This is a genomic window from Legionella nigrisilvae, assembly GCF_977063395.2.
In genome coordinates this window covers 346029-403699 of sequence record NZ_CDRUGZ020000011.1, presented here as the reverse complement: position 1 = coordinate 403699, position 57671 = coordinate 346029, and the positions used below count along the sequence as shown (strand labels likewise).

Here is a 57671-nt window from a genome sequence, read left to right as displayed (position 1 = left end):
TTTTTTAGATACCATTGGGGTAAACGTTCATTTCTTATATCGCTTTGTAAGTATTTGATAATGGGGACAAATGCGAGAACAAAGAAAACCATGAAAACATGATAAATAAATATGAGTTCCTTGCTATTGCTGTATAGATAGGTTTTATATTGCATTTTCCAAAGACTGATATAGATAATGATGAATGAAAAGAAAAATACTTTAATGATGCTGGTTAAATCCGTCATAAAAGGAAGTTTTTTTCGACTGGATACAATGTTTTGTCCCGGTGGAGCCAGTGCATTAAAGGAAATGCATTCTATAAGGGCACTTACCAAAAAAAATATGCAGTAAATATAAATACTGGTTGTCGTTAAGGATGGCATAGTTTAAATAGGAAACGAAGCGGCTAAAATAATAAAAATTTGCTTATAATTTTACCTCAACAACGACTCGAAGTCGATGCCTTTTTTTTAAAAAAATGCTTAGCAAAAGCATTTAAATAAATAGAAAAAATAATTTGAGTCAAGACTGCTTTTTTGATTTTTTATTTGCTAAGATAACTACGGCTAATTTCTTATCTATATCTAATCCTTGTGGATATTTATTCAACTTTTTTTTAAATTTAAATTCAAGCAAATTTGAATAACCATTGCTGCGTCTGTCTTTTTTTTCATTTTGGGGGTGCTTTGTATCCTTAAAGTTATTCACATTTTCTGTGGATAAGTCTGTTTATAGTCTGTCGAACTCTTGTAAACTTTAAGAAATTCAATGATGCTGCATATGTTCGATTTTTTTCTAAAAAAATAATTATTGATAAAATAAGCACTTGCACTCGTGGAGCTCTATTTCAGAGATCAACTAATTTGTTGAATAGAGGCAAGTGAAAACAACAAAATTTAAATCACTTCCTGAGCATGTAAATAAAACACCTGTTGGCTCATTTGAATTTTCCGATAATAGTATTTTATGCATTAATTTCATTCCGCCAGCGGAGTAGCAATTGTTGGATAAGCTACTAAAAACATTACCTATTGTTTTAATTTGTCCAGAATGCTCATAAGCCTCTGCGCATTGGGATGATTGTCCAGAGGGCGGGGAGAGTGCTTTTTCCGCATAGGCATTTTGATAGATTAAGGAAAATATTAGAAGTAGTCCTGTAATATAGTTCATAAGAGTCGTCCTTGTACGATAATTTTCTTTTATTATAGATTTGAATTTAAAAAGTGAGAAATGAACTTTTGGGATTATTGTCTTTTTATAAAATAGTGTCGTTTAGATATTGAATTAGTGCTGCTGATTAACATAAATGATTAACATAAATATTCAAAGCCCCATAGCCTTCTTAGGCTTTGAATATCAATCAATGCTCTTAGGAGATACTTGTTAGAGAATCTGGCTACCAATATAAATACTCGCGGCAGCTACTCCTGTTGTAACTACTACTTTAGTAAAGAAACCACACCATGATTCAACAGTTTGTTCGTTTTTTTCTTCATATTGTTCTGCTTCTTTAGGCAGATGATGATTTTTGTCGATTTGTTTTCCAAACTGTCCATTAAGAAAAGGGCAACCATCTATGGAAGAGTCTTCTTTATTAGACTCTATAGGGATTAAAGCGTAATTGGTTAAATCACAAGGTACTCTGTAAGAAAGTTCTTTGTAGAGTGAAGGAGCTATCTTTTGGATCACTACACTCAATCCACCATTAATTCCTCTTGAGTGTGCTTTACTTGCAGACGTTTGTTCAAGTTGCTGCAATAGTTCACCCACATTAAATAATCTTTTAAGAGCGTTTAGAGCATCCGGATCAATATCTATAGACTCGCCATTTTCTAATTGGTGAACGATCTTAATAAGATGTTGCGTACCAAATTCCTCTCTGAGGTAAGCAATAATTTCTTCGCAGTAAGGAAATTGTAACCCCAGAATTGGCCCAGATTCATTGCTAGGTAAATGAGAAACTTGTTCCCGAAGATTTAAAAATAAGCTTTCATCATTCAAAATAAGTTTGAGGGCTTGGACATTAGGATGTTCATCTTCATAAAGTACTGCATCTCGCAGCAACTGTTCGATGATCATTTGTTCAGAAACAAGAAGAGCTATTGATAATAATGCAGCTGCATTTTTGGGGTTTGTTAAATCAGGATTTGCCAACTGCCCATTAATTCGAACATCAATTAATCCTTCGTCAATCGAAAGGGGATTGTGTTGATCCAAATAAAGCGCAGGGGTGCCATTTTTTTTCTCTAAATCAAAAGCATAGATAACCGCTTTGAGCGTATTTTGATTTGCTGGATAAGAGTTCGTTAATTGTTTTAATAAAGGATGTCTTACACTTTGTGCTAGGGTTGCTTTTAAAGGTTGGATCATTTCAAATGCAAGATTTATGGTTAACAGATCATCTACAATATTTTTATCCTCTGCATCTTTTTGCATTTGCTCAAATACGCGTTTTGTTGTCCTTGAGTCCATTAGTTTTTCAGGATCAAAGCCATATTCTGTTTCTAGAATTTCAAGAAGGATATCCATCGCGTTGAATGAGCGATTCTGTGTATGCAGGATGTGTTCATTTCCTTTCATTAAACCCAGCATTAACAATTTTCCTTGGGCTTCAGGTAAACGTCGAAAACCACTTTTTGAGATTCGTATCACACGAAATATATCTTCAGCGTAACCATGCTCAACAAGTTTTTTATTATCCTCTTTGATAATCCATCCCATTGGTGCTGGCTTTTCATTTACATTAATTACCAGACCATTGTTTTGATAAGTTTGTGTATGTTCAGGATCAAGATCGATTTTAGTAAATGATGGAATAGTGGATGTTTGAATCATAATTCCTGAACGGGTCTTAACAACTTTGTTACCCTGTTCGGAGATAATTTCAAACTCACCGTTCTCCAATTCCTCAGTTATACGTTGATATTGTTGGGGATCCACTCCTATGGGATGGCAAAGATAAAGAAAACCTTGCTTGGTTAATTGACTACTTAGATTAATTCCCGTTTGCCAGACTGAATAATGTATGGTGTCCCAAATTGATTCACCTCCATGCAAATCTTGGGTGTTAGGATATTTGAGTGGCTGACTTCGCTCATTTAATATTTTTCCTTTCCCTACAATATAATGACTGGATTGTTCTAAAAATTTCGTCGCTTGGGAGACTGGTGAGAGTGCTTTAGAAAGACCAAATAAATCAAGTTCATTTTTCCCTTCGGCAGTATGCTCAGTGGAGTTTTCTTGATAGTCCTTTTCACAGACGGGCTCAATTAAAGCAGCAAACTGAGCCAAACTTAACTGTAATCGAATGGCTAATGCCCCCATTTCGGAAAAATTCTTTCTTAATGCCTCCATTCCATGAACAGAAGTATCATCATATTTAAATCGTGTGCCGGTATATTTAAGTGTAAAGCCTTTTATCGGATCCTGTTTTTGGAACATTCTTCACCTGATACTGATTTGATCTAAAAGGTTTTAAATTATACCGGAGCAATCTTAACGAATTCTTAATTGATCTCGATTAAGCTATTTTTTTGATCATTATGGCGGTGGTTCGGGCTTATAGAGTAATTAGCATCAGATCCAGATTATTCATATTCCGGATTTTCATTACCAAATTTAGATCAGGATGAATGATAATAAATTAAGAATTTAAGGGTAAACCTTTTATTGCAATACTAGAAAAACTACTATAATTAGTCTAGCTGTAAATTAAATGAGCATTAAATAAGGAGCACATCATGAAGGGAATATTAAAGGTCATCATTTTAGGTAGTATGTTTGGACTATCAAATTATGCAATGGCTGCTGACACTACGGTAACCACTACTAAGAAAACAACCGTGAATGCAAGTATGTGGATATGTACAACCAATGCCAGTAGCGCAACATCAGGCTCGCCTGATGAACAAGCAGATCAAAAAATGTCCAATACTGCGGCCGCTGGAACTTCTGCATTTGATTTTGCGATGAAGCATTGTCGTGACTGCACAAAAATCACATGTGAACTGCAAACAAAACCTGCAGAATAGTGTGATTTCTCTGAGATAATTCGGTTTTTACACCGAATTATCTCTCTATCTTATTTTCAATGCGTTTGTCAGGAATGAACCAAATTATGGCAACAATTACATACAAAATTTGGGAAATCCATGTAGAAATATAAGCAAAAGGAATGGCAAAAGCATACAAGGCTATGGAAATATTTCCCTTATAGTCTTTTCCAATTGCTGTTGCCACTAGCGATTCTGCGCCTTCATGTGAGATAAGTACATGGACGAGTATCGAATAGGAAATAGCAGCCATTAATAGAACTATTCCATAAACTGAAGTTGGTGTCGCATTAAAATGGTTTTCTCCCATCCATCCGGTTGCAAAAGGAAATAGTGAAATCCAAAACAAAAGATTCAAATTTGCCCAAAGCACTTTCCCTGAAATACTCCGGGCAGCGGTGAATAAATGATGATGGTTATTCCAATAAATACCAATATAAATAAAACTGAGTACGTAGCTTAGGAAAATGGGGCCAAGTGGGGTTAGACTCACGAAGTCATCGCCGTGCGGAATTTTGATTTCTAATACCATAATGGTAATGATGATCGCGAGTACACCGTCGCTAAATGCCTCTAATCGTGTTGTTTTCATCCTTAGTCCCAATGGAATGAATTAATTAACTTGATAGTGGATTATACAACTCCGTCTATTCTCGCAAATTATGCTGTATTCTAAATTGTAGAACAGGTTTTTATGTATCATACGAATTATTTTGCAATAAAAATACTTAACATCTTTCGAGATAACAAAAGATGCTCCCCATTACCCGACAACGCAGGATGCCACCACTTCATAGTTCTAATTGTGGGGATTTCAATCAAAAAGGGAGCACTTATGGGGTTTTGTTTCGAATTTCACTTAAGAGAACAATAAATTGCCACTTCTTATATTTTATAAATAAATATAACAAAAACAGGGACTTATTTTTTCAATAAATACGCAGAATCCTTTCTATTTTTGGAAAGATTGGTTTTCCTATACCTTTTTAAGGACATTTTATAGGGGAAGTATTGACGCTGACTGAAAAATATGCAAAATTGATATTTTGTTTTCACTTATTCTAAAATGTGTATCTTTCTAAGGTAATTGATTATGGGTTCAAGTTGTAAGCATGCCAAAATTTCATTATTTAGCGCAACAGCATTGTCTGCTACCGCTATGGTTGGTTCTGGATGGCTCTTTAGCGCTCAATTAAATGCTAAAATTGCCGGAAATTATGCCTTCCTTGCATGGGTTCTGGCAGCCTTATTAGTAATGGCTGTAGGATTATGCCTCGCGCAAGTTGCATCCATCTATCCTGTGCGTGGAGCAACAGCTCGCTCTAGTGCATTATCGCATAATGGTATTTTTGGTATGCCGTTTGCCTTTGCTAACTGGTTTGGCTTAATGGTTACTATTGGTACCGAGGCTCAAGCAACGACACAATATTTAGCTGCTGCAATTAAAAGTGATGTTCTAATCGCAGATAACGTCCTAACATTTTATGGTAAATTATTTGCTTTAAGTATCTTAGTCATTTATTTATTTATTAATTATTTTGGTATTAAGTTGTTAGCCAAAATTAATAATACAGTCACCGTAATTAAGATTCTTAGTCCGATTTTTACAATTGTTATTTTCTTGATCATGCGTTTTGATACTAGCAATTTTAGCTTGGCTACAAATACCCAATATGGCGTGGGTTCAGCAATTACCGCAATCATTTCAGCGGGGTTAATCTATTCTTACAATGGGTTTCAGTTGGCAGTGGCTTTTGCCAGCGAAATAGAGAATCCAAAACGGAATATACCTCTATCAATCGTTCTTTCCATTGTAATTGTGATGTTTGTTTATATGTTATTGCAATTATCATTCATGGGTGCTGTACCCCACGACATGTTAGCAAGTGGGTGGAGTTCCCTCAATTTCCATTCACCTCTGATTAATTTAGCTATGTTACTTGGGGTGAATTTTTTAGCGATGATCTTGATTGCCGACAGTGTCGTGAGTCCATCAGGCACAGGATACTCATATCTAGGAGGCGCTTCTCGGATGTTCTATGCTATGGCAAAAGAAGGTCAAATGCCAAAGAAAACCATAGGCAAATTACATCCTGAATATAACTTGTGCCGTCGCTCTTTGCTCATTAATTTTACTCTTACTGCAATATTTCTCTGGAATTCTGATAGTTGGGCCTCATTAATGGTGATTGTGACTGGATATCACTTAATAGGATATATGGCCGCACCAATTAGCATGGGAGCGATTAAGCCAAATACTAGATTATTCGGCTTAATCATTTTTTGTATCCTTGGGGTAATGATGAGCACACTCCCCGCGAGTGACTTTTTAAAGATGAATTTGTCGATTTCAATTTTGATGGTAATTTATGGATCAATACAAATTGCACGACGAATGAAAGTCACAACATTACTAGTCTTATCAACTCCTTTTCTTACTTATCTATGGTTAATTTATTTTTATCAAAATATTTATTACATTTCGTTAATGTCGGCTCTTTTTTATGCATTAATCACGCATAAAGAATACGTAAAATTGTGTAAAAATACTCAATTCATTAGTGATGATGCTGCTGATATTGCAGTGAGTGTGGATCAAGCTCAACGTGCATAATAGTATTTATGCCCGTATGATTGGAACTCATGCGGGCAAGGTCGGCAATTAAAGTCTTTAGCTTCAATCCATTCTTGCTTAATTCCCTCTAAAGTGATTTTAAAAAGAAAATATATTAGGCTTTTCTTTTATCGTTCTATGAGCAAGCTTTGTCAAAAGAAGGAATAATAAATCTAAAGATCAAAACACCTTTTAACACCTATTTATTATTCTCCTTAATAAAACCTTAATATTAATAGCCTAAAATATGTTCTATCAATTCAATAATTGAACAACCTGTCTGTTAACGTACTTAAGGATGCAACGGTGAATAAAATTTTGACTTTTTCTCTTTTTATCATTTTTGGATTATTCTGTTCCCAAGTATATGCCCAAAAAACCATTAAACTTAGCCCTAACGAAACTAAACTTCTTGCTAACAATACACTTTGGACGCTAAATGCTACTTGTGTTGTTCAATGTACAAATCAGAATAAAGGCAAAATTAAAATTAATGTAATTAAAAATAGCGGCGTAATTAATGGAAAAAAACTATCTACTGGTCAAGGGACCTTAATCAAAGTTAAAAATAACAGTAGTGTGTCTGTAAGTGCAGAATCTGGCACCCAAATCAATCTCATCAATTTAGGATCAGAGGAACTGGAAGCGGTTTGTTCGACCTAAGAAAGGCGCTTGCCATTTTAAATCCAAATGAATGCCAAAATAAAAGTATAGATGCCCGTGTATCTTTAGTTGAAGTACGGGCTAAAACCTCCCAATAGTTATCTTCTTTTCAGATCTTCAAAAAAACTCACTAACTATCCCTTTTCGCGAAAAACAAAGCAGGATATTTTTTAAGATTATCAAATAAACACCATGACTTGCCTTGTCATTTGTCATTGATTTATTGATGACCTTTATGCTAGGGTTATCAAATGTACAAATATCGTTTGCTGATCCTATTGTTAGTTATAAGTGCTGTTATTTTTACACCACTTAAGAAACCGTCTTGCCCAAAACAAAGTGGGATTCCACCAACCGTTGTTTCTTTTGCAATTACGCCTTGTTCAGTACAACAAATAATGAATAGTATTTGTGTGTCAGCTCCTTATTGGCTTCAGGATGAATTTCATTTGAGCTCGTTATGGATAATGCGAAATCTCATTGGTTTGTTAGGCTTTTTACTCATCTTTTCAAAATATAATTCTCCTTTGGATGAGATTTATCGTCCTCCTATTTGATTTCTTATTTATTTTTCAATTCAAAAATAATTATTAAGGAATCAAAATGAAAAAACTAATTTTGTCATTGCTGATGGCATTTGTCTCATTTTCTGTTTTTGCATCAGGAATTAGCAGTGCGAATCCTGCCGATGCAATGTTGTTTATCCAAAGTCATAGTCCGATTTTTTATTTGACTGCATTCTTTTGCCTTGGTGTTTTATTGGCATTTACACCCTGTGTTTTACCTATGGTACCGATTCTATCCAGTATCATTACAGGACAAGAAGCTCATACTGGAAGGCATGCCTTTAAATTATCTTTAGGTTATGTTTTGGGGATGGCAGTGACTTATGCTATTGCGGGAATGTTGGCAGCTTGGTTTGGGTCGACGGTGCAAACACTAATGCAGCAACCGCTGATTATTGGAAGTTTCAGCATTTTATTTATATTCATGGCATTATGGCTGTTGGGTGTTTTTGAATTACGAGTACCCATTTTTACACGATTCACTCCCAAACGAAAACAACATGGTATTTTGTCAGCAACTTTGATGGGATCTTTGTCTACTTTGGTCGTTTCACCTTGTGTCACTGCACCTTTGATTGGCATTCTCACTTATATTGCCCAGAGCAATCGCGTTGCGGAAGGGGGGTTATTGCTCTTTGTGTTGGCTTTAGGAATGGGACTGCCATTATTAATTGTTGGGGCAGGGTATGGTCGTTTGTTACCCAGTTCTGGCCCTTGGATGGTGCGGATCAAACAGGTATTTTCCATAATGATGCTTGCAATGGCAGTCTGGTTATTAAGTCGTGTTATGCCTCCGTTTTGGGTTGATTTGTCCTGGATTGTTGTCTTGCTTATAAGTGCATGGATTTTTGGTGCTTTTCGTCAGGAACATCGTTTGGGAGGACGGTTTCTGCAAGGCCTGGCATTGTTATCTATGATGGGGGCGGGCGCATTGGCTTATCAAGCTTTTATACCTACACCTGATAATAAGTTTGTGACACAAGCACCATTCACTAGGGTACATACACTTGAGGAATTGAATGCAAAGTTAGCTGAAGCAAAGACACATCAGCAACGGGTTTTTATTGAGTTTTTTGCTGGGTGGTGTAGCGATTGTCAAGCTATGGATAAGCATGTCTTCAATCAAGCAGCCGTTATTGAGGCCATGCAAGGTTCAGTAAATCTGCGGGTTGATATCAGTGAAAAGACAGATGCCGTAGCGAAAATTCGTCAAGCGTTCCACATTTATGGTATTCCCACAATGCTATTTTATGATAAGCAAGGGCAACAGCTTGCTAATTTAAGTTCTGTTGGACAAATATCTAAAGATAAAACCTTGCAGTTATTAACCCAATTCAAAAACTAAATTGTAAATTTTTCAGCCTCAGGTTTGATAGGTGATAATTTATCAAGAATCAATCTGAGGCTCTTAAAACCCTTCTCCATACACTGCAGTGCAAACATTCCTAATAATTCAAGTGAAAGACTGAGAATTCAGCTCTATTTTTGCACATCCTAATTGATAATGATTATCATTATCAATTAGGATGTGTACCGTATTTCTCTATTTTTATTAATTATGATTAAAATAAGTGCAATCTTTGCTGCAATTTTGCTGATTCCGCTGAATGTATTTGCACAATCGGCACTATTCCAAATGCATCCGAAGCGGTTTTCCTATGAGGGCCATATATATTTTAATGCGACCAATTCGGCAGTTCAGGGAGAAAGATATTTACTTAATCAGCAATTATCAAATATTAAACTTGGTTCTGAAATTCAGATGAACGATTGGACTAAGGTGAAAGGATTACTAATTTATAATACATTACCCACTCCCATTAATCCTCAATTTTATTTTGATCAACTGTATAACGAATTTAAAAATCCCCATTCACATTGGTATCTTGAGGGAGGGAAAAAATGGATTGCTTTTGGTAATTATAAAAATGAGCTAATTTACAAACCTTTAACTAAAGCTTTAGGGCAAACTAATGAATTAGTTGCAGCAATGGGGTACGACTCAGAATATTACATGAACGTCTCTTTGTTTTCTCCATATACACGCGTCCATTCATCTAATCTTCCTTATTACAATTTAAACATAGGGACACATAAAAAAAATTATGATATAGGTGGCAGTTATCTCCATTCTTTAGCCGAGAGTCAGCTTTTCCAATACAACAAGGGTTTTGGGGGGTTTTTAAGACGCACAATTCGCAGTAAAGTTCCCGGTTTTGCTGCTTATATAAATTTGAACTATAAAAAAATGGGCGCCTATTTAACCTATGTTACAGCACTTCAGTCATTCCAAAACTCAGAACTCAGTTACAATAATGAAGGGGCAAAACCCCAAGCCTTTAGTATTCAAAGCACTTATGACGTGAGGATAAAAAAAATGCCGGGGAAACTGATTGGATTTTATGATTATTCCTATGAGGCTTTAGCTTTACGAATACCCAAACAACGAATTGGTGTTGGACTTTCGGCCTATCCTAAAGATTATCTTACAGTGCAATTTCAGTATTTCAAAGATTATGAATACAGTTCCAAAGACGAAGCATCAGGTTTAAATAAAACTATTTGGGGTACATCTGCCAAAGTAAATACATTAGCTTTACAACTTATTTTAAACTTCTAGAACTTTCTTAACTGCACTATATTCAAAATGACTCAATCCCCATCCTCCTAAATAATCCCATTTTAATTATTGCAAATGAGAATCATTATCGTTTATATTGTAAATGATAATGATTCTCATTTTGTTGTTCTCAACAGATTCCTAATTAGAACGTGTTTCTAAGAGTAACAACTTTAATCGAAAGATAATAAAGAGGGTGGTATATATGATTTTATCGAATTCTTATGCTAGCGAACTAAATTTCCAATTATGTTCCTTGTTAACGAATACTGATCTTCCTATTTCATCCAAACAAATGGGACATTTTCTTTTCGCATCTTATCAACAGTGTTTTAATCGATTACGAAGATCTGCCATTTCAGAAGGATTAATCGATAAAAAAATAACGAGTCACTCCATTACTACTTATCTTGATCTCCTGAGAATTTATTCTGAAAATAAAACAACTCAATTCAAACATTGGCATTCATTACATGAAGAATTAAATGAAAGTATTGCAAATCAAGCCTTAGCTCTTGCGTATCAGTACCAATGGCATAAAACAATTCGGCGGCAGGCCAAAGGATATGAAAATTTATGGTCTTGGTTAACTGAACATTCCAGTCAGCAACAAATACTTAATTTCTTGGAACAATGGGGTTGCATGGGGCATCCATCTCATCCCAATTTTCGTGCCAAAATAGGATTTAATCGTAAAGAGGTTGTGCAATATTCTCCGGAATTTAATTCTGAAGTAACCATCGGTTGGGCTGCCATTCACCACTCCCTTGCATTTATTTCAACATCTAAGTCTGCTTTTCATTGGCTGTTTAGTAATCATTTTTCCAAGGAATATAGCTTGTGGAGTGAAGCGTTACGATTAAAGAAATTGAAGCCAGAAGATTATTACCCATTCCCTATCCATCCTTGGCAGTGGACTAATAAATTACAAACAGTAGCCAACTCTTTATTTGATGAGCATCAATTTATACTCAACCCAATCCATCAACAAACCAAACCATCGATGTCATTTAGAACGATGATGCCTCTTACAAAACATGGTCCTCATCTTAAATTAGCAGTGGGTGTTCATACTACTTCATCATTGCGTACTGTTTCTCCTGCCTCGGTAAATAACTCGTCTGCACTCTCGCAATGGATTAATGAGTTACTGACACAAAATCAATATTATAAGGGCCAATTATTTTTAGCTCGGGATTTAGCGGGGATCAACGCGATACATTCATCTATTCCTAATGACGAAAAAAAACATTTTGGTCTTATAGTCCGTGAAAATCCTTTGCAATGGCTTCGATTAAACCAGAAACTGGTGCCGCTTGCATCGCTCTTTAAACGTTCACCACTAAGTCAAAAATCATTATTTAGTGAACTTATTGAGCTTAGTCAAAGTACTCCAATAGGTTACTTTATGGACTATTGCCGGTGTGTTTTGGCAAGTCAACTGCACTTATTATTATGTTATGGAATTGCCTTAGAGGCTCACCAACAAAATACTTTGGTTATTTTTCAAGCACATCGTCCTTCGGGTCTTGTACTGCGTGACTTGGGCGGTATAAAAATTTGTACTCACGTATTCTATGATAGGGTAGCAAAACCAGCACTACATCCTGATTCCACAATAACTTGCTCTGGGTTAAATGAGTTAACCTATAAATTCATACACGGTAATTTACTGAGTAATTTGGCTTATGGGATTGACTGCTTGAGTGTGGATTATAAGCTTCCTAAATCGATGCTGTGGGGAAAGATACGCCAAATTTTAGATCATCTGTTAGAAGAATTGCGACCAGAAATTGAGCCTCGAATCCATCATTGGTATCGCCAACAATTGCTTGTTGAACCTTGGCAGCAAAAATGTTTGCTTGCTATGCGACTCCATGAAGATCAAGACCAAGATCTTTACTCTACGATTCGAAATCCTTTGAGCAGAGCTTATGCCTAAATCAATGCAGTCGCTTCTCTTAATCAGTCAATTTTTTATGATTTTGGCTTTGGAAATGACAAACCCTTTTTTATCCTTGTTGATTGCATCACAGGACGAGTTATCACGGCAGAATGCAGTATTTTACAGCATGCTCAGTTTGGTACTTCCTATGCTTGCAAATATTATCATGACACCGATTTGGGGGCGTGCTGCGGATCGTTACGGTTATAAGCTCATGCTCATGCGTGCCGCTTGGGCTTTGGTATTTAGCCAACTGGCTATGATTTTTGTGAACTCTCTGTGCTGGATTTTAATCATTCGGGTGTTCCAGGGCGCTTTTGCAGGGTTTATCGTGGCCATGCAAACCTATTCATTAAGCTTCTGTGAATGGCACTATAAAAGTCGACAGTTAGCCCGCTTGCAATCAGCAAAGGCGATTGCTACAACTCTAGCGGGTTCTGCAGGGGGGATTATCTTATCGTTTACTAATTATCAAGGATTATATGCCATAGCAACGGTTGTTTGTCTCACTATTACCCTTGTGATGCAATATTACCTACCCACTATCCCAAAAAATGTAGGAGCAAATATAGATCAAAAACCCAATGAGGTGACGTTCGACTCCAAGCCTATATACATGATTTGTTTTTTAATTACATTAACCCAAATCATCAAATTTTTACCCGATCCAGGATTATCTTTATTCGTAAATGATTCGTTTTCTTCGAATTTAATTTTCATTGGCTTAGTTTATTCGTTTCCCGCAGTTGGAATGTTGTTGAGTTCGGAATGGTGCGGACGTCAGTTTGATCGATGCAGATCGAATCCTTTTTTAGTCCATCGTTATTTATTACGTTACAGTGGTTTAGGCTTCATTCTTATGTTATGCCAGGCTAGCACAAACAATCTTATCGTTTTTGGAAGCCTCCGAATTCTATGGGGGGTGGTGTTAGCTGCTTTACTACCTGCATTATTTAGTCTTTTGAGTGACCGTTACTCTTTACCGGGTTATGCGCTTGGTCTTGCCAACTCTTTTGCCAAACTAGGTAATCTTATTGGTTTGTTACTCGGAGGTATGCTGATCAATTGGCTGTCTTACTCATCACTTTTTATAATTATTTCTGGCCTTTATGGTTTATTTGCTTTGATGGTACTGTGGCTTCATGGATTTTTTACCAATCCAATACCTCAGATGTCTAATATTTATTCTGATCAGCATCATGACCTATAAAGTTCTTCTGCTCATATTATTTAGCTGGTTTTTTGGGAATCTAGATATTCATTTTCTTACTCCAGCTCTGCCTAAACTAGCTGAGTTTTTCATGGTAAAGCCAAGCATCGCTCAATTAACCATTAGTCTTTTCTTATTGGGTAAAGCATTGAGTATGATCTTTTGGGGAATTCTTTCCGAACGCTATGGTAGAAAACCTATATTTATGTGGGGTTTATTATTGTATTCGCTCTTTAATTTTTTTGCGGCATGGAGCCCCTCTATTGAAACTTTATTGTTTTGCCGATTTTTCCAAGGATTGGCTGTAGGAGCGACGTTACTTATGGGAAGGGCAATGATTAATGACAGTCATGATGAACAGCATGCAACGAAATACTTTGCCTGGTGCTTCACTTTCGGAGGATTTTTAATCTGCTTTTTACCTTTTTTGGGGAGCTTAATTAATAGTCATTGGGGTTGGCAGACTGCATCAATAATCATTGCATTATATGCGCTGTTACTATTTCCGTTGAGTATCGGAATGAAAGAGACCAAACCTAAGGATTCAACAAGTTTAAATTTAAAAAAAATAATAAATACAGTTTTCCGACATCCAATTTTTGTTGGGTATTTATTTATTTCTGCACTCATGATGGCTGGTGAATCCGCCTTTAATACTTCAGCATCGTTTATTTTAATTAAAGGTGCTCAATGGACCTATAACCAATATGGGTTTGCAAAAACAACTATGGCAATAATGCATTTATTAGGAACAGCGTGCTGTGGTGTACTTACTCAATATTTCTCTAGTAGACAACTCACTGCATTTGGAGTTTATTCTTTTGCTTTCTCAGCATTTTTAATGTGGGTAATTTCTCTAATGTCTGACACCATTTACCTTATCTTTATTATCCCAATGATGATCTATTATTTTGGAACTGGATTTATTGTTGCGAGCGCAACTTCTGCTGTGGTGCGTCCATTTCCTAAACAAATGGGTTTGGCTTTAGCTTTAACCCTTTTCTGTCAATTTAATTGCTCTGCACTATTTAGTTTTATTACCAGTGCAATGGGTATCACAGACTCAAATTCTTTCATGTGTTTGCTATTTTTGATTAGTTTGTTGAGTTCAATTACTTTAAATCGACTTAAAATGAAAGAGGAAAAATTAGTAAAACAAAGTCTTGTTGTACAATAAAAATGGGTTCTGGTTTTAATCATAAATTTAAGAGAGGACTTTCTCCATAAATTATGTAGACTGTGTTTTAGTTTACCTCCTTCTCATACACCCAGGCTCAATTCATTATCTCGCATTAGCGATGGCTCTTCACATATTAGCAGTGCGTGTAATTTATCAAGACATTCCATTTTATTTTGCAATCGATCGGCAGATTTGGAAAATAAAAAATGAAGAGAAGCTTTCTCTGAAGATATTTTATCAAGCTCAGTATCGATTTTTTTACGCATTATTTCGAGCATTTCGAAAAGATGGACAAACATTTCTTTTTTATCAAGAAAAGAAGAATAGTCAATGCATGGAGTAATCTCAAAAAAGCCCTTTTCTCTGACCCAGGCACAATGATCACAGGCTGTTTTTAGAAGTTCTTTCTTTTTTTCTAATGGCATTTCAATCTTTGTTAATTTTAATAAATATTTTGCATCAGTTAGTAACGCTTGAACAACAGCTTTATTTTGTTTCCAAGATTCTTTTTTATAGGGTGATTGAGAAATTTCATAGCTTCTGCTAATTCTTCTCAGATCACCTAAAATACGTTCGTCATTAAATGGTTTTTTTTTATTTAACCCTCCAATTACCCAAAATAAAAGAAAACGATAGACTTCTATTCCTTCCAGGACATCGGGTTGAGGCATTTTTTGATATAACCGAGGTTTTCTCAAATTTACAAGTGTATGATTGTAAAATTCGTCATGTAGTTCTACTTGTTCTGCAGTGAACAAATAGAGGTGACGCATACAAGTCGAAATCTCAATTGGATTTATTGTCCTTCGAAACAATTCGAGTGGACACTGTTCTCCCTTTGGTTTTTGATACTCAAGAAGATGCAAAAGCCTTAATAAGGTAAAGTCAATACGCATATATTTATTCTCTATAATTACACTAAAAAATAAAATGTAGAAAATGGCAAGAATTGATAATCATGAGTTTTTATACTACAGATAGCCGCTCCCGAAAGCAACTATCTGAATTTAGTAATAAATAGGGGCCATGTTCATTTATTCATAATTACTGCATTCCTCTGCAGCTTATGAGTTATGAGCAATTACTAAATGAGTTTACCTTTCCAGTTTGTTTTTTTCCTAATAACAAGTCCTGAAGCATATAAAACAATACCCGTAAGAATCAGAGATAATGTACGGATAATTGTTGGTGTGGATGATGCATCATAAAGTAATGCTTTACCTGCAGCAAAAAATAAAACGAGGAGGACCGATTTGGCAATAAGTACATTGTTTCTCAGAGTTGAAACCTGCAATATGATAAGTACGTATGCTAGCCAGGAAGCAGATACAGCTAAGGTGCTGTATTCGATGGTCAGTTGGTAAAGACTCATAATTGCAAGGAGATGTGAAGCAGCCAGTAAAACATAACAATATTCTTCTTTGTGAGCTAAATCTTTGTGGTTTTGGATTAATAAAAACCAAATACTGGCAAAAGAAACACAAGCTACTACAGACCAAATTAGCTCATTACTACTAATTAAGTGACTTAGTATGTTAAGGTATTCAATTCCCAAAATAGCAGAAAGCGCTACGAATGGAATTAAAAAGGGAATACTCCATTGAATCGATTTAATTTTTGCATGGAAAAAGGTATATCCAAAAATAATTACAGCAAAAAGCCATGGTTTTAAACTTAAAGGAATTAGGCCAAGATAGATCGAGTGGAAACAAACAAGCGTTACAAAGGTTAACAATACATTACGGCTATTAAAACGCCGCTCAGGAAACCATCGTTTCGCTGAGTAATATAGCCCAACCAAAAGAGCCGCTGAGGCTAGAGAAACGCAAGAAGCCAAAGTAGGGTCAATACGGCTTAGATAATAATACTCCATAGCATAGAAAATTAATAATACTGGGAAAAGACTCCAAGATTCTTTCTCAGTGAGATGTTTCTTAGTCAACTGCGTATGAAATAGAGTACCAACTGAGTAAATGAGAAAATTAATGACAAGTACAGTTGCAATTAACACATCCTGATGGAGTTTTAATCCTACCACTGCTGTAATTGAGATCGCTAAGTAAGCTGAAATCATGGTTAAAGTGCGTGACTCCACCCAAATAGCAAGTGTCGCGAAATTCAAAGAGCAAATGGTGAAATAATACAAAGAAAATATAGCGTTATTTTCAACACCAGCAACAAGAGGGGCGATATATGCGCCTAGGGCCGCAACTATCGCATAAATATCATGTTTAAATCGTAAATAAAACCAAATAGAGACTCCGGAAATAATCGTTGATAAGGCAATGACGGTTTGAAATGAGATAAGCAAATAATACTGGTAGGCAGCAAAACATGTTAAGTAAAGTACGGTAGCTCCTGCAGCGGGTAAAAAGCAAGCATATATTCGATCAGCGCTTGAAATTATTATTCCACCGGTAAATAGGGCCATCCCCAATAATGTAGCTACTCCAAGTTGCTTTTCATGAGTTAACCATCCGGATTCAATTGATAATTTAACAATGAAGCACGCTGCTAGGATAAAACAAACTGAAGCTACAAACCCCAACCAATTTCCTGACATTGGTTTATCTGTTGAACGATGGGGCATTAGTTTACTTTTAAAAAAACTAGTTTGTTTGGGTGAGGCTGAAGTAATGCCATTAATTTTTTCAACTACGGATACACGTGCTTCCAGTGCGTGCAAGCTTTTTTCTATATCAATCGATTTCAAAGAACTCTATCCTGCATATTAAAACATTGCTCAATTTTACATCATTTTGCCCATTTATTTCGAGTACTATTTTAAATTAATGTGAAATTTTTAGTAATGGAATTTTGACAATCCAATAGCAATTGTAGGTTCAATTAACCCAGCAGAACAGGGGATGGTCCAAAACTCGATGTATCCAATTTAAATGACAATTAGTGTTATTTAAATTGGAGATGAACTAAGATTCACAAATGCTAATGCATCGTACGCTTTCCTTCGCTTGAACATTGAACTATTATTTTTTTATACCTGCAATGATTACTTCCTCATCCTCATTTTCATCATGTGTTTTGGCAATTTTCTTGGCAAGTTTCTGGTAAAACAAAGTACAGGGCATTTCCTCAACGCCCCCTTTCTTATTGACATCAAAACGGGAACATTGATTACCAATTTTTTCCACATAAATTTGGTGTCTGTCCCGTTCTCCGTCTTTACTGACTGTAGGATAAGTAATTAATGCCTGATCGTAATCCTGGAGCAAGGCTTCTACAGTTCCCTCACTTTCACTTTCACTTGCTTTAACTTGTTTCGTCTTATAAGGAATATTATGATCTACGAATACTGCATGCAAACCGTCTTTGCCCTGATGAATCAGATCAATTTGGTGTAATTTTTCTTTAATGGCCTCTTTATAAATATGTTCTGCGCTTCCTGTCATAAAACTATCATCTCGAAGACCTAATTTTTTCTCAAAATATAAATTCACTACTGGCGAGCAAATACCATTTTCATCAGCGGATGCACCTACTTCATCTAAAATTTCATCTTGGGTTGTAAAGGTTTTATCCGAGGAAGGGGGTTGGGGAGTTACAAGAAGAGAGGTTACAATTTTTTTTGGTGAACTCGCATCTGATTCAGGGTTGACCTCTTCAAGTTGGGGTTCATTTGAGTCTAAACGACTTGAAACAGCATTTTTCAAAGCGGAGAATTGAGCTGCAGCAAAATTGAAAACGAGATTAATTGGCGTAAGTAATGAACTCGAATTTGACTGAGCCACTGCGTTATATATTTCATTACTACTACCTAATGACTGTTCCTGATCGCTGCTGTTGGTCTCAGGTAAGCTAGGTGAGCTTTCATATGTTTCCTGATGTTCAATATCGAGTACATTATAATCGGTATCTAAATAATCACTCACGGGAATTCCAGATTGAGTATCAGATTCTAATGGCAAAGGGACAGTAGCAACTGAGAGTGAGTCTCGAACATCACTCACAATACCTGGATCGCCAAACGCATCCTCCATATTCAATTCCTCCTATACTATTAGATGGGTAGCATGTCATTATGTTAACACAGTGAGGAATTTATTACCATAAAATGACTTTTCTAATACGTTACTGGTGAGTTCTTAACAAAAATTTATCGCTGTACGTATAAGGATCTACAAAAATCTAATGAAGACTTAGGTAGTCTTCATTAGATGGTTAGGTTGCTATATTTTTTTCTGAGACGAAACATCACTCGAATTTTTCTCAAGCTCTTCACTAGAAGTGGTACTAGTAATTGTACTGTCCTTTTTTTGCGCCTTATCAGAACGTTCTCTGATTTTACTCATTAAATAGGCAGTACTGGGGGATTTAGTAACAAAACCCGGTTGAGAAGTGACGCCGCCCTGAATGGACTCTAGATCAAGAGCTGATAATTCAATAATACCTTTCCCGGTGTGAATTAAGCTGCCTGCTTTGTCATAATGATCCTCGCCTTTTCCAAATTCATGGGCAATCTCAAATTCTTTTTTGGCATGAGAAGTTGCTTCGCTAGGAGGATGAATTTCTGAATTATTTTCCTTGAATGATTCTTGTTTAGCGTTTGCATGTTGCTTCAATGACTTGCGAGCTCCAGGTAACAAGGGTTTTCCACTTTTATCGAGAAAAACGTTAACACCAACCATTTCAATATTATCTGTACCACCAGTTTTCTTATGAAGTTTATCTCGTTCGGGATATTGAAACGTATGGTTTTTACATTCTTCAATATTTGTTTGTGACGCCCCTTTAACCGTATCAATCATCGCCACTATAATTTTATTTGTTGAACCCACATCTTTTTGATGATCTTGATAGTCTACTCCATCAAAATTTACATCGAATATTGGGTTAGGAACTTCATCTATTGATTTTTCCTGCTCCGTACTGGGAGGGGTAATTTTCGATCCGTTGAAAGGAGTAGATATAAAATTTGCAATAAATGTGATGGGGGTTAATAGAAGTTTAGCTCCTGCCCATGGATCGCCATTTTTCTCTGAACTGTTTGAACTGCTTGAGCTGGTTGATGAATTACTGCTATCACTTTCATAAAAGCTGGGTGTCTCACCAAATTGAGTTTGCAATTCTTGCTCTGTTTTGTTGTAATCTGTATCAAAATAGTCTTCCACAGGAATGCCGTCGACCTCTTGTGTAACTTGAGTAGGAGTCGGGTTGTTTTCTCTAGAAGAATCAAGATTTTCAGCCTCCCCAGTACCAGAAGATTGGTTTTCACTTGAAGTTATAGTTTGCTCACTACTTATACTAGAATCTTCCTTTTTAACTTCCGGGGGGTCATCGTCATTTGAAAAATCGAAGCCCATGTCAAAATTAAATTTTGATTGCATACATTACCTCTTACTTAATTTTACGGATGAGTAACTGGTATTCTATCTGATCAATATTAAGGCAGTATTAACACTTATTAATCATTGCAACATTTAAATAAAATGGGATCCCTCGGCTGATTTTTGGGCCTACATAATGTAGTTTGTGTAAGAATCCAGTCTCTGGCACGCTCTATTGATTTGTTCTGAAATATAAATAATTCAAGATGGAATTTTTTGCCCAGATATTTACATGCACAAGAGAGTCTTAGCAGTAGTTTTTACTAAAATTTCTAAAGAATAGTCCATGTGATTATGCTGCTTGCATAGTAAGAGATATTAGCCTGAGTACCATACCAATGCTGGGAAACAGGTAAAGAAATACCGACCTGAACAATGAGTTTGGGTGTGGAAAACCAAAGCGAGGGAGTCGCATAAATGATATTGCCTCCTGTATTTGGAACAACATGCGACGCCAATTGGGTTTTCTCACTATACTCACCATTAAATTCGAGCAATCCAGAACATATATATTTTTTTTCTAAGCTTTTGATAATATGACCTATTCCCAAATTATAATAGTATTGAGTGCCTTGCTGTATGGAATCCTGTTTCTCGATAAATAAAACCCCTGGTGCAATAAAGCCATACCAATCAATTAGAGTACGAGAGTAAGTAGCGCCAATAAAATAAGTCATAGCATTAAAACTTGAAGGGCTATTTTTTTTGGAAAATCCTGATACACGTTTACTAGGATCCTGTTTTTTAGAAATTGAATCCAAGGTGCTGATGGGAAAGGTAGGAGAAAAAATAATAGTGGCTTGATCTGAATATTTTGAGTTGTCCTGATTATAGAAAGCATATTCTAAATCTAGCTCGAGATCACTGATGCCTGATGAGTTTTGGTTGTCATTTATATAACTCAAAGCAACAGGTAGTGTAAGCAATAAAGAAGCTGTGTTTGTAATTCCGTAAAGGAGGGAAGGGGTTACATCTAAGATACGCTGACTTTGACTATATAAATAATCGGGATTAAATGAAACGATTAATTGTTTTTTATCAACGATATTTTGACCAAAGGAAAAAAATGGGCCTGGCTGTTGTGAAGTGGGTAAAGAAAAATTACCTACAGTTGGAGGTTCGCTGGCAAGTGTAGTATCAATTGCTGCGAATGGAGTTGTATAAGTTAGGAATAATAAAACAAACAACAAACTTCTGCATGAGCTCAGGAGATTGATTTGTTCTTGCATCCCACGCTCCTAATTAGGCTCCGCTTATTTCTTCTTGTTTTGTTCATCAAGCATAATACCTATGTTAGGCATAGATCAATCACTCTAAAGTACTCAAAATTTAAAGCAGGGTTAATTCCCTAATTATTCGTTTTAACAATTGCTTAATTTGATTAAAAGCATAGAAAAATTAATATCAAGCTGGAGGTAATTTCAATATCCTTGCTTAGTTATGCCTTCACCTCAATTATGCTAAATATTCGAGTAGAAAAAAGAAAAAAATGAAAAAAAGTCCCAAGATCAAGTAAAACATAAATTGATCTTGGATGCGTCTTTGTTCTCTTTCTCTGGGACGAAGCATATAAAATGCTATAAAAAGAAATACGACGCCAACGATTATGCTTAAAATTTGAGCCCCCACAAACAGGGATGCGAAAGAAGATGATGTTGTTTGTGTAACAGGTTCTCCTACCGGAGTTATTTCCACCACTGGCACATATAGATTCATTTTTATTTATTGTGAGAACTTTTTTTTATCCTCTCTCGATTTGACCAAGATTGCAAGTGTGAAAAAAAATTTACTCACTTTGTGGAGGTATCCATATTTGATTCTATCTATTGATGTTTTAGCTATTGGATTCTAAACCGTTATATTGGTTATAAATTTATAATTTCGTATCCAAGCCATCCAACAAGGTCTCATCATTTCAAATTAAATTGCGGAATTAATCCTTATTCTAAGTCTTGGAGCTCTTCTTACCTGCGTTCTTTGTAAATCGTTTTTTCCCTGGATTGTTCAACATTGAGCTGGGTTTATTCTTGTGAATAGGTTTCTTAGGTTTCGAAGAAGGATTGGTTTGAGGGACATTATGATTGGGTTCAAAATCTTCAATTTCAATCCGGTTTAATTTGTGTTGAATTAGTTTTTCTATAGCATGTAATTGATTGACTTCATCAGCACAAACTAAAGAGATGGCTAATCCGGAAGCGCCAGCGCGACCCGTTCGACCGATACGATGGACGTAATCTTCTGCAACTTGAGGTAAATCAAAATTAACTACACAAGGTAATTGATCAATATCAATACCTCGAGCCGCAATATCTGTGGCCACCAAGATATGTAACTCACCTGATTTGAATTCTGCTAAAGCTTTAGTACGTTGTGATTGTGATTTATTGCCATGAATTGCCGCAGCATGGATTTGTGCCTCTTCCAATTGCTTCACTAATTTGTTTGCACCATGTTTGGTTTTAGAAAATACCAAAGTTTGCCCCCATTTGTTTTTATGGATCAAATGGCTCAGTAAAGCGGCTTTCCGGCTTTTATCCACCGGATGGACTGTTTGTTTGATTTTAACTACGGTTGTATTTCGAGGCGTAACATCAATTTCTACAGGATGGTTTAGAATGGTTTTGACAAGAGTACGAATCTCATCTGTAAACGTTGCCGAAAACATGAGGTTTTGGCGATTTCTTGGTAGGTGTTTAATAATTCGTTTCATATCATGAATGAAGCCCATATCCAGCATCCTATCTGCTTCGTCCAGGACTAATGTATCCACCTCATCGAATTGTATGGCTCGTTGTTGATGCAAGTCCAGTAAACGTCCGGGGGTGGCGACTAGAAGTTCAACACCAGAACGTAATTTCATCATTTGAGGGTTAATTTTAACCCCACCAAATACTACCGCAGAGCGAAGTGATAAATGTCGCCCATACTCAAGGATGCTCTCATGTACTTGACTGGCTAATTCACGAGTAGGAGTAAGAATGAGCACACGAGTACTGTTGCTTTTAGCTCGAGGTTTTGAACTGAGTTTTTGTAAGATAGGTAATACGAAACTTGCTGTTTTCCCCGTTCCTGTTTGAGCCGAAGCAAGGACGTCTTTACCTGATAATACGGTCGGAATCGCTTTAGTTTGAATAGGGGAGGGTTCCTTGTAGTTTAATTCGTTAAGGGCTTGAAGTAATGGTTCAATTAAACCTAACGATTTAAAACTCATGCTGTTTTCCTTTATATATTGATATCAGTGTAGGGAGATAATATTGTACATTGTTCAAAATGTTTATTTAGAGGGCAATTGTATCACAGTTTGAGAGAGTATGTTAGAAAGTGCCTTAAATCAATTATAAATTGCCTAATTAGAAATTTTACTTTGGGTAATTCGCTTAAGCAAAATAAGACTATTAAACGCTAGTCTATAATAAGAGAACAAAGTTTTAATATCAAAATCGAAAATGAGAAACAAAATAAATATTGAAAGGATAATGCAACAAGGAGGAATAACCGGTGCATCTTTTGCAACTGTTGATTCTAAAGGTGATATTACACCGATCCCTGTAGGTAATATCCTCGATCACGATGTACAAAGTGAGGTCAAAGAAGACACGCTTTTTCAATGTGCTTCCCTAAGTAAGCCTGTATTCGCATATTTGGTTTTAAAATTACTTGAGGTTAATAAAACAAATACCGAAGAGGATTGGCCGGGTAAATTTAAAACAGATTTTGATTTAGAGACCCCCCTGTACTCAGTTTTTAAAGACAAAGGGAAAGTACTTGAGGGCGATAATAACCCTTTCCTAAAACAATTCAGTGATAAAGAACAAGCAAAGCAATTAACTGCTGAAATGGTTTTATCACATACAACAGGCTTACCCATAGTGGGTAGTCCGCCGTATCAATTCCAATTTAAACCGGGCACCAGCTACGCCTATTCGGGACCTGGTATTGAATGTTTGCAAATAGCGATTGAAGAATTAACGGGTATCAATCTTGAAAAATTAGCTCAAGAGCACGTATTTGGACCTTTAAAGATGTCTAAAAGTACCTATGGCCCTGAAGGTATCGCTGCAAATAGTCTAAAAACAACAGCAGAAGAATATGCCAAATTCATAACAGCGTGGATCAATGATGATAAATTAAATTATGCCTTTGACCCTGTAGCACCTGCAGAATCTATGAAAAATGACTTTTTCCCCAACCCAACATCAATTGGTAAACTGGTTGAAAAGATAGAAATTGATAACAAGGATAGAGACCTTGTCGCCTGGGGGTTAGGAATAGGACTGGTAAAAAATAATCAAGGTCAAATTATAGGAGCTTATCATACCGGGGATATGGGCAATAACACCGCTGAATTTCGCTCGGGAGTTGGAGCAGTAATTGATCCTCTAAGTAAACATTGTGTTGAAGCTACTGTTTATCTGACAAAATCACCCAATGGACATATTCTCGCAGATCAAATTTTACCTAATATACTAAAACCGGGACTGGATTATTTTTTTCCGACCTATGGATTTGCCCGCAATGCGGACGAGTTGGATGGAACAAATTTTCATGGTATGAATCCTAAACTCTTAAAATCTGAATTAAAAGAGATGGCTTACAAAACAAAAACACCTACCCCCACTTTGGAGCCAATTCTTCAATCTGTTGAACACCCATCTAAATTAGCGAAGGAGAGGGTTTCGGAGTCTAATGATAGTACTCAAAAAATGTTTCATCAAATGAAGGTTACTCCCTTATCAACTAAACCAGTACCCTCAGCAAAAAACACTAAATCTGAAGAGAAAGAAGTAGACTCCGTCAAGCAAGACCAGAAAATTGAGCAAAAGGAAGAGGATAAAATACAAGAAGACCAGGTATTTAATCCGACACCGCTTTCGACATCTTTTGATCCTTATAAGACCTGATCCTATTATTTATAATGGTGATATTACTAATATTTATACCATTTATCGGTCATCTCCAATTAACTTTCATAACATCTAAGACTAAACGAAGACTCGTTCAAAACAGGTGAATGGTACAATGTACAATGAGCTAAATTGGTTTAGTGTGTTCCAACGATAGGGGATACGTCGTTCAGATCACAGGCTAAATATGAGTAATACCTAGGTAAAAACCAGCCTAATTTTTCGAGCAGGGCTTGTGTTTTACTGGATGTAAATTGGTTCTTGTTAATTGAGAAGACCAGTTCATGCTGATCATTCTCTGGAAGATAGACAAGCTTGACTTTGGCGTCATTAATACCAAAATGCTGCAAGATGGCTTCAAGTAATTTTATTGATGTAGAGGGCAGGATCTGCGCTGGCACGTCGCTTATCAGGATATCAGTGCCTCCGCGAATAATATGTGCATGCGGTTTATCTGTTTTGAAGGGATGATCCTTGGGCTCAGCAAATGTCCGATAGAGGTGAAAACCTAAGATGTCACCATAGCTGAGGTCGATGGCTTGTCTGGGATTACGCGCCTCGATGGTTATGCCAACCCCTTCATTAATTAAAAAAGTATCGATTAGCTCAGGAATGGTATAGCTTGTTATAGTACTTCCGTCTTCAGGGATGGATTCAGGAAGTTCAAGATTATAGTAGGTAAGGCCTGCGGGATTGAAGATGATCTCAGGTTCACCACTAGTGAAAATAGCGTGGGGCAAGCACGTTATGAGACGGTTATACCAAGCAGATTTTCTATTAGTACTGTCGATCTCAAACAATGCTCTAAGCTCTTGAGTTGCTGAAAAGGAAAGAGCTCTGTTTTCGGGTGTATCCATAGATTGCCACTTCATTTGAAAAATACATTGTATCAAAATAATACAATAAATAACATTAACTTGTCTCCAATAATTATAACCCTCTTAATAGAAATCACGTAAATTAGCCTTGATAAATTCGCTATAATCTTTATTAGAGAATCACGGATAAGCTAAAATGAAATATCGAAGTGATCAGGATAATGATTGGGAAATATTAAAGAAGCAAATAAATAACTTCTTTTTCATACTCGGAATGTATCATGAATAATTTAGTTGGTTTCTCTTATGAGCCAGACTTTCTTACTCAACTAGAAGAAGCAGAACTACTAAAAAATATTCAGGAGCTAAGGTGGCAACAAGTGGCATTATTTGGCCAGATAGCAAAACGTCGAGTTGTTCATTTTGGAATGGATTATCATTACGGGCGGCGAACAGTAAAAAAAGCTGAACCCATCCCCGCGTTTTTAAATGAAATTAAAATTCGAAGTGCTGGGTTATTAAAGGTACATCCCGACAAAATTGCTGAAGTGTTAATTACAGAATATCCTATTAATGCTGGAATTGGCTGGCATCGGGATGCTGCAGTGTTTGAGACAATTTGCGGCATTTCCTTAAATAGCTCTACTTTAATTCATTTTAGAAAACGAAAAGAGCACCAGGAACAATATAAATTACTACTTAATCCGGGCTCGGCTTATACTCTAGACGGCGATATACGTTGGAATTGGGAACATCGGATTGCTCCGGTAAAACAATTACGATACTCAATTACGTTTAGGACATTAAAAGTATCTGTAGACTAGAAAATCAGAAATATTTTATTCATTTGGGGTCACGGAGAGGATTTGAATTAATTCAAATATTATCAGCGCAATAAATTTGCTAATAGCATAATTTTGACATGACCTTACCTAAAAATTTGGCAGAGCAAGCTGACAAATCGATGAAAGATGTCTATATGTTTGATATTCTGTTCATTCCCAAACCAGCAGACCGAACAACATATGGTAGAAAAGATTAAGGATGTTATTTTGTTTTAGATAGGGATGATGCGGATGCATCAGTTAGTTAATCTAAAAGGTGTAGTGATCTCGGACTTTCCTTCCTGATGATTATATCGAGGGATATCTTGATTTAAATACCAAATTACCCACTGGTTACAAAAAATATAAAAAACTATAGCTATACTCTAATATAGTTCTAGTAAGGTAATAAGGAAATTTTAGAATGCCCAGGAACCGTGATAAAGATATCTCATTATTCCAACGATAGGTGATACGTCGTTCAGTCACAGCTAAATATGAGGAATACGATAAAAACCAGCCTAATTTTTCGAGCAGTGCATGCGTTTTACTGGAGATCATTCCCTGGAAGATTGACAAGCTTGGCTTTGGCGTCATTAATACCAAAATGCTGCAGGATCGCTTCAAGTAATTTTATTGATGCAGAGGGCAGGATCTGCGCTGGCACGTGGGCTTATCAGGATATCAGTGCCTCCGCGAATAATATGTGCATGCGGTTTATTTGTTTTGAAGGGATGATCCTCGGGTTCAGCAAATGTCCGATAGAGGTAGAAAATTCGTGTTATACCAGGAGATTCCTAACTTCGCTCAGGACAATGGGGTGGGGGTTATTCAAATTATAAAGAAAAAACTTGATCCTTTTGAGTCTTATTGTAACTATGAGTAAAAGGATTTTATCCATATTATAGGAGATTACGGATGCGTAAGACGAATTTTGTGCAGGCAGTATTTAAGTTCAAGATTTTTTTATTGTTTGTTATATTCACTGCCTCGGTCAATGCATCTGATCCTCTCATTTACATGCGACCCAACGAAACACCCATGTTCACTGAATTGTACCAGCGGTATGGCCTGCTTAACCCTCCTGCAGTGCAGGTATATGACAGCTCCGTTTATTTGGGGCAACCTGGTGAAAATAGTTTATTAATCCCTTCTAGTATTGCTTTTTTTAATGATGTTGATGAAACACTTCGAGCTTATCATGCGCGTATCGGTAATAAAGAATTGTTTCTTGATCCTCATGAAACAAAATATTCCTTTTGTCCGTCGAATGGATCGCTGCAAATTATTTTTGCTCTTGTTTATGCTATCGCTGCGACCGAACCCCAAAAAAACTTTCTATTTGTTGAAAAAATTCCTTTTTATTCTTTCCATGAGCACGCAGTCAATTATCGACCCTATCCAAATGCGCGTTTTCAGGGGTTTAATGATCCTAGTGAAGTGAAGCCAAAACCAGATGAAATTTTAGTCGAATTTGTAACCTCACCCAATAATCCTGACGGCACATTTCGCAAGCCCTACACTCAAGCGAATATTATCATTGCGGATTTAGTCTTTTCTTCTCCAACTTATGGAAGTGATGGTACGGGATATATCAAAGAAAATATTGACTGGCTTTCTAAGGCTAGGAATGAGGGCAAACATGTTTTGGCATTTAACTCCGTTTCTAAAGCTCTGGGTAGACCAGGATATCGCCTTGGTTATATGTGGTTTCCTATGAGTGATGCCTATGCTGCTAGTATTTTTCATAATTTCTTTTCTTATGTATGGAAATTAACAACAGGAGAAAGCACTCCAGGAGTTGCTGAGGCGTTAAATCTTATGTCTGCTCTAGTTGCACTTCCTGATGGGGGGCAAGCTCTTCGCACCGATGCTTTTAATACCATTGTAAAACGACATAATCTTGTCAAAACAGAGATGCTTAAGCGTTATCCTGGAACAGAGGTCATAAGCATTCCAGGTAGTCCTACTTTTTTTGCAAAGCTAAATAGTCCAGGCATTCCAAATATGACTGGCGAGCAGGTTCTGCTTCAAGATCTTAATGTTGCTGTAGATAACGGTAATTCGATGGGCGCTACAGATGCCTTCGTCCGCATTAACTTATGTGGCTATAGTGGTGATCTTGCCCAGTTTTTGAATCGTCTCGCTCAAGCTAATAAATATAAAGAAAATGAGCTCTTGGTAACCTCGGCAAACTATTGTAAACACAGGACAATTCATAGTAATGAAAACCTTGTGTATGTCGCTAATCCTGATGATTGTATTATTGATGTTGATGCTGCAGACGCTAATGTTGAGATCGTACTGCCCCAATTTATTAACTATCAAAAAAGCAATTTAATTTCTATTAAAAAGATTGATAATTCAATACATTCAGTTACCGTGAAATCAAATCAATTAACGAAATCCCTTAAGGGTAAAAATGAGCAGTTACAAATGCAGTGGACACAACCCTTTTTCTTAAAGGGGCAGTGGCAAATTGCACATTCATAAATTTGATTTATTCATTGATTTGGGGCTCACTTTGCGCGATTTCGTGAGCCCCCCTAGTTTTCAATGAGCTCTTTGGGTAAATTATTGCTACATTCCGAAAAGCTTTCTTCAAATTTATGCTTAAATGGAGTACGTGGATCTGGACTTAAAATGTGTTCTTGAGTTAAAGCACCATACTGATTAACTCGATTAGGTCCTGTGGAAGAACCCGTTATCAAAATATTAATATTGAAAGAACCATTACTTTTCATTAATAAAATTGCTTAGAGTATCTTTTCGTTCCGTTGCTTGTTACACCCCAAATTCTGCTATACTACCATTCATTGAATTGATCAAAATTGACCCTTCTAAACGTATGAAAAAGATTTCAAAGATACTAACAATTCCGTTTCTTGTCCTTGATTTCTTCATAGAATCGATTGCATCGTTATTTACTAAGTCCACTTATAAATCTTTATCATACAGTGAAACGGAAGAAAGGATTATGAATTGGGTAAATTTACATTCTAGTAAAATACAATCAATACAAAAAAAACAATACCAGGTAAAAACCGATTATCTTGTTGATTGCACCGAAATTAGAATTTTTCCAAAAAACTCGAAATCTCTGCCACTTTGTTTTTTCATTGGAGGAGTGTATGAACTTGATATTCAATTTGGTCCTGATGGGGAAGATTATCATATAACATATAGAGACTATGACTTTAACATTGATGCTAGTACATTGGATGCAATACTAACATCATATTTGAATGGTGATTATTTTATAAAAGATTATAAATTTTATATTAAAAATTTAAATAGCGAATTAATTGAAGGTGAAGGATTCATAACCAGTCAAAAAAAACTCGATTTTCCACCATTATAAGAATATTTCCGACTATGATTTAAGATATCAAAATGGAAGATAAAAGTGCAGTACATCCAATTGAAATATTCCAAGTACTGCTAAATAGAAATTGTTGAATTAAATAACCCCTACCTCCATCTCGCAACAAGAGATAACACCCATAAGCTTGCCCGCAGTGATATTCGCCATTTTGGAGGCATAGAGTGGAAAATTACCTGCAACTCCTGAAGTCGTCATGCATATATTGTCTTGCGTGGTTCCGGGTTAAAGGTAGCATATGAAGGTGACCTGCGAATCGAAAAATAATCTATGGAATGGTTTTATGATATTTCCATGATCCCTTCATTTTTAGAGACATTTACGATTTCACTATATTTCCTTTTTTGCTCCCAATATTATCGACACAGAAAATAAATTCAAAAAGAGAAGCTGTAGTTAGATCACAGTTTTCTCAAAGCTAATATGCTTGAATTTTTCAGGTATAATATCTTTTAGTAAAGAGTCAATTTGAGCAGCAAAAGGTTCATATACGGATGGGCGTCGAGGAAAAATTCTGTCGTTTATCCAATAATCTGGCCATCCTTCTGTAGTTTCAATGCAATCTCTAGCAAAATTTGTAATATTAAATTTTTTTTCAACTTGAATACAGCCACGTAGAAAAATATCAACATAGGATTGGACAATTGGGAAATTATTGTTAGGAAGTTGATTTTCCGTTGAGGCTATGGTGTATATCCAAACTTGCTTTTGAGTTGAAAAGTTAGAAGATCCAGAAAGTGGTATCAAATTGTCCGGATCAATTTGTTTTCTACAATAAAAGCTCTCTCTTTTATCATAGCTTCTGATGTTTTCCGGCTCACTCAATTTGTAACTTACACCAATAAAAGATGAGCTTTTACTTTCAATGGCAGATAAAAACGTGGCATTAACTCCAGGTAAATTACCATGTCCTGCCCAAATTCTCTTATATCCTTTTACCAAAATAGGAACACTCTCTTCAGCAGATGGATCAGTTCTTTTTTTAGATGTCTCATCAATTAAACTTCCATAGCCAACAATATATTGTGGAAGATTAGGGTTGATTTCTGGGTAACAATCAAAAGCAAAAGAAGGGAGGGAGAATGACAATAAAATAATTAACTTAAACTTCTTCATACAACTTACTTTCTATTGATTTAGGGCTCAAGGCAAAAAACTATTTTCGTTATTACTTTTTGCATCAGCAGTTATATTTTTATAATTTACGATATACAAACTCATTCAGTTCGCCCCCTGTAACCTAACAAAGATTGGAGGAATTTCACACAAGTCTTTATTTACTGGCGTCCCGGAGAGGATTTGAACCTCCGACCTGCCTCTTAGGAGGGGGAGTTAATAATTATCTCAGATATTTCCATCTATTTCTATGCAGAATAACTTCTTTAATATAAAGAGTTTTGTCACTTTTAATTACATAGAAATACATTGCTATACTTTATTTTACAAATAAATTGCATCCTTATGCACCCAGATTTGAAAAGGATATAATATTTCAGTTTTATTGGAAACATGATTTAAAACAAAATAATCACCTATGGATAGAGAGCTATATATAAATGAACTATCAACCCAACACCTACCAGAATATCAAAATTTCCTAGAACAAGTAACTAATGAAACGTCAAACTCGTATTCGTGGCTAAATCAGTAAATAAGGAAGCCATATCTCTTTATTGGTGGCTTGGGGAACAGATTGTACATCATCAAAATGAGCATTCTTGGGGAAAATCGTTTGTAGAGTAATTATTAACAGATTTACGGAAGATTTTTCCAGATGCAAAATTTGGTTTTTCGCCAGAAACTTAGGGATATGCGGCGATTTTATTTGGAGTATGAAGATCATTCAAATCTGCGACAACTCGTCGCAGAAATTCCATGGGGACAAAACTTGCTCATTATGAATAAAGTCAAAGATAATGATGAGCGCCATAAAATTAGCTTACCGGGACTAAAGAACAAGCATGGACGCGTGATACATTAAGTGCATAAATTAATTCAAACGCAAAAATAACAAGAGAAGAACGAAGGATGTATGCAAAACATTGAGGAATTAATCCAGTCTCATTGTAGAAGCTTATTCATAGAAGGAAGATTTATGAAACATTTGCGTAAAAAAGTTCAAAACTAAGTAAGTATACTGACGGTACATATAAAATTTTTTATGAAAAGTGATAATAAAAGCAGGGAAGAAATTATTGCTGAAGAGCTTAATTAAATTCATATAGGAGGATCAGCATACGCTCCCTGGCGGCTTAGGGGTCATGTTTTAAGGATGAGTTTAAGCTATTATCCGCTTGAGCTTCACAAGATACCTTTGTTTTAAATTCGTGTATTCGCTCGCGAGCCTTTAGTAATTGCTCCTCTGGTGGCTGTAATGCTATGGGCCCTGAAGCGCCACGTGCCTTTTCTTTAGATAGGTTTCTCGCGCAAAAAAATGGAAGCGCCTGGTCAGTAATACTATGGAGAGTTGATAATTCATTGTGCCCACTTGGAAGTGTGACTAATTTGACATTATATCCCTTATGCCGTAATTCTTCAGCGAGTCTTTCATTTGCTTGAAGCCGAGTTTCATCGGTTACATGATATATTCCTTGGTTTTTAGGAGTTTGACTTAATGTTTCTAATTGACCCACAGTCATAAAGATATTCAAGTCTTTATTATTTTTCTCTAAAGAAGGGTAAAGGGATTTTACAGCTGTATTAAACGCACCGGAAAGACAAATCACATTTCCTATATTTTCGGGGTGAGTTAATCCAGACTCTAGAGCAAAATGACCACCTAAGCTAAATCCAGCTAAAATAGTATCTTCTGGCTTTTGGCTTAAGTGAAGTGATGGGTCATGTCTGAGGGTTTCTATGGTTGGTGCAATGACGGCTTCATAAAACGCTTCACTATGTTCTAAAAACTCATATTGCCGGTGCTCAGCGTCATCGTTTGTTTCGTTTTCCACTAAATTAATAGGATGATAGTTAACCGAACCCTCTCTAACATTGCCCACAAAAGCAACTACTGTATTTCTTAATATAGGATTTATTATCTGCTGTTGGTCTAAATGAGGTTTCATTATCATGGCGTAGGTGCCGCCATCTGTAATAACCATTAATTTATAGGGCTCGTTTCGTTTAACGTTGAAGTCTGGTGGTGTGTAAATCCATAGTCTACGTTCACCAAAGCCTTGCTTTTTATCCTCAATATCTTGAGGATAAAGGTTGCCTTGCTCCTTAACAATATTACCTTTATACCAGTTAAGGTCTCTATTTGCATTTGGAAGTGCTAGTACTGACGAATTGCGTATATCAAGAAAGGTTTCACCATTACCTAAATTGCAAAGGGGTAAATGAAATGTATTCTTATTTAGCATGTCTTGAACATCCTGCTTATTTACCGTGAATCCATAAGGAACTATAACTTCTCCAGGCATGTTTTCAATAGTAAACAGATAAATATCTGTATCTGGGATCCTATCAAATAATCTTACCTTTCCATCCTTATCAAGTTTTTGCTCATTCAAATCATTACAATCGAGTTCTACTATTACCTCTTCTTTGGAACGATAGAGAAAGGTTACGGTATAATCTCCAGATTCATTTTTTTCAATAAGCGGTGAGCCTTTACCGTTTTCAATACGATGCCAAAATTCCTCAAGCACTTTTTCTCTTTCGCTCATATGGAGAGAAGCTATTTTTTTTTGCAGCTCTATAATTACCACACTTTTAGATAGATTGATGGAGGGAGTTATACCGTCAGATTCTTCTCGATTTCGCATAGTTACTGCCTAGACTTTTATTATTTGTAAACAAACATAATTATAGCAAAGGCGTAGGACACTGGACTTATTTACGAAATAGATAATTGAGTTCAATTTCTATGCCCCAGAAACCCTAGGTTAGGGTAGTGATCCCGTTTATGGCAAAATTTGCGCTTTCAGGCCATATGCAGTATTGGGTATAACGGTCTCTTTCCATCAACCTCTAAGCTATTAGAAATGTTAAACGCCATTTCTTGTAAACTCCTATAGCTCGAGTATGTTGCTCGTCTAGGTCTTTTGTTGCTCCTGATAAACTATTAGACAAGTCTCTGAAATGAGAGAGTTTTCAAATTTTATTTCAGAAACAACGTTATATTAGGATCCAGAATGCGGATAAAGTAAATCATTTATATTCGCGCTTATTCTTTACCAGGGTTTTTTAAAAGGGGATGGGTTAAAGATTACTTCTTCTTCATTTTCAGTCTCCTTGGGCTCTAGATCCTTATTATACTCAATTTCTTCTTGTTTACATGATTTCACTTTAATAGAGGGTTTGAGTTCCATCGAAAGTGGATTGGGAGCAAAATTCTGTTCTTTTGTATCTTTTTCCTTATCTAGTGCTTTTGGACTGTGTATCGGCACTAAATTATTTGCTAACCGCTGAATAAATGCATCGTATAAAGCTATTGTGGGCATAGTAATACGAAGAGAGAGTATGTTTCCTTTCTCATCTTCCATCAATTCTAGACAATCCTCCGAAAGATTATTTTCCACTTTAAACTCATTAAATTCCTTTAGAATCGCTTTCATGAATTTTTTTAATTCTTCTCTTTGCTCCTCAGTTAATTCATCAGGATCGCAAAGTAATTTAATAGTAAGAGTCATTGATTCACGATCACTATCAACCAACAAGTTCCCGTCAGCAATTAGTTTTTCAATTATTTCTGGATCAAAAGTAGACTCTAAATCAAGCTTTTCACTATCTCCTATTGAAGCAAACTCGCCAATCAATTCATCGGTGGTCTCAACTACTTTTCCAGATTTATCCTGCGATTTATCTTGCCCAGAACTTGCTTTTTCCTCTGAGGTTTGACCAGAGCCACCACCACCTCCACCGCCGCCTCCTCCATGTCCAAAACATTTGGGGTTCGGAGCGGTTTCTTTAAAACAAATTTTGCAACGTTGTTTTGCAGCTTCCGCAGCAGACTCTTTTTTTTTCTGCTTCTTTTATTTTTTCTTTTTCTTTGTTTAAAAGTTGTAACGTGATTGAAGCGGAAGAGGTTTGTTTTTCTCCTGAGGTAGTTGAAGGGACAGACGAATTTTTTTCTTTCTCTTTGTCGTTTTTCATGAAGATCACCAATTCAAATTTGTATATAATACAATAATTATACATAGATATAAAATTATATACAAAAATTGGTCACGCAGTATGTATTTATAGTCTTCTTAGAGATAAATTTAATAATTAGATGGTAATTGTTGATGATGCGAAACAATTGAGCATAAATTTCTAACTGTTTAAGAGAAAATATCGCAAAGGTAATGAGATGAAATTAATTAGCTCGATGAGAGTGATTGATTAATCTTATTCACAGGCAGTTAAGAATAACGAAGAAAAGATTAATGTCCTATAACTAATATGCCGAGCGGAACAGTAGCATGCTGGTTATCTGGTGGGGTTCAATATATTGAATAACATTCCCAATACCTTAATTCCTGTATAGCGTTTGATTACAGGATTATTGGTTACCTCTCTAAGTTATTGCCCAATCTCCAGGCTCTTTTTCACATTGTGCTTTGCATCAGCATTTATAGTTTCATAATTTACGCTATGTACCTTCCTCAGTTCGCCCCCTGTAACCTAACAAAGATTGGAGGAATTTCACACAAGTCTTTATTTACTGGCGTCCCGGAGAGGATTTGAACCTCCGACCTGCCCCTTAGGAGGGGGCTGCGCTATCCAGCTGTGCCACCGGGACTCTAACGCGTAAGTCTACCGTCATCATGAAAAAATAACAACGTTACATTGCCGCAAATGTGATTTTTCATTCTAGATTTAATCATTAATAATGAGTTAATTATGAGCATTTTGCAGGCTAAATGTGGTATACTCCATCGACTTTTTATTTGAGCATGCATGATGGACACTTCAGATTTAAAATATCCATTTCATTCAGCCTGGGATTTTTTGTGGCAGGTCATTAAGCCTTATCGTTGGTGGTATGTCTTAATGTTTCAGGCTCCGGTGCTCACCGCGTTTTATATTTTTGCTAATAACTACTCTTTTAAACTTCTTGTGGATGCGTTTTCAAGTGAGACTATTGCTTCCTATCATCAATTGTTAGTTCCTATTGTTCTATTTATCACAGCGCAAATTATATTGGATGTGGTTTGGCGAATTAGTGATTTTGCGGAATGGAAAGCGGAACCTTATGCTCGGCAGCGATTATTGTCGTCCGCTTACGATTATGTTCAACATCATTCTTATAATTATTTTCAAAATACGCCTAGTGGAACGGTAATTAGTAAACTTAAAGGTCTTTTGGATGGATATGATAGTGTTTTTGCTAATCTCCATCATATTGTCGGAAAACATTTTTGTGTGGTTGTTGTTTCTGTTTTTGTTTTATTGGTCGTCAATTTTAGTGTTTTTTGTTTTATGTTGACCTGGTGTGTGTTAGTTATGGTAATAATGCTACCTATGGCGCTTAAACTAAATCAGCTGTCTAATAATATGGCTGAAAGTAAACATCAGATTATAGGGTCTTTCTCTGATAACATTACTAATATTTTTTCTTTGTTTTATTTTTCGAAACGGCGAGCGGAACATCGACGGGTTAATGAGTTGATGTCGGCTGATTTTGTACCACGGCAAATTGAACTTTATCAGTATGATTTTAAATTTAATATAGTCGGCTCAGTACTGTATTGGTTCATGCTGATTGCTGTTTTTATCTTTATGATTTACCTACGTATTCATGGGGAGATTTCTACTGGCGATTTTTTATTTGTTATGCTCACGGCCATTACCATTTCTTTTGATTTATGGACGCTTATGAGTAGTCTTTGTACTTTTTTAAAAGAAATAGGAGATTTTAAATCCTCTTTTGGTATTTTGGCGATGCCTCATGATGAAGTAGATGCATCCCATGCAGAGGACTATCAGATAGATCAAGGTAAAATTGAGTTCAAACAACTCTCCTTTGCATATCGCGAGGGAGCTCCTTGGGTATTTAAAGATCTTAATTTATTCATCAAACCTGGAGAGAAAATTGGTTTGGTAGGGCATTCAGGTGCAGGAAAATCAACATTAATTTCTTTACTGCTGAAGAACTTCAGACCTACATCGGGGCAAATTTTGATTGATGATAAACCGATTTCGGAGATAACTTCCGATTCTTTGCGTCAACAAGTTGCGCTAATTCCTCAAGATATTATGCTCTTTCACCGCTCTATCGGTGAAAATATTGGTTATGCAAAAGAGAATGCAACGCAAGCCGAAATAAAAAAGGCCGCAGTTATGGCTAATATTGATGAGTTCATTGAATCATTACCTGAGAAATATGATACCTTAGTGGGTGAACGGGGAGTGAAGCTTTCAGGCGGCCAGCGTCAACGCATTGCAATTGCACGCGCATTTTTAAAAAATGCATCCATTGTTGTACTTGATGAGGCGACCTCAAGTTTAGATACCCTTTCAGAACAAGAAATCCAACAATCGATTAATGCTATGTTGGAACAAAACAATGCGACAGTGATCGCTATTGCTCATCGTCTCTCTACCATTCGTCATATGGATCGAATTGTGGTGATGGAGGGGGGCGTAATTATCGAAGATGGTACTTTTAACGAACTGATAAATAATAAAGAAAGCTACTTTAAAATGCTTTGGGATAGTCAAGTTAATGGGATGGTTTTATAAAATGAAAAAATGTTTGGTTTTTATTGCTTTTCTTGTAATTAATTCTATTGTTTTCGCAAACAATAACTGCTTTATAGCTAAAGAGGACGGTGTCACGCTAAAGCAAGAAGGCCAATGTGCTCAGCGCCATGCACCTTGTTCCACTTTTAAAATTGCTATCAGTTTAATGGGGTTTGATAAGGGGATATTAACCGATAAAACTCATCCTGAATGGCCATTCCAACAAGGATACAATGATTGGCTAGATGTCTGGAAACAACCGCATAATCCAACTACTTGGATACAACACAGTTGCGTTTGGTATAGTCAGCTTATTACTCAAAAATTAGGAATGGAACAATTTAAGCATTATGTTCAAGTACTAAATTATGGGAATCAGGATGTTTCTGGTGATAAAGGCATGAACAATGGCTTAGTTCGCGCGTGGCTTTCAAGTTCATTGCAAATTTCACCCCAGGAGCAAGTCGAGTTTTTATCTGGTTTAACTCAAGATAAGCTCCCGGTAAGCCACTTTTCGATGCAAATGACTCGTGATCTACTATTTATTGAGAATTTACCTGGAGGTTGGAAGCTGTACGGTAAAACAGGATCGGGCAATCCGTTTAAGAAAGATGGTTCACGAAATATGGACAAGCAGCTTGGATGGTTTGTTGGGTGGATAGAGCGTGATGCACATACTATCTTGTTTGCTCAATATATTGAAGGTGATGCTACACCTGATTATTCAACGGGAAAACGTGCGAAAGAAATTGCTAAGCAAAAATTAATTTCTTTGACTCAAGTAAAAAAAGTTTTGAGGTCCTAAATAAATTGTAGCCTGGTACCGAATAGTGAAAACGTAAATTTAAAACTATTGTTTTCGAGTTCTCCTATGGTGCATCCAGGCTGCCATAGAGTAAGCGAGGTTTTTTGTCGTTTACTCTGCTAACAATATATATCACTTCCACTTGGAATACCGGCATGGAAACGATATCCATGATAAGTATAATAATCACCTTCAGGGACTGACGTTCTTTCAACAGTAGTATAAGTGTGTGCTTTCTCATCTATAGTGATAATTACATTATCAGTTAAAGAGACCGTAGTGACCGTTAGCAATAAAGCGGTTAATAACTTCCTCATTGGGGTGTCTTTCTGACTCATTGATCCCTAAGATACATTCTTTTTGAAAAAATATACCTGAGCAATTGTAGGCCATATTGGGCAAAAATCAAATTTTCTAGTTTTAGAGTATCAAATAAAAAGATATCCAGATCAGCTACTTAAGTGGTTTAGTCTTCCCTCAGAAGAGGGAAGAATCCCTTAAAAATGTCCATGCGTATTACTGGCACCATGTCCATGCGTATGACTAGTATCATGTCCATGTGTGTGACTAGTATTATGTCCATGAACTGTTCCGTTAGTGGAATGGCCATGTGAGTTGCTGCTTGAATATACCGTGCTGGTACCGTAATCAGAATAGGAAAACCCATTATAAACAGAAGATGGAGAGTAAAAACCATAACTACTGTACCCTGGAGTAGTACTTACTGTAGTATAAGAATCATTATTACACCCACATAAAAGAGGTAATACAAGCATGAGTCCAATTGCAAAAAGGGCAATGGGTAGTACTGGGGTGAAAATTAAAGCTGACGCGAGTAATGTTTTTGATACTACGGCAGTTGCTGCTATTGCAGCGGAGTTTAGAGAGACTATAGCTATAATTCCTGCGGTGGCTATGGCTGCAGCAGTTATTGCTGCCATACATTTGAGTAAAAAACTATAATTTGTATCCTCTTCCTGTTGTGTAGTCTTCTTGGTCATTTGTCACCTCATGTGTTGTACCAAATAAATTTGGATGAAATCAATTTCATTAAGCAATGTCGAAAATTTTCGAACGCTTTAAGATTCTACTATAGGGAAGAGAAATGTCATCTTTATTTTTTTCTTATTAAAAAGAATAAGTTTTTATAAAGTTTTCTGAGTAAAAAATCAGTGAGTGAATTAATATATCTGGGTGGGGTTCAACCCAACCAGATATAGGGGATTTTTTTATTAAAAGTATCTCTATTCGTCATCCCAGCTTAAAGTACCGCCGGCTTGATATTCAATCACGCGAGTTTCAAAGAAGTTCTTTTCTTTTTTCAAGTCCATCATTTCACTCATCCAAGGGAATGGATTGGTAGCGCCGGGATATTGTTCGGGCAAGCCAATTTGGTTTAAACGACGGTTAGCAATAAAGTGCAAATATTCTTCAAACATTTCAGCGTTCATCCCTAGTATACCTTGGGGCATGGTGTCCTTGGCATATTGATATTCCAATGCAACACCTTCGTGAATTAGTTGAATCATTTCTTCTTTAAATTCAGGCGTCCACAAATGTGGGTTCTCAATTTTAATTTGGTTAATGACATCAATACCAAAATTCATATGCATGGACTCATCACGCAGAATGTATTGGAATTGTTCTGAAGTTCCAACCATTTTATTGCGACGACCCATGGAGAGAATTTGTGTAAATCCAACATAGAAAAAGATCCCTTCAAAGATGACATAGAAGGCAATTAAGTCGCGTAATAAACGCTGATCATTTGCTACAGTTCCTGTGTGGAATGTTTCGTCCCCCAAACTTTGAGTAAACGGTAGTGCCCAGGCCGCTTTAGTCGCTACGGATGGAATTTCACGATACATATTAAAGACTTCTGCTTCATCCAGGCCTAAGCTCTCAATGACGTATTGATACGCATGAGTATGTAGTGCCTCTTCAAAGGCCTGACGTAACAAGTACTGTCTGCACTCCGGATTCGTAATATGTCTGTAAACAGCGAGTACTAGATTATTGGCAACTAATGAATCTGCTGTTGAAAAAAATCCTAGGTTACGTTTAATAATTAAACGTTCCGCTTCGGTAAGCCCGTTAGGATCTTTCCAGAGCGCTACGTCAGCGCTCATATTAATTTCATTAGGCATCCAGTGGTTGGCACAAGCAGTTAAATACTTGTCCCATGCCCATTTATATTTAAAGGGAACGAGCTGATTTAGGTCTGCCCGGCAATTAATGATGCGTTTATCATCAACATGAATTCGCGCCGCCCCCATTTCGAGCGGTTCATATCCAGTGGCACCAGTATGAATTGTATCTTGTTGTTGTATTATGTTTTCTGACATTTAAATTCTCCTGGTTATTGGCACGCTTCACAGTCTGGATCGAGTATGGAACATACCTTAGGTTCCTCAGCTATTATTTTAACCGCATTGAGTGCACCATCAGTCACAGTAGATTTTTCCGCATTGGAGGCGCCTAAACTGCGTAAGTAATATGTGGTTTTTAGTCCACGTGTCCATGCATGCATGTAAAGTTGGTCCAATTTTTTACCTGATGGCTGAGCCATGTAGATATTCAATGATTGGGCTTGATCGATCCATTTTTGACGACGAGAAGCCGCATCAACTAACCAAAGGGGGTCAATTTCGAAAGAAGTCGCATAACGTTGTTTCAATTCAGCAGGAATACGGCTGATTGGTTGAACGCTACCATTAAAATATTTCAAATCATTGACCATCACCTCATCCCAAAGGTTCAAAGCTTTTAAATCTGCGACCAAATAGGGATTTATGACAGTGAACTCACCGGACAAATTAGATTTTACGTATAGATTTTGGTATGTGGGCTCAATGGATTGTGATACACCACAAATATTTGAAATAGTTGCTGTAGGTGCTATCGCCATCACATTGGAGTTACGCATTCCTTGAGTACGAACTTTGATGCGTAAGTTTTCCCAATCGAGACGTTGTGAACGATCTTGCTCTAAGTATTTATTGCGAGCTTGTTGCAATAGATTGATTGAGTCAATTGGCAATATACCTTTACTCCATAAAGAACCTTCGTAGCTAGAATAACTACCTCGCTCCTTTGCCAAATCACAAGATGCTTCGATTGCATAGTAGCTGATTAACTCCATAGATGAATCAGCAAAATCCACCGCTTCTTGAGAGGCATAATCAATTTTTAACTCGTATAATGCATCTTGGAAACCCATTAGCCCTAAACCAATAGGTCTGTGCTTCAAGTTGGAGTTACGTGCCTGAGGTACGGAATAATAATTAATATCGATCACGTTATCCAGCATACGAATTGCAGTTCTAACGGTACGTTTTAATTTCTCAGCATCCAATTTGCCTTTTTTGATGTGTGCGGGAAGATTAATACTACCCAGATTACAGACGGCAATTTCTTCTTCTGAAGTATTGAGTGTAATTTCAGTACACAGGTTAGAACTATGAACTACACCAGCATGTTGTTGTGGTGAGCGTAAATTGCAAGGATCTTTAAAGGTCATCCAAGGATGGCCAGTTTCAAACAGCATGGACAACATCTTACGCCACAGTTTAACTGCAGATAGTGTTTTTGCATTTTTGATGAGACCTTGGCGTGCTTTTTCTTCGTACTCGCAATAGAGTGTTTCGAATGCTTTACCGTACTGATCATGTAAATTCGGTACTTCATCAGGTGAGAATAAAGTCCAATCCCCGTTTTCACGTACACGTACCATGAACAAGTCTGGAATCCATAATGCAGTATTCATATCGTGTGTACGACGTCGATCATCCCCAGTATTTTTTCTTAATTCAAGAAACTCCTCTACGTCTTTATGCCAACATTCCAGATAAGCGCAAACAGCACCTTTGCGTTTACCCCCTTGGTTTACTGCAACTGCAGTGGCATCAGCAACATTTAAGAAGGGAACTACACCTTGTGATTTTCCATTGGTACCTTTGATATGTGAACCCATCGCACGTACTGGTGTCCAGTCATTACCCAAACCGCCAGCATATTTTGAAAGCAGGGCATTATCTTTAATTGCACTGTAAATCCCATCTAAATGATCTGGAACAGTAGTCAAATAGCAACTGGATAACTGAGGTCTAATAGTACCTGAATTGAACAGGGTAGGTGTTGATGACATATAATCAAATGAAGACAGTAATTGATAAAACTCAATAGCTTTTTCATTTTTATCTTGTTCACGTAAAGCCAGTCCCATAGCAACACGCATGAAGAATGCTTGAGGCAGCTCATAACGTATTCCTTGATCATGAATGAAATAACGATCATATAGGGTTTGCAAACTTAAATAACTAAACTGCATGTCCCGCTCAGGTAACAGCGCTTTGCCGAGTTTTTCCAAATCAAAGTCAGCCATTTTTACATCTAACATTCCTTGTTTGATGCCATGAGCGATATATACTTTGAAGTAATCAGGGTAGAGTTTGCTCATTTCATCAAAAGTTGCGTCTGCTTGAATATCTAATTTATTCAATGCTTCTATACGCAAACTGTCTAATAACAAGCGAGCGCTAACATAGGTATAGTTCGGCTCTTTTTCAACTAATGTACGTGCTGCCATGATCAGTGCTTTGTGCACGTCTGCAAATTTTGCATGATTGTAAAGATTGCGCATCGCATCTTTTAGAACAGGTTCTGCTTGAACATGCTCTAAATTACGGCATGCTTCATCAACAATCGTATTCATGCGATCGGTGTCTAATGGCTTTAATTCACCATCAGGCATAGTAATTAGTAATATTTTATTATCGCTAGCCTGTTGTTTTAATTCATTTTCACGGGCTTTACGGTGTTCTTCTCGATATAATACGTAAGCGCGAGCAACTTTATAGTGACCACTGCGCATGAGTGCTAATTCGACCTGGTCTTGAATGTCTTCAATATGAACAGCACCACCACTGGGTAAGCGGCGTTTGAACACTTGTGTTATTTGCCGGGTAAGTTCTTCAATCTGTTGGTGAATACGATCTGAGGTGGAAGCTGTACCGCCTTCATCAGCAATGAATGCCTTAGTAATTGCAACTTTAATTTTCGTATCATCATAATTTACTACTTTACCGTTGCGTTTAATAGTTTTTAATAAACCAGGGGCATTAGCGGTCAATTCCAGTTGACTGGTTTGCGGCACATCATTTACCGGATCAAGAATTGCGGACATTTTTCCTCCACGCATTTTTATTATTATTTTATTATTAACAGTCAGTTAAATTTATTAACGGTTAATTGGATTATAGCACAATATATTGGGTTTGATTTGAAGCTAAATAACAAGATAATGTGTTTTTGAGGAATGGTCAAGAGAATAATATGGGAGTATTTTGTGGATAAGTTGTGGGTTTATTCACACATAACTTGTTGCTTTGTGAATAAGGCAGGATATGTTTTTATGAAGTTCATTAACACGTCCCCCTTTTCACTTCATTCAGATTACTAATTAAAAGCATTTGCCTATCTTTTTTTCACGACAACCGCATCACTGACATTGGAAAATCCATGAACATTTAGCAGAAAGGAACCAATATGCGAATACAGTTGACTTGAGCTTCCTCCATCCAAATTGATTGCATCAATGCAGGATAAGGGTGGCGATCTGAGGAGGTGCGCAAGTTTATTGGTTGTCATTGCCGCATTGGTTGATACAAGAATAATTACTTTTCCATCAGCCGTAATTCCCAGAGCAGATCGGTCAGCAATACCGGGTTTTAAAGAGGGTATTTTCTGCTTAATTAATAGCCGAGGGCCGCTTTGAATAGCAAAATCAATGTCACTGTCATGGTTAAAACGTTTAAGGCTCGAAATATAGGCTTTATTATTTTTTATGTAAAAAACTCCCCACCAACTAATTCGTTTTAAAGGATTAATCACTTTTTTATTATTAATTCTTAGTCCGAGAGGATTAAACTCATGATCAAAAAAACCTCCATTAATACTTAATAGGGCTTTGCTGCGCTCAGCAAATTGATCGGCAGAGGCGTTTTTTAGAGATAATCTTTTTGCACTGATCAGCGCCAGTTTATTTCTATTGAGATCGATACGGAAAGTATAAATATGCGCCCAGGGGGAAAGTATTCCTCCGGCAAGATCTTGATATTCAATACCAGGACTTAATGTTCGCCAATAACCCTCAGCATAAGAATGGAGGGGGGCAAATATGAAGTAAAAAACAAATAATAAATGGAACAAATATGATTTGTTTGCAGGATAAACATTGGTTTGTGAAGACATGTTATTGTATCCTTATGTACATCATTCAACACCACGGAATCTCTTATGCAAATTAAAACGCAACATAACAATAGTGAAGTACATAAGTCAACAATAGATTTAACTCGTTTGATGAATGATGTGCTTGAGCTTGCAAGAAAAGAAGGTGCCACCGATGCGATGGTCGCAGTGAATAATGACAAAGGCTTCTCAGTTGATGTGCGCATGGGAGAAGTTGAAACCGTTGCATTTAGTGAGGATAAAGGGGTGGGGTTGACTGTATATATAGGTCAACGCAAAGGTGGGGCAAGTAGTACAGATACGTCGCCTGCTGCTTTGGAGGCGATGGTTAAAGCGGCCTGTGATATCGCAAGAGTAAGCGCAGAAGATCCATGCTTCGGATTGGCAGATAAAGAGTTAATGACCAAAAATCATCCCGAGCTTGATTTGTTTCATCCTTGGGATGTGAGTCCGCAACAAGCAATTGATATGGCTTTAAAGTGTGAACATTATGCTTTATCGCTGGATAAGCGAATAGCTAATTCAGATGGGGTGAATGTATCTTCTTATGAATCGCACCATGGTTTTGCTAATACATCGGGTGGATCCGGATTTATTCACAGTACACGCCACAGTTTAAGTTGCTCTTTAATCGCGAAGGATGGCGAGGAGATGCAACGCGATTACGACTACACTACTGTCCGTAATCCAAAGGATTTGATTGATTTCCATGTAATTGCTAAGAATGCTGTAGATCGCGCTGTGAATCGTTTAGGGGCGCAACAGATTACAACACAAGCCATTCCAGTTATTTTTTCATCCCGAATTTCCAGTGGCTTATTCTCAACATTTATCAATGCAATTAGTGGTTCAAATCTTTACAGAAAGAATACTTTTTTGTTGGATTCCATAGGAGAACAAATTTTTCCTGAGTTTATTCGTATTTATGAACAGCCTCATTTGAAAGGTGCTTTAGGAAGTTCAGCATTTGACAGCGAAGGGGTCCCAACGCGTCCTAATCTAATTGTTGAAAAAGGTCGTGTGATGCAATATGTCTTAGGAAGTTATTCTGCGCGTAGAATGGGATTAAAAACAACTGGAAATGCCGATGGAGTCCATAATTTAACAATTGATCCTACGGCAGGTGATCTTGCTGACTTATTAAAAATAATGGGTACAGGATTATTGGTCACTGAATTGATGGGCCAAGGAATAAATATTGTTACAGGTGATTATTCTCGGGGGGCCGGTGGCTATTGGGTGGAGGATGGCGTAATTCAATATCCAGTTGATGAAATTACGATTGCTGGTAATTTAAAAGATATATTTAAATCCATTCTTGCGGTAGGTAATGATATTAATCCAAATATCGCGACACGATGTGGCTCAGTTCTCATTGAAAAAATGATGGTTGCTGGCAAGTAAAAAAATAAGAGTCCCTGCATCGTTGCAGGGATTACTTTAAGGCTAAATCTATTGATACCAGAAATCCCGGCTGCAGAATAAAGTCCACAAAACTTACCATAAGATGGGAAAATGACGAATAAAAAATTCAAGTAAATATTACGTATTTTTCGATTTTTTTAGATAATATTCAAAGCACATACTATCTATAATTTTTTCAGCGCACTTGCTTTGTTGATTCTTTATTCTACGCTTTAGATAAGAAGACTGAATTGGAGTCCGCATGCGCAGGGTGATTTTAGCAGCATTGCTGGTAATGAATACTGCATTTGCAGATGAAATTGTTGGTTTCGCTGCATATCAAAATGGAGATTATAGTACTGCTTACCCTTATTTAATGCAATCCGCTCGAGAGGGAAATGTTGAGGCAATGTATTTACTTGGCCGAATGTTCCAATACGGAGAAGGTGTTGCTAAAAATTATACACAAGCAATAAATTGGTATCAAAAATCAGCCGAAAAAAATAATGCCTTAGCCCAGCTCAGTTTGGGTTTTATGTATGATTTAGGGCAAGGAGTAAAACAGAACTTTTCTGAAGCGTTTAAGTGGTACATGAAATCAGCAAATCAAGGTAATGCAATTGCTCAAAGAAATATTGGACTAATGTATGTATCTGGTGATGGTGTTCCAGCTAATAAAAAAACTGCATTTGAATGGTTTGAAAAATCTGCAAAACAAGGATACAGCAAGGCACAAGTGAATCTCGCATACGATTACATTATGGGAGAAGGTACAAAAAAAGATGTTAATAAGGCATTTTACTGGTATCAGCAGGCAGCCAATCAAGGCGATGTGAGGGCTGAATACAGTTTGGGTCTATTATATACCGGGCAGCAAGAAGGTGTTGCTCAAGATGATAAATTGGCATTTTATTGGTTTTCTCAAGCAGCAAATCAAGGTCATGTAAAAGCACAAACCTATTTGGCTTATTATTACCTTAAAGGATATGGAGTGGAGGCAAACCCAGAAAAAGCAGCTTATTGGTATCAGGCAGCTGCTCAAAGCGGGCAATCTGAAGCGCAAGCTGAAATAGGTCAATTACTTCTTACAGGCACCGGTATCCCTCGAGATTATCAACAGGCGGTGTACTGGTTTACAAAATCTGCAGTTCAAGGGAACCCGGTTGGCCAGTCCAAATTGGGTTATATGTATCTTGCCGGGTTGGGGGTAGATAAAGATTGGATCAAAGCATATGCTTTGTTTAAGATTGCTGCGAAAAATAAAAATGAAGAAGCAATTCGAGAACTTAAGCTACTAAGAAATAAGCTTTCTGAATCGGATATTAAAGCAGGTAATGAGTTAGCTGACGAAATACTTCATCAGAACACCATTCAACCGACTAAAAAAGAAGAGTAACTCGTAGATGTTTTAAATTAAAAAACATTAAAGCTTTCTCTGAGGATGTTGACTGATATTTTTCCATTTTTATCACGACTCCGTTTCAATAAAGTATATACAGTTAGATTGAGGTTTTCGCTCGTTGCTGAAGCAACGCTGAGAAAATAACTACTCTCTAAGGTAATTTGATCATTCGCTATATTTAGTTTTTTGAGTATCTCAGAAATTTTGCTCAGATCTTTTATACCGTTTTCTTTTCTCGCTTTAATTAATTCATTAAGTTGAGTTTCCTTGGTTGTACTACTGAGCGATTTGAGGACTTTTATGGGAGCCGTATTAATATTGATGGGTGTGGATTCAGGCAATGCAGTAATTAAAGGTTCCAGAGTTGAATAAAGCGATGCGTTCACATCTTTCACTAAACGAAGTTCTGATTTGCTACTCATGAGTTGGTGACTTGGATAATAGGGCGGTTTCTGACTCATATAATAAGATAGGTAATTATCTTTACCGCGTGCGAGATCATAAGAAGAAAGCCAATCTGTAATTGCAAGGGTTAACTTAACCTTCTCCGCTTCCGCATTTTGCGGTACCGCTGCATTCATGAGATTTACAAATCCTAGCATTGATTTTCTGTTTTCCAAATTATTGATATTATATTGAGATTGTAAATCGTAAAGGGCACCTTTTAGAGTGACTGTGCTGTCAATATGTTCCATAGTATGTGGGAAGAAACTTACCACTCCTTGAGCATTCGCTTTGGTAAAATTATTTTTTTTATTACTTAACTCTCCAAGTGCCCAGAAAGCAACTGCTTGTGAAGCAAGATAGACTCTATCGTGAATAATGATAAGACGTGTACGATAAATATCTAATTGAACCTTAGTACTCATAGCAGTGGCTACAATTGCTACCAAGGTCATAATGAAAAGCGCGGTGAGTAAGGCGCTTCCTTTTAAGGTTTTAACTTGAAGCATAAAGTGCACCCGGTAATATAAAAAGTAAATTTATTTCCCCCTGATCCCGAAAAGTCAAATTAACTTGAACTGCTTTAGGAAAAGGCTCTTTACGCTGATTTAAGCTTACTGCTTGTTCTCTCCATTCAGGAAGTATTTGTACATCTTGATTTAAGTAACCAAAATGACAATTAGTGAGATGTTTTAATAAGAGTTTATCTTCATAAATTTTCTGATCAATTATATCAAGACTATTCCAAGTTCTACGAATCAGTGTTCCCTGCTGACAGAGATAAGCCACTCGCTTTAAAGTACTGCGTTTTTCAAGGCTGCCAGGATTTACATTACCGTCACGTGTGAATTCAAGATAATTTTTTTGTCCTATTAATGCGGGTAATAATCGCATCTCATTACTACGAATAGGACGTTCTACAGCTTGGAGGGTATCCTGTTGAATGAGACTTAATGCAAGTTGTAACTCATTGAGGCGTTCACTTTGGGCATTCACTCGAGAACGTATGGTGAATGCGTTATATAATACGGATGAAGTGATTGTTGCAAGAATGGCGAATACCGCAAGCGCAATTAAAATTTCAATCAGAGTAAAACCATTAATTTTTTTGGAGGTTATGTTTTTTTTCATGGTACAAACCTAAATGCTTGCAGTTCCTCTCTAAATGGACCTGATTTTTCCGTACTGACTGAAATAACTATTTTTTGAATATTTTTTAGAGGTGTAGAACTAACTTTTGCTCTCCAGTACCAATGTTCATTCAACATGGTGGTATCTTGGGTTGTTTCTTGACTTTGATTGAGCTGTAATAAATTAAGCTGAATCATGGTCACCCCTTGCATAGCAACCCAATGACTTACTGATTTCTCCTTTACCCGGCGTGTGGTTTCGACATTTTGGGATATTGCTTTAAGTAAAGCGGTTAAGGCAATAGCGATTATAGAAAGTGCTAATAATACCTCAATGAGCGTAAATCCTGATTTGTGATGATAGGTACTCATTTAGTATGTACCACATTGAGAGTTAAATCCCCATTTCGTTTACCAATAAGCATAGCTAAATTATTGTCCTTTTTGCTGCCAAAATTTAATGTAAAAGGAGTAAGATCCCCCGAGGCAAAAATAATAATGGAAGGGGTTCCTACCGGAGTTGAATTAAGTGTTTTCAAAGTAATATGAGTGTCGTTGGGAAAGTAAGTCATTTTAAACACTCCTTTATCGGAAATTGGCTTCCATTGAGCGTTATTGTGTAATTGAAGTATTTGATAACCTGTATTATCAATACGTAGACCCAGTGTGCTGGTTTCTAAAATAGCCTGTTGTTGGGCCAAACGAAGGGTGTTCACGAGTTGTTCGGCTGAAAATAAGAGACGTCGACTTTCACCAAAGTCACCAAAAGCAATTAAGGCAAAACCGAAGGTAATGCCTATAATCACCAAAACAATCAAGATTTCAATCAAAGTAAAACCATGATTCAATTTCCTGGAAACTGCAGAGGGGAAATATTCTGATGAAACCCCTTGTACGTGAGTGTACCTAGCGGTTCCATGCTCTGTATCCTTTCCTACTTCACTCTCTATAGCAGTGTCCCAAAAATATTTATTGCTTTGGTTCATCCCAATTACCAATCTCGGCATTTATACCTGTACCTCCAGGTTGTCCTTCTGCACCATAGGTGAATATATCGACATCGCCATGTTGTCCAGGATTTAAATAAAGATAATCTCTTCCCCATGGATCTTTAGGAAGTGACTTAAGGTATTGTTTCCAATTATTGGGTACCGGGTTAGAGGAGGGTTTTTCAACAAGAGCCAGCAAACCTTGATCGGTGGTAGGATAATTACCGTTATCCAATTTATATAAATCCAAAGCATTCTGTATGGCAAGCACATCTTGTTTGGCTTTGACTCTTCTTGCCTCATCAGGGCGTCCCATAATTTTAGGTACGACTATAGATGCGAGAATACCTAATATTACAACCACTACCATAATTTCAATTAATGAGAATCCTTTTTGTCTATTCATTTTTACCTCGACTTAAACGTAGATTGGATGAATGAAGCGTATCATTTGATGCCTCACCCGACTACAAGTATTAAAATTTAAGTAATCAACTGCTCCATTGAAAAAATAGGTAATAAGGTAGCTAAAACAATAAATAAAACGATTGCACCCATCAAAAGAATCACCATTGGTTCCAATAACGTTAATGACGTATCAATCAACCGTTTGACTTCATTATCAAGATGAACAGCTGCGCGCTCCATCATATTTGACAATTGGCCACTTTTCTCACCGCTAGCAATTAAATGGATTGCCATGGGACTAATGTAACTCGTTTCTTTTAATGCTTCGTTAATACCACATCCTTCTCTAACTTTTACAGCAGCAGTATCAAAAGCTTGTCGCATAACCACATTGGTCACTAGACTTGCTGCAACACGCATGGTTTCTAAAACACTCACTCCTGCAGCGAAAAGTATACCAAAAGTATGTATATAACGCGAAACATTAACTGTTTTTACTAAATAAGACACTATAGGCAGCCTCAACAATAGACGATGCCAAGCTGTTTTAACTTTTTCATTAGCGAGACTTTTTTTAAAGGCAATGAATATAAAAATAAGAGCAATCAAAGTGTAATGGCCATAATCTCTAATAAAGTGACTTATATTAATTAATAATACGGTCATTTCAGGAAGGGTTTGTCCACCGCTTGTGAATACTTCAATGATTTTGGGTACTACAAAACTGAGTAAAAAACAAATAATAGCAATGGAAACGAGTATCATAATAAGCGGATAAATCAATGCTTGCTGTACTTTTTGCTTCGTTTGTTGTTGATTTTCAGTATAGTCTGCTAGTTTTTCTAAAACTACATCAAGGTGTCCGGTTTGTTCACCGGAACCAACAGTTGCACGATATAACTCCGGAAAGGCATGGGGAAATTGGGTCATTGCCTGTGCTAATCCATAACCTTCAAGCACTTTGGCCCGCACTCCTATAATTAGTTCCCTAACTTTATCTTTTTCTGTTTGCTCACTCACTCCACGCAATGATTCCTCAACAGGGATACCGGCAGCTAGCAATGTCGCCAATTGACGGGTAAACAGAGCGAGATCGGCTGCAGAAATTTTGCTTTTAGTTTGAGTACCTGAGCGTTGCTGAGTCAATACCCGAATTTGAGTAGGAATTAATCCTTGATCACGAAGCAATTGGCGTGCATGACGTTCAGAATCTGCTTCGAGCACTCCTTTTGCCGTGTTGCCATTTTTTTGAAGCGCCTGATATTGGTAAGCACCCATACTTTTTTATGGTTTATGTTAAAACATAGAGTTTAATCTATTGGGTTTAATAAGTCACTTAAGGTACACTATACAACCAGACTATCCTGGAGAGTAATAATGAGCAAAAATACAGTACTAGAGGCAATTAAGGAACATGATGCCAAATTAATAGACCTTCGATTTACCGATATACGGGGTAAAGAACAGCATATAACAATGCCGATTTCAGCAGTTGATAATGACTTTGTTGAGAACGGAAAAATGATTGATGGATCTTCATTCAAAGGTTGGCAGAAAATTCACCAATCCGACTTGGCTTTAATGCCCGATTTGCAAACAATCAAACCTGATCCGTTCTTCCAAGACAACACCTTATTTATACGATGCAATGTAGTTGATCCAAAAACAATGATGGGATATGAACGTTGTCCTCGATCATTAGCTTTACGTGCCGAAGCTTATTTGCAATCCACTGGTATTGCTGATACAGCTCTTTTTGGACCCGAACCCGAATTTTTTGTCTTTGACAGTGTACAATGGGAAACAACCATTGGCGGCTCTTTTTATAAAATCGACTCAGAAGAAGCACAATGGTATTCAGGAAAAGAGTTAGAGGGGGGTAATATAGGACATCGCCCAGCGATAAAAGGCGGTTATTTTCCAGTTCCACCCGTAGATTCCTCACATGATCTGCGTTCTGCAATGAGTTTGACTCTTGAATCATTAGGAATTGTTGTTGAAGCGCATCATCATGAGGTAGCTACAGCGAACCAATGTGAAATTGCTACCCGATTTAATACCTTAACCAAGAAAGCCGATGAATTACAGATTTTAAAATATGTAGTTCACAACGTGGCACACAATTACGGGAAAACGGCTACATTTATGCCCAAGCCTTTAGTTGGTGATAATGGTAGTGGTATGCATTGCCACCAATCATTAGTGAAAGATGGTGTGAACCTGTTTTCTGGTGATCAATACGGTGGTCTTTCAGAAACAGCACTTTATTATATAGGTGGAATAATCAAGCATGCTCGGGCTTTGAACGCGTTTACTAACCCATCAACCAACAGTTACAAACGTTTAGTTCCTGGTTTTGAAGCTCCAGTTCTGTTGGCATATTCAGCAAGAAACCGCTCTGCAGCGATTCGTATCCCTCATGTGAATAATCCTAAAGCCCGTCGTATTGAAGTACGCTTTCCTGATCCTACAGCAAATCCATATCTTGCATTCGCTGCTATGATGATGGCAGGATTGGATGGTATCCAAAGAAAAATTCATCCTGGTCAAGCTATGGATAAAGATCTCTATGATTTACCTCCAGAAGAACTTGTGGACGTACCTACAGTTTGTGCTTCTTTGGAACAAGCTATGGAAAATCTCCAGATGGATCACGATTTCTTATTACAGGGTGATGTATTTACTCAGGATTTCATTAATAATTACATCCGTATGAAGGAAGAAGAAATAAGCAAAATAAGAAGTCTGACGCATCCATATGAGTTTGAGTTATATTACAGTCTCTAGGAATAATGGTGATGAGCAAATTTTTTGTTTCTTTCTCATTGATAATGTTAATTTGCGCATCTTATGCTGCGCAAATTTACAGATGGACTGATAGTCAAGGCAATGTTCATTTCAGTGATACTCCTCATGAGGGAGCTGAAATTGTGACTATTCCTGATTCACAAAGTTTTTCATCACCAACACCTTCAACTTCTCAAACTCCAGGACAAGAACCACAATCAGAAGAGAACTCCGATACCGTCAAGCTAAACCATTCTTATACCGAAATCGCTATTGCTGAACCTGCACCTGGTGCAACGATTCGTAATAATCAAGGTTTTGTTATGGTGACCGCACAAATAGAGCCTGATTTGCTTCCTGGGGATAAAATACAACTGCTTTACGATAATGTTGCTCTGGGAGAACCGCAAACAAATCTTGTCTTTGAAATAAAAGGGATGTATAGGGGCTCTCATACTTTGGCAGTGCAAGTTATCGATGCTGAGGGAAATGTGCTTGATAAGAGTGAGCCTATAACAATTTATGTCTTTAGGCCACGGGTAGGTATGGTTCCTGGTACGGCACCACGTTAATTTTCTACGGATTGATTATGCTAATTTTATTATCTCCAGCTAAAAAATTATTAACGAGTTACGCCCCATATTCGGGTATAACATCGAATCCTATGTTTGTTGATAAAACCAATACTCTAGTCGGATTGATGAAATCTAAATCGATTGCGGAGATCGCTTCTTTGATGGATTTGTCCAAGGATTTGGCCGAATTAAATTATAAACGTTACCACGATTATTCTGTAAATAAGGTCTCCCCATATGCATATCCTGCATTATTTTTATTTCAAGGGGATGTGTACCAAGGATTAAAAGCAGAAAGCTGGGATCAATCAACGATTGACTATTCACAAAATCATTTACGAATCTTGTCTGGACTTTATGGAATGTTAAGACCATTGGATAATATCCAACCATACCGGCTTGAAATGGGAGTTCATTTGCAGAATCCTGCAGGAAAAAATTTATATGAATTTTGGCAAAAAACTGTTACCCAAGCCTTAAATCAAGAATTAGCAGCTCAGAAAAATCCAGTATTAATAAATTTAGCTTCAAATGAATATGTAAAAGCCGTCGATTCAAAAGAATTAAATTATCCACTGATAACTATCAATTTTTATGAAAAAAAGAATGATCAGCTGAAAATGATTGGTATTCACGCAAAAAAAGCACGCGGAACAATAGCTAGGTTTCTCATGCAAAATCAATTAGATGATCTAGAGCAGCTTAAACAATTTAATGAGTTGGGTTATAAGTTTCATGAATCAACCTCAGCAGCTAATCATTTAGATTTTGTAAGAGAAGCTCATTAATATAACATCTGTGGCCTGGGTGGGACGAAGTGGAGCCTGGGTTTATATATGAAACTTATCTTCCCGGGCTCTACTGCGTCCACCCAGGCTACAAATTTAATTTAATTATGTGGAATTTATCCAGCCGAGCACATCGTTTAAATCAATTTCCTGATGAAAAGGTGCGGTGCTATGTTAAAAGAGATGATGAATTAGGCTGTGGAATTAGTGGATCAAAGTTACGCAAATATGCCAGCCTTTTCCCTTTTTTAGTAGAGCAAGGTATTCAACACCTGATTATTATCGCCGGAGCTCAATCCAATAATTTACTTGCTGCTCTGCAATTAGCCCGAGAATTCAGGTTGAAAGTCACTGCTTTTTTGATTCAACCTTGGAAATTGGAGCTTCGAGGAAATTATAAATTAAGTCGATTATTTCTTGAGGAACAGGAAATTGTCTGGATTTCTCGGGATGAGTGGCCAAAAGTTAATGAACTGGCCACTGGTTATTTACAGGACTTAAATGAGCCAGGATTTGTCGTGCAAGAAGGAGCGAGTGTTCCACAAGCTATGCGCGGTGCGTTAACTCTTGCTGATGATATTTTTATAAATGAGCACACTTTGGGTGTTAGATTTCAGCATATTTTTATTGACGCAGGAACAGGTTTTTCTGCTGCAGCACTCATTTACGGACTGGATCAATTAAATCATCCGGCAATGATTCATGTATTGCTTCTAGCCGATGATGAGGAAACATTTCGATGTAAATTACAACAATGGCTTGGAGTAATTCCCTCAAATTTTCGTTGCTTTTATCCAACTACGGCTAAAGCCTTTGGTTCGGTGAATCAAACAATTAAGAAGGAAGTAAAGCGTTTGGCACGAGAAGAAGGGATCTTGGCCGATCCTATTTATTCTGCCAAACTATTTTTTGAGGCTAGGAACTATATTAAAACCGAAGATTTGGAAGGAGATGTATTAATTATTCATTCTGGCGGTACTTTAACAATGCCTGGTTTTGATTATAAATAAATCGTAACATTTAATTTCTTTTTCCCCTTGAAATTAACGACTGAAACCCAATATGACAATAATCATTAGAAAATGTATCTGTCATAGGAGTGTAGGTAAATGTCGAGTAAGCAACAAACCATGGGCTTTCAAACAGAAGTAAAGCAAATGTTGCATTTGGTAGTGCATTCGCTTTATAGCAACAAGGAAATATTTTTACGCGAGTTAATTTCTAATGCTTCAGATGCATTAGATAAATTAAGATTTTTGGCTTTATCAAACGGTTCGCTTTATGAAAGCGATTCTGATTTAAAAATTACTATCGATGTTAATGAAAAACTAAAAACTATAACAATTAAAGATAATGGTATTGGTTTGAGTTGGGATGAGGCGGTAGAAAATTTAGGTACAATCGCGAAATCGGGTACTAAAGAATTCATGAGCCATTTAACTGGAGAAAGTGCGAAAGACTCTCAGTTAATCGGACAATTTGGTGTGGGTTTTTATTCAGCATTTATTGTTGCTGATAAAGTAACTGTTAAAAGTCGACGTGCAGGTTTGAAACCTGAAGAGGGGATTGTTTGGGAATCTAAGGGAGAAGGAGAGTTTACCATTGATTCTGAAAAGAAAGTAACTCGCGGTACAGAAATTACGTTACATATTAAAGAGGATAATGACGAGTTCCTGAGCAATTGGCGTTTACGCAGCATTATTAGCAAATACTCAGATCATATTTGCTGGCCCATCGTTATGAAAAAAATATCTGAAGAGGATAAAGAGTCCACCGAATACGAAACGGTTAATAAAGCAACTGCTTTATGGACAATGCAAAAGTCAGATATTACTGATGAAGAGTACAAATTACTCTATAAACATATTTCTCACGATTACCAAGATCCATTGACTTGGTCACATAACCATGTTGAAGGAAAGAATGATTATATTTCCTTGCTTTATATCCCAGCACATGCACCGTTTGATTTATGGCAGCAAGAAACGAAGCATGGTTTAAAACTTTATGTGAAACGCGTTTTCATTATGGATGATGCTACTCAATTTTTACCTCGTTACTTACGCTTTGTAAAAGGTATTGTTGATGCAAGTGACTTACCGCTTAACGTTTCACGAGAAATTTTACAGGACAACAAGCAAGTAGAGAGCATCCGTTCTGCATGTACAAAGCGTGTCTTATCCATGCTTGAAAAAATGAGCACTCAAGATAAAGAAACCTATCAAAAATTTTGGAATGAATTTGGGTTGGTGTTAAAAGAAGGTCCAATTGAAGACTTTACCAATAAAGAAAACATTGCTAAATTGCTGCGCTTTGCAACCACTGCAACTCCCTCTGAAAAGCAAGAAGCAACCTTGGATGAGTACATTAGTCGCATGAAAGAAGGACAGGATAAGATTTATTATATCACTGCATCTAGTTACAATGCGGCCAAAAATAGTCCTCATTTAGAAATTTTTAAGAAGAAAGGAATTGAAGTACTACTTCTTAGCGACAAAGTCGATGAATGGTTAGTTGGTTATCTGAGTGAGTATGCGGGGAAGAAACTCCAATCTATTTCCAAGGGTAAAGTGGAGTTAGGTGATGAGTCTCCTGAACAAATTAAAGAACAGGAAAAAACACTGGAACCGCTGTTAAACCATATTAAGAAAGTTCTGGATTCACGAGTTAAGGATGTTCTCATAACCAATAGACTTACCGATTCTCCTGCCTGTGTTGTTGCCGATGAACAAGATATGGGATTAGAGATGCAACGTATTTTGCAAGCTGCTGGTCAACAGGTTCCAATGAGCAAACCCGTATTTGAAATCAACCCTGAGCATCAAATTATTAAGCGCTTACATGATGTCCAAGACGATGATTTATTTGAATTATGGGTGACCATGTTGTTTGAACAGGCTGTTTTAGCTGA

The 57671-nt window shown here is 36.9% G+C and carries 49 protein-coding genes and 1 tRNA gene (1 of these 50 only partly in view); 23 read left to right on the top strand and 27 right to left on the bottom strand.

Annotated elements, in window-relative coordinates:
- Positions 1-840 precede the first annotated feature (840 nt).
- Together ACWTE2_RS01840 and ceg17 are read right to left on the bottom strand one after the other, a co-directional pair.
- The gene (locus ACWTE2_RS01840; RefSeq protein ID WP_182390870.1) at positions 841-1152 is read right to left on the bottom strand and encodes a hypothetical protein; all 312 of its coding nucleotides are present in this window, start codon (positions 1150-1152) and stop codon (positions 841-843) included.
- 213 nt (positions 1153-1365) lie between these two features.
- Complete coding sequence (gene ceg17 / locus ACWTE2_RS01835; RefSeq protein WP_454783907.1) at positions 1366-3423, bottom strand: Dot/Icm T4SS effector Ceg17; 2058 nt, start codon at positions 3421-3423, stop codon at positions 1366-1368.
- A 299-nt stretch (positions 3424-3722) separates the two neighbouring features.
- On the opposite strand from ceg17, the gene ACWTE2_RS01830 reads away from it, so the two are divergent.
- Positions 3723-4013 (top strand): hypothetical protein, encoded by a 291-nt coding sequence (locus ACWTE2_RS01830; RefSeq protein ID WP_454783906.1) that lies wholly within the window; start codon positions 3723-3725, stop codon positions 4011-4013.
- A 37-nt stretch (positions 4014-4050) separates the two neighbouring features.
- Here the strand turns inward: ACWTE2_RS01830 and ACWTE2_RS01825 are convergent, their stop codons facing one another.
- Entirely contained in the window at positions 4051-4626 is a 576-nt protein-coding gene (locus ACWTE2_RS01825) for a TMEM175 family protein (RefSeq protein WP_454783905.1), read from the bottom strand.
- Between the two features lie 501 nt (positions 4627-5127).
- Here ACWTE2_RS01825 and ACWTE2_RS01820 point away from each other — a divergent pair.
- From ACWTE2_RS01820 to ACWTE2_RS01785, 8 genes are all read left to right on the top strand, one after another.
- Positions 5128-6648 (top strand): APC family permease, encoded by a 1521-nt coding sequence (locus ACWTE2_RS01820; protein ID WP_454783904.1) that lies wholly within the window; start codon positions 5128-5130, stop codon positions 6646-6648.
- 306 nt (positions 6649-6954) lie between these two features.
- Positions 6955-7311, top strand: coding sequence for a hypothetical protein (locus ACWTE2_RS01815; protein ID WP_182390865.1), 357 nt, complete (start codon positions 6955-6957; stop codon positions 7309-7311).
- Positions 7312-7562: 251 nt separating this feature from the next.
- Positions 7563-7868, top strand: coding sequence for a hypothetical protein (locus tag ACWTE2_RS01810; protein ID WP_182390864.1), 306 nt, complete (start codon positions 7563-7565; stop codon positions 7866-7868).
- 46 nt (positions 7869-7914) lie between these two features.
- Positions 7915-9222 (top strand): protein-disulfide reductase DsbD, encoded by a 1308-nt coding sequence (gene dsbD / locus ACWTE2_RS01805; protein WP_454783903.1) that lies wholly within the window; start codon positions 7915-7917, stop codon positions 9220-9222.
- 213 nt (positions 9223-9435) lie between these two features.
- Positions 9436-10497: an LbtU family siderophore porin gene (locus ACWTE2_RS01800; protein ID WP_454783902.1), complete on the top strand. Its 1062-nt coding sequence runs from the start codon at positions 9436-9438 to the stop codon at positions 10495-10497.
- A gap of 205 nt (positions 10498-10702) precedes the next feature.
- Complete coding sequence (locus tag ACWTE2_RS01795) at positions 10703-12439, top strand: IucA/IucC family protein (protein WP_454783901.1); 1737 nt, start codon at positions 10703-10705, stop codon at positions 12437-12439.
- Positions 12432-13652, top strand: a complete 1221-nt coding sequence (locus ACWTE2_RS01790; protein WP_454783900.1) for an MFS transporter — start codon at positions 12432-12434, stop codon at positions 13650-13652. Before ACWTE2_RS01795 ends, ACWTE2_RS01790 begins: the two co-directional genes overlap by 8 nt.
- Positions 13642-14829: an MFS transporter gene (locus ACWTE2_RS01785; RefSeq protein WP_454783899.1), complete on the top strand. Its 1188-nt coding sequence runs from the start codon at positions 13642-13644 to the stop codon at positions 14827-14829. Before ACWTE2_RS01790 ends, ACWTE2_RS01785 begins: the two co-directional genes overlap by 11 nt.
- A gap of 83 nt (positions 14830-14912) precedes the next feature.
- On the opposite strand, the gene ACWTE2_RS01780 is transcribed toward ACWTE2_RS01785, so the two are convergent.
- The 6 genes from ACWTE2_RS01780 to ACWTE2_RS01755 all read right to left on the bottom strand — a co-directional run bounded on the left by ACWTE2_RS01780 (position 14913) and on the right by ACWTE2_RS01755 (position 23388).
- Positions 14913-15605, bottom strand: coding sequence for a hypothetical protein (locus tag ACWTE2_RS01780; RefSeq protein WP_454783898.1), 693 nt, complete (start codon positions 15603-15605; stop codon positions 14913-14915).
- Positions 15606-15916: 311 nt separating this feature from the next.
- Positions 15917-17545, bottom strand: a complete 1629-nt coding sequence (locus ACWTE2_RS01775; protein WP_454783897.1) for a DUF2339 domain-containing protein — start codon at positions 17543-17545, stop codon at positions 15917-15919.
- A 274-nt stretch (positions 17546-17819) separates the two neighbouring features.
- A complete protein-coding gene (locus ACWTE2_RS01770; RefSeq protein ID WP_454783896.1) occupies positions 17820-18830 on the bottom strand; it encodes a hypothetical protein in 1011 nt (336 codons plus the stop codon).
- Positions 18831-19019: 189 nt separating this feature from the next.
- On the bottom strand, positions 19020-20177 hold the full coding sequence (locus ACWTE2_RS01765; protein ID WP_454783895.1) for a hypothetical protein: 1158 nt from the start codon (positions 20175-20177) through the stop codon (positions 19020-19022).
- Between the two features lie 272 nt (positions 20178-20449).
- Entirely contained in the window at positions 20450-21406 is a 957-nt protein-coding gene (locus ACWTE2_RS01760) for a hypothetical protein (protein WP_454783894.1), read from the bottom strand.
- 716 nt (positions 21407-22122) lie between these two features.
- A complete protein-coding gene (locus ACWTE2_RS01755; protein WP_454783893.1) occupies positions 22123-23388 on the bottom strand; it encodes a DEAD/DEAH box helicase in 1266 nt (421 codons plus the stop codon).
- Between the two features lie 265 nt (positions 23389-23653).
- On the opposite strand from ACWTE2_RS01755, the gene ACWTE2_RS01750 reads away from it, so the two are divergent.
- Positions 23654-25078, top strand: coding sequence for a serine hydrolase domain-containing protein (locus ACWTE2_RS01750; RefSeq protein ID WP_454783892.1), 1425 nt, complete (start codon positions 23654-23656; stop codon positions 25076-25078).
- 140 nt (positions 25079-25218) lie between these two features.
- Here ACWTE2_RS01750 and ACWTE2_RS01745 read toward each other — a convergent pair whose 3' ends face one another.
- On the bottom strand, positions 25219-25938 hold the full coding sequence (locus tag ACWTE2_RS01745) for a hypothetical protein (RefSeq protein WP_454783891.1): 720 nt from the start codon (positions 25936-25938) through the stop codon (positions 25219-25221).
- Positions 25939-26180: 242 nt separating this feature from the next.
- Here ACWTE2_RS01745 and ACWTE2_RS01740 point away from each other — a divergent pair, with 242 nt between their 5' ends.
- Positions 26181-26723 carry an alpha-ketoglutarate-dependent dioxygenase AlkB gene (locus ACWTE2_RS01740; protein WP_454783890.1) on the top strand — a complete coding sequence of 181 codons (543 nt, stop codon included), beginning with the start codon at positions 26181-26183 and terminating at the stop codon, positions 26721-26723.
- A gap of 918 nt (positions 26724-27641) precedes the next feature.
- Positions 27642-29216 carry an aminotransferase class I/II-fold pyridoxal phosphate-dependent enzyme gene (locus tag ACWTE2_RS01735; protein ID WP_454783889.1) on the top strand — a complete coding sequence of 525 codons (1575 nt, stop codon included), beginning with the start codon at positions 27642-27644 and terminating at the stop codon, positions 29214-29216.
- A 53-nt stretch (positions 29217-29269) separates the two neighbouring features.
- Here the strand turns inward: ACWTE2_RS01735 and ACWTE2_RS01730 are convergent, their stop codons facing one another.
- Positions 29270-29467, bottom strand: coding sequence for a hypothetical protein (locus tag ACWTE2_RS01730; RefSeq protein WP_454783888.1), 198 nt, complete (start codon positions 29465-29467; stop codon positions 29270-29272).
- Positions 29468-29700: 233 nt separating this feature from the next.
- On the opposite strand from ACWTE2_RS01730, the gene ACWTE2_RS01725 reads away from it, so the two are divergent.
- Complete coding sequence (locus ACWTE2_RS01725; protein WP_454783887.1) at positions 29701-30084, top strand: hypothetical protein; 384 nt, start codon at positions 29701-29703, stop codon at positions 30082-30084.
- A 417-nt stretch (positions 30085-30501) separates the two neighbouring features.
- Here ACWTE2_RS01725 and ACWTE2_RS01720 read toward each other — a convergent pair whose 3' ends face one another.
- Positions 30502-31221, bottom strand: coding sequence for a gamma-glutamylcyclotransferase family protein (locus ACWTE2_RS01720; protein ID WP_454783886.1), 720 nt, complete (start codon positions 31219-31221; stop codon positions 30502-30504).
- A gap of 658 nt (positions 31222-31879) precedes the next feature.
- Here ACWTE2_RS01720 and ACWTE2_RS01715 point away from each other — a divergent pair.
- A complete protein-coding gene (locus ACWTE2_RS01715) occupies positions 31880-32086 on the top strand; it encodes a DUF1016 N-terminal domain-containing protein (RefSeq protein ID WP_454783885.1) in 207 nt (68 codons plus the stop codon).
- Between the two features lie 271 nt (positions 32087-32357).
- On the opposite strand, the gene ACWTE2_RS01710 is transcribed toward ACWTE2_RS01715, so the two are convergent.
- The 4 genes from ACWTE2_RS01710 to ACWTE2_RS01695 all read right to left on the bottom strand — a co-directional run bounded on the left by ACWTE2_RS01710 (position 32358) and on the right by ACWTE2_RS01695 (position 35833).
- Positions 32358-33872, bottom strand: coding sequence for an alpha/beta hydrolase (locus tag ACWTE2_RS01710; RefSeq protein ID WP_454783884.1), 1515 nt, complete (start codon positions 33870-33872; stop codon positions 32358-32360).
- 408 nt (positions 33873-34280) lie between these two features.
- Complete coding sequence (locus ACWTE2_RS01705) at positions 34281-34865, bottom strand: hypothetical protein (RefSeq protein ID WP_454783883.1); 585 nt, start codon at positions 34863-34865, stop codon at positions 34281-34283.
- Positions 34866-35016: 151 nt separating this feature from the next.
- Positions 35017-35202, bottom strand: a complete 186-nt coding sequence (locus tag ACWTE2_RS01700; protein ID WP_454783882.1) for a hypothetical protein — start codon at positions 35200-35202, stop codon at positions 35017-35019.
- Positions 35203-35756: 554 nt separating this feature from the next.
- A tRNA-Arg gene (locus ACWTE2_RS01695) sits at positions 35757-35833 on the bottom strand.
- Between the two features lie 158 nt (positions 35834-35991).
- Between ACWTE2_RS01695 and ACWTE2_RS01690 the strand changes: the two genes are divergently transcribed.
- Positions 35992-37776: an ABC transporter ATP-binding protein gene (locus ACWTE2_RS01690; RefSeq protein ID WP_454783881.1), complete on the top strand. Its 1785-nt coding sequence runs from the start codon at positions 35992-35994 to the stop codon at positions 37774-37776.
- 1 nt (position 37777) lies between these two features.
- Entirely contained in the window at positions 37778-38581 is an 804-nt protein-coding gene (blaOXA, locus tag ACWTE2_RS01685; protein WP_454783880.1) for a class D beta-lactamase, read from the top strand.
- A 119-nt stretch (positions 38582-38700) separates the two neighbouring features.
- On the opposite strand, the gene ACWTE2_RS01680 is transcribed toward blaOXA, so the two are convergent.
- The 5 genes from ACWTE2_RS01680 to ACWTE2_RS01660 form a co-directional block, all read right to left on the bottom strand.
- Positions 38701-38898, bottom strand: a complete 198-nt coding sequence (locus ACWTE2_RS01680) for a hypothetical protein (RefSeq protein WP_454783879.1) — start codon at positions 38896-38898, stop codon at positions 38701-38703.
- A 180-nt stretch (positions 38899-39078) separates the two neighbouring features.
- Complete coding sequence (locus ACWTE2_RS01675) at positions 39079-39582, bottom strand: hypothetical protein (protein WP_182390842.1); 504 nt, start codon at positions 39580-39582, stop codon at positions 39079-39081.
- Positions 39583-39825: 243 nt separating this feature from the next.
- Positions 39826-40926 (bottom strand): ribonucleotide-diphosphate reductase subunit beta, encoded by a 1101-nt coding sequence (locus ACWTE2_RS01670; protein ID WP_182390841.1) that lies wholly within the window; start codon positions 40924-40926, stop codon positions 39826-39828.
- Positions 40927-40940: 14 nt separating this feature from the next.
- Entirely contained in the window at positions 40941-43766 is a 2826-nt protein-coding gene (locus tag ACWTE2_RS01665) for a ribonucleoside-diphosphate reductase subunit alpha (protein WP_182390840.1), read from the bottom strand.
- Between the two features lie 290 nt (positions 43767-44056).
- Complete coding sequence (locus tag ACWTE2_RS01660; protein WP_454783878.1) at positions 44057-44833, bottom strand: phosphodiester glycosidase family protein; 777 nt, start codon at positions 44831-44833, stop codon at positions 44057-44059.
- A 45-nt stretch (positions 44834-44878) separates the two neighbouring features.
- Here ACWTE2_RS01660 and pmbA point away from each other — a divergent pair, with 45 nt between their 5' ends.
- Both pmbA and ACWTE2_RS01650 read left to right on the top strand, forming a co-directional pair.
- Positions 44879-46237 carry a metalloprotease PmbA gene (pmbA, locus tag ACWTE2_RS01655; RefSeq protein WP_182390838.1) on the top strand — a complete coding sequence of 453 codons (1359 nt, stop codon included), beginning with the start codon at positions 44879-44881 and terminating at the stop codon, positions 46235-46237.
- A gap of 262 nt (positions 46238-46499) precedes the next feature.
- Positions 46500-47633, top strand: a complete 1134-nt coding sequence (locus tag ACWTE2_RS01650) for a tetratricopeptide repeat protein (protein ID WP_454783877.1) — start codon at positions 46500-46502, stop codon at positions 47631-47633.
- Between the two features lie 17 nt (positions 47634-47650).
- On the opposite strand, the gene gspK is transcribed toward ACWTE2_RS01650, so the two are convergent.
- The 6 genes from gspK to lspF form a co-directional block, all read right to left on the bottom strand.
- Positions 47651-48592 (bottom strand): type II secretion system minor pseudopilin GspK, encoded by a 942-nt coding sequence (gspK, locus tag ACWTE2_RS01645; protein WP_454783876.1) that lies wholly within the window; start codon positions 48590-48592, stop codon positions 47651-47653.
- Complete coding sequence (gene lspJ / locus ACWTE2_RS01640) at positions 48579-49214, bottom strand: GspJ family T2SS minor pseudopilin variant LspJ (RefSeq protein WP_454783875.1); 636 nt, start codon at positions 49212-49214, stop codon at positions 48579-48581. Before lspJ ends, gspK begins: the two co-directional genes overlap by 14 nt.
- Positions 49211-49585: a GspI family T2SS minor pseudopilin variant LspI gene (gene lspI / locus ACWTE2_RS01635; protein ID WP_454783874.1), complete on the bottom strand. Its 375-nt coding sequence runs from the start codon at positions 49583-49585 to the stop codon at positions 49211-49213. Before lspI ends, lspJ begins: the two co-directional genes overlap by 4 nt.
- Complete coding sequence (gspH, locus tag ACWTE2_RS01630; RefSeq protein ID WP_454783873.1) at positions 49582-50199, bottom strand: type II secretion system minor pseudopilin GspH; 618 nt, start codon at positions 50197-50199, stop codon at positions 49582-49584. The genes lspI and gspH overlap by 4 nt, the downstream gene beginning before the upstream one ends.
- A complete protein-coding gene (lspG, locus tag ACWTE2_RS01625) occupies positions 50183-50608 on the bottom strand; it encodes a GspG family T2SS major pseudopilin variant LspG (RefSeq protein ID WP_182390832.1) in 426 nt (141 codons plus the stop codon). The genes gspH and lspG overlap by 17 nt, the downstream gene beginning before the upstream one ends.
- Positions 50609-50685: 77 nt before the next feature.
- Positions 50686-51888 (bottom strand): GspF family T2SS innner membrane protein variant LspF, encoded by a 1203-nt coding sequence (gene lspF, locus ACWTE2_RS01620; RefSeq protein ID WP_454783872.1) that lies wholly within the window; start codon positions 51886-51888, stop codon positions 50686-50688.
- Positions 51889-51987: 99 nt separating this feature from the next.
- Here lspF and glnA point away from each other — a divergent pair, with 99 nt between their 5' ends.
- From glnA to htpG, 5 genes are all read left to right on the top strand, one after another.
- Entirely contained in the window at positions 51988-53397 is a 1410-nt protein-coding gene (gene glnA, locus ACWTE2_RS01615) for a type I glutamate--ammonia ligase (protein ID WP_182390830.1), read from the top strand.
- An 11-nt stretch (positions 53398-53408) separates the two neighbouring features.
- Positions 53409-53969: a DUF4124 domain-containing protein gene (locus ACWTE2_RS01610; RefSeq protein ID WP_454783871.1), complete on the top strand. Its 561-nt coding sequence runs from the start codon at positions 53409-53411 to the stop codon at positions 53967-53969.
- A 17-nt stretch (positions 53970-53986) separates the two neighbouring features.
- A complete protein-coding gene (gene yaaA, locus ACWTE2_RS01605; RefSeq protein WP_454783870.1) occupies positions 53987-54760 on the top strand; it encodes a peroxide stress protein YaaA in 774 nt (257 codons plus the stop codon).
- 107 nt (positions 54761-54867) lie between these two features.
- Complete coding sequence (locus ACWTE2_RS01600; RefSeq protein WP_454783869.1) at positions 54868-55770, top strand: pyridoxal-phosphate dependent enzyme; 903 nt, start codon at positions 54868-54870, stop codon at positions 55768-55770.
- Positions 55771-55869: 99 nt separating this feature from the next.
- A protein-coding gene (htpG, locus tag ACWTE2_RS01595) for a molecular chaperone HtpG (RefSeq protein WP_454783868.1) crosses the window boundary here: on the top strand, positions 55870-57671 show its 5' portion. The gene runs 73 nt beyond the window's last position; only the first 1802 of its 1875 coding nucleotides appear in the window; it begins with the start codon at positions 55870-55872; the stop codon falls past the right edge of the window.

Bases quoted from the DNA above. Each gene is read 5' to 3' on its own strand.
- ACWTE2_RS01600 (WP_454783869.1), top strand. From the start codon at position 54,868: ATGTGGAATTTATCCAGCCGAGCACATCGTTTAAATCAATTTCCTGAT.
- ACWTE2_RS01750 (WP_454783892.1), top strand. From the start codon at position 23,654: ATGCAACAAGGAGGAATAACCGGTGCATCTTTTGCAACTGTTGATTCT.
- ACWTE2_RS01800 (WP_454783902.1), top strand. From the start codon at position 9,436: ATGATTAAAATAAGTGCAATCTTTGCTGCAATTTTGCTGATTCCGCTG.
- ACWTE2_RS01680 (WP_454783879.1), bottom strand. From the start codon at position 38,898: ATGAGGAAGTTATTAACCGCTTTATTGCTAACGGTCACTACGGTCTCT.
- ACWTE2_RS01730 (WP_454783888.1), bottom strand. From the start codon at position 29,467: ATGAAAAGTAATGGTTCTTTCAATATTAATATTTTGATAACGGGTTCT.
- ACWTE2_RS01660 (WP_454783878.1), bottom strand. From the start codon at position 44,833: ATGTCTTCACAAACCAATGTTTATCCTGCAAACAAATCATATTTGTTC.
- gspH (WP_454783873.1), bottom strand. From the start codon at position 50,199: ATGAACCAAAGCAATAAATATTTTTGGGACACTGCTATAGAGAGTGAA.
- ACWTE2_RS01745 (WP_454783891.1), bottom strand. From the start codon at position 25,938: ATGGATACACCCGAAAACAGAGCTCTTTCCTTTTCAGCAACTCAAGAG.
- ACWTE2_RS01755 (WP_454783893.1), bottom strand. From the start codon at position 23,388: ATGAGTTTTAAATCGTTAGGTTTAATTGAACCATTACTTCAAGCCCTT.
- ACWTE2_RS01690 (WP_454783881.1), top strand. From the start codon at position 35,992: ATGATGGACACTTCAGATTTAAAATATCCATTTCATTCAGCCTGGGAT.
- ACWTE2_RS01795 (WP_454783901.1), top strand. From the start codon at position 10,703: ATGATTTTATCGAATTCTTATGCTAGCGAACTAAATTTCCAATTATGT.
- ACWTE2_RS01820 (WP_454783904.1), top strand. From the start codon at position 5,128: ATGGGTTCAAGTTGTAAGCATGCCAAAATTTCATTATTTAGCGCAACA.
- ACWTE2_RS01810 (WP_182390864.1), top strand. From the start codon at position 7,563: ATGTACAAATATCGTTTGCTGATCCTATTGTTAGTTATAAGTGCTGTT.
- ACWTE2_RS01715 (WP_454783885.1), top strand. From the start codon at position 31,880: ATGCAAAATTTGGTTTTTCGCCAGAAACTTAGGGATATGCGGCGATTT.
- ACWTE2_RS01840 (WP_182390870.1), bottom strand. From the start codon at position 1,152: ATGAACTATATTACAGGACTACTTCTAATATTTTCCTTAATCTATCAA.
- ACWTE2_RS01610 (WP_454783871.1), top strand. From the start codon at position 53,409: ATGAGCAAATTTTTTGTTTCTTTCTCATTGATAATGTTAATTTGCGCA.
- ACWTE2_RS01770 (WP_454783896.1), bottom strand. From the start codon at position 18,830: ATGGAGGATGCGTTTGGCGATCCAGGTATTGTGAGTGATGTTCGAGAC.
- ACWTE2_RS01790 (WP_454783900.1), top strand. From the start codon at position 12,432: ATGCCTAAATCAATGCAGTCGCTTCTCTTAATCAGTCAATTTTTTATG.
- ACWTE2_RS01725 (WP_454783887.1), top strand. From the start codon at position 29,701: ATGAATTGGGTAAATTTACATTCTAGTAAAATACAATCAATACAAAAA.
- ACWTE2_RS01765 (WP_454783895.1), bottom strand. From the start codon at position 20,177: ATGCAATCAAAATTTAATTTTGACATGGGCTTCGATTTTTCAAATGAC.
- ACWTE2_RS01780 (WP_454783898.1), bottom strand. From the start codon at position 15,605: ATGCGTCACCTCTATTTGTTCACTGCAGAACAAGTAGAACTACATGAC.
- gspK (WP_454783876.1), bottom strand. From the start codon at position 48,592: ATGCTTCAAGTTAAAACCTTAAAAGGAAGCGCCTTACTCACCGCGCTT.
- ACWTE2_RS01675 (WP_182390842.1), bottom strand. From the start codon at position 39,582: ATGACCAAGAAGACTACACAACAGGAAGAGGATACAAATTATAGTTTT.
- ACWTE2_RS01760 (WP_454783894.1), bottom strand. From the start codon at position 21,406: ATGCAAGAACAAATCAATCTCCTGAGCTCATGCAGAAGTTTGTTGTTT.
- ACWTE2_RS01735 (WP_454783889.1), top strand. From the start codon at position 27,642: ATGCGTAAGACGAATTTTGTGCAGGCAGTATTTAAGTTCAAGATTTTT.
- lspJ (WP_454783875.1), bottom strand. From the start codon at position 49,214: ATGAAAAAAAACATAACCTCCAAAAAAATTAATGGTTTTACTCTGATT.
- ACWTE2_RS01785 (WP_454783899.1), top strand. From the start codon at position 13,642: ATGACCTATAAAGTTCTTCTGCTCATATTATTTAGCTGGTTTTTTGGG.
- ACWTE2_RS01710 (WP_454783884.1), bottom strand. From the start codon at position 33,872: ATGCGAAATCGAGAAGAATCTGACGGTATAACTCCCTCCATCAATCTA.
- glnA (WP_182390830.1), top strand. From the start codon at position 51,988: ATGAGCAAAAATACAGTACTAGAGGCAATTAAGGAACATGATGCCAAA.
- lspG (WP_182390832.1), bottom strand. From the start codon at position 50,608: ATGAATAGACAAAAAGGATTCTCATTAATTGAAATTATGGTAGTGGTT.
- ACWTE2_RS01830 (WP_454783906.1), top strand. From the start codon at position 3,723: ATGAAGGGAATATTAAAGGTCATCATTTTAGGTAGTATGTTTGGACTA.
- ACWTE2_RS01665 (WP_182390840.1), bottom strand. From the start codon at position 43,766: ATGTCCGCAATTCTTGATCCGGTAAATGATGTGCCGCAAACCAGTCAA.
- ACWTE2_RS01825 (WP_454783905.1), bottom strand. From the start codon at position 4,626: ATGAAAACAACACGATTAGAGGCATTTAGCGACGGTGTACTCGCGATC.
- blaOXA (WP_454783880.1), top strand. From the start codon at position 37,778: ATGAAAAAATGTTTGGTTTTTATTGCTTTTCTTGTAATTAATTCTATT.
- lspF (WP_454783872.1), bottom strand. From the start codon at position 51,888: ATGGGTGCTTACCAATATCAGGCGCTTCAAAAAAATGGCAACACGGCA.
- ACWTE2_RS01740 (WP_454783890.1), top strand. From the start codon at position 26,181: ATGAATAATTTAGTTGGTTTCTCTTATGAGCCAGACTTTCTTACTCAA.
- ceg17 (WP_454783907.1), bottom strand. From the start codon at position 3,423: ATGTTCCAAAAACAGGATCCGATAAAAGGCTTTACACTTAAATATACC.
- lspI (WP_454783874.1), bottom strand. From the start codon at position 49,585: ATGAGTACCTATCATCACAAATCAGGATTTACGCTCATTGAGGTATTA.
- ACWTE2_RS01720 (WP_454783886.1), bottom strand. From the start codon at position 31,221: ATGAAGAAGTTTAAGTTAATTATTTTATTGTCATTCTCCCTCCCTTCT.
- dsbD (WP_454783903.1), top strand. From the start codon at position 7,915: ATGAAAAAACTAATTTTGTCATTGCTGATGGCATTTGTCTCATTTTCT.
- ACWTE2_RS01700 (WP_454783882.1), bottom strand. From the start codon at position 35,202: ATGAAAAACGACAAAGAGAAAGAAAAAAATTCGTCTGTCCCTTCAACT.
- yaaA (WP_454783870.1), top strand. From the start codon at position 53,987: ATGCTAATTTTATTATCTCCAGCTAAAAAATTATTAACGAGTTACGCC.
- pmbA (WP_182390838.1), top strand. From the start codon at position 44,879: ATGCAAATTAAAACGCAACATAACAATAGTGAAGTACATAAGTCAACA.
- ACWTE2_RS01670 (WP_182390841.1), bottom strand. From the start codon at position 40,926: ATGTCAGAAAACATAATACAACAACAAGATACAATTCATACTGGTGCC.
- ACWTE2_RS01650 (WP_454783877.1), top strand. From the start codon at position 46,500: ATGCGCAGGGTGATTTTAGCAGCATTGCTGGTAATGAATACTGCATTT.